The 57,671-nt window shown below is 38.6% G+C and carries 43 protein-coding genes and 1 pseudogene (2 of these 44 cut by a window edge); 24 read left to right on the forward strand and 20 right to left on the reverse strand.

Annotated elements, in window-relative coordinates; all coding sequences use genetic code 11:
- Positions 1-1,105 carry the 3' portion of a molecular chaperone DnaJ gene (gene dnaJ / locus BM141_RS08700; protein WP_091544031.1) on the forward strand. Its footprint begins 35 nt before the window's first position, so only the last 1,105 of its 1,140 coding nucleotides appear in the window; its start codon lies beyond the left edge, outside the window; its stop codon occupies positions 1,103-1,105.
- A gap of 60 nt (positions 1,106-1,165) precedes the next feature.
- On the opposite strand, the gene BM141_RS08705 is transcribed toward dnaJ, so the two are convergent.
- On the reverse strand, positions 1,166-2,488 hold the full coding sequence (locus BM141_RS08705) for a DEAD/DEAH box helicase (protein WP_091544170.1): 1,323 nt from the start codon (positions 2,486-2,488) through the stop codon (positions 1,166-1,168).
- A 97-nt stretch (positions 2,489-2,585) separates the two neighbouring features.
- Entirely contained in the window at positions 2,586-3,992 is a 1,407-nt protein-coding gene (locus BM141_RS08710; RefSeq protein WP_091544034.1) for a DUF1800 domain-containing protein, read from the reverse strand.
- Positions 3,993-4,295: 303 nt separating this feature from the next.
- Between BM141_RS08710 and BM141_RS08715 the strand changes: the two genes are divergently transcribed.
- Genes BM141_RS08715 through BM141_RS08725 form a run of 3 tightly spaced genes read left to right on the forward strand, consistent with a single transcriptional unit; the run spans position 4,296 to position 6,730 of the window.
- Positions 4,296-5,537 (forward strand): hybrid sensor histidine kinase/response regulator, encoded by a 1,242-nt coding sequence (locus BM141_RS08715; RefSeq protein ID WP_091544037.1) that lies wholly within the window; start codon positions 4,296-4,298, stop codon positions 5,535-5,537.
- Between the two features lie 7 nt (positions 5,538-5,544).
- Complete coding sequence (locus tag BM141_RS08720; RefSeq protein ID WP_091544173.1) at positions 5,545-5,937, forward strand: VOC family protein; 393 nt, start codon at positions 5,545-5,547, stop codon at positions 5,935-5,937.
- 34 nt (positions 5,938-5,971) lie between these two features.
- Entirely contained in the window at positions 5,972-6,730 is a 759-nt protein-coding gene (locus tag BM141_RS08725) for an enoyl-CoA hydratase/isomerase family protein (protein WP_091544041.1), read from the forward strand.
- Here the strand turns inward: BM141_RS08725 and BM141_RS08730 are convergent.
- From BM141_RS08730 to BM141_RS08750, 5 genes are all read right to left on the reverse strand, one after another.
- A complete protein-coding gene (locus tag BM141_RS08730) occupies positions 6,720-7,130 on the reverse strand; it encodes a hypothetical protein (protein ID WP_091544045.1) in 411 nt (136 codons plus the stop codon). The two genes, BM141_RS08725 and BM141_RS08730, sit on opposite strands and share 11 nt — an antisense overlap.
- A gap of 8 nt (positions 7,131-7,138) precedes the next feature.
- The gene (locus BM141_RS08735; RefSeq protein ID WP_091544048.1) at positions 7,139-7,645 is read right to left on the reverse strand and encodes an SRPBCC family protein; all 507 of its coding nucleotides are present in this window, start codon (positions 7,643-7,645) and stop codon (positions 7,139-7,141) included.
- Positions 7,646-7,765: 120 nt separating this feature from the next.
- Entirely contained in the window at positions 7,766-8,242 is a 477-nt protein-coding gene (locus tag BM141_RS08740; protein WP_091544049.1) for a Uma2 family endonuclease, read from the reverse strand.
- 39 nt (positions 8,243-8,281) lie between these two features.
- Positions 8,282-9,895 carry a sensor histidine kinase gene (locus BM141_RS08745; RefSeq protein WP_177217309.1) on the reverse strand — a complete coding sequence of 538 codons (1,614 nt, stop codon included), beginning with the start codon at positions 9,893-9,895 and terminating at the stop codon, positions 8,282-8,284.
- Between the two features lie 116 nt (positions 9,896-10,011).
- Positions 10,012-10,701 (reverse strand): response regulator transcription factor, encoded by a 690-nt coding sequence (locus tag BM141_RS08750; protein WP_091544176.1) that lies wholly within the window; start codon positions 10,699-10,701, stop codon positions 10,012-10,014.
- Positions 10,702-11,100: 399 nt separating this feature from the next.
- Here BM141_RS08750 and BM141_RS08755 point away from each other — a divergent pair, with 399 nt between their 5' ends.
- Both BM141_RS08755 and BM141_RS08760 read left to right on the forward strand, forming a co-directional pair.
- The gene (locus tag BM141_RS08755) at positions 11,101-11,400 is read left to right on the forward strand and encodes an FtsB family cell division protein (protein WP_091544055.1); all 300 of its coding nucleotides are present in this window, start codon (positions 11,101-11,103) and stop codon (positions 11,398-11,400) included.
- A 143-nt stretch (positions 11,401-11,543) separates the two neighbouring features.
- Positions 11,544-12,251: a lipoprotein signal peptidase gene (locus tag BM141_RS08760; protein WP_091544058.1), complete on the forward strand. Its 708-nt coding sequence runs from the start codon at positions 11,544-11,546 to the stop codon at positions 12,249-12,251.
- Here BM141_RS08760 and BM141_RS08765 read toward each other — a convergent pair.
- The 3 genes from BM141_RS08765 to BM141_RS23650 all read right to left on the reverse strand — a co-directional run bounded on the left by BM141_RS08765 (position 12,241) and on the right by BM141_RS23650 (position 16,834).
- Positions 12,241-13,014 carry an enoyl-CoA hydratase/isomerase family protein gene (locus BM141_RS08765; protein ID WP_091544060.1) on the reverse strand — a complete coding sequence of 258 codons (774 nt, stop codon included), beginning with the start codon at positions 13,012-13,014 and terminating at the stop codon, positions 12,241-12,243. The two genes, BM141_RS08760 and BM141_RS08765, sit on opposite strands and share 11 nt — an antisense overlap.
- A 98-nt stretch (positions 13,015-13,112) precedes the next feature.
- Positions 13,113-14,318, reverse strand: coding sequence for a type IX secretion system outer membrane channel protein PorV (gene porV, locus BM141_RS08770; protein ID WP_091544062.1), 1,206 nt, complete (start codon positions 14,316-14,318; stop codon positions 13,113-13,115).
- 347 nt (positions 14,319-14,665) lie between these two features.
- On the reverse strand, positions 14,666-16,834 hold the full coding sequence (locus BM141_RS23650; protein ID WP_091544065.1) for a tetratricopeptide repeat-containing sensor histidine kinase: 2,169 nt from the start codon (positions 16,832-16,834) through the stop codon (positions 14,666-14,668).
- 291 nt (positions 16,835-17,125) lie between these two features.
- Here BM141_RS23650 and BM141_RS08780 point away from each other — a divergent pair, with 291 nt between their 5' ends.
- The 6 genes from BM141_RS08780 (at position 17,126) to BM141_RS08805 (ending at position 24,958) form a co-directional block, all read left to right on the forward strand.
- Positions 17,126-19,531 (forward strand): sensor histidine kinase, encoded by a 2,406-nt coding sequence (locus BM141_RS08780; protein WP_143090857.1) that lies wholly within the window; start codon positions 17,126-17,128, stop codon positions 19,529-19,531.
- A 92-nt stretch (positions 19,532-19,623) separates the two neighbouring features.
- Positions 19,624-21,042, forward strand: a complete 1,419-nt coding sequence (ccoG, locus tag BM141_RS08785; RefSeq protein ID WP_091544179.1) for a cytochrome c oxidase accessory protein CcoG — start codon at positions 19,624-19,626, stop codon at positions 21,040-21,042.
- Between the two features lie 13 nt (positions 21,043-21,055).
- Entirely contained in the window at positions 21,056-21,496 is a 441-nt protein-coding gene (locus BM141_RS08790) for a FixH family protein (protein ID WP_091544072.1), read from the forward strand.
- A gap of 14 nt (positions 21,497-21,510) precedes the next feature.
- Entirely contained in the window at positions 21,511-22,215 is a 705-nt protein-coding gene (locus BM141_RS08795; protein ID WP_091544075.1) for a sulfite exporter TauE/SafE family protein, read from the forward strand.
- Between the two features lie 406 nt (positions 22,216-22,621).
- Positions 22,622-23,641, forward strand: a complete 1,020-nt coding sequence (locus BM141_RS08800) for an MORN repeat-containing protein (protein ID WP_143090858.1) — start codon at positions 22,622-22,624, stop codon at positions 23,639-23,641.
- 90 nt (positions 23,642-23,731) lie between these two features.
- Complete coding sequence (locus BM141_RS08805) at positions 23,732-24,958, forward strand: ABC transporter permease (RefSeq protein WP_091544079.1); 1,227 nt, start codon at positions 23,732-23,734, stop codon at positions 24,956-24,958.
- A 22-nt stretch (positions 24,959-24,980) separates the two neighbouring features.
- Here the strand turns inward: BM141_RS08805 and BM141_RS08810 are convergent, their stop codons facing one another.
- The 4 genes from BM141_RS08810 to rpoC all read right to left on the reverse strand — a co-directional run bounded on the left by BM141_RS08810 (position 24,981) and on the right by rpoC (position 33,622).
- Positions 24,981-25,985, reverse strand: a complete 1,005-nt coding sequence (locus BM141_RS08810; protein WP_091544082.1) for a M48 family metalloprotease — start codon at positions 25,983-25,985, stop codon at positions 24,981-24,983.
- A gap of 90 nt (positions 25,986-26,075) precedes the next feature.
- The gene (locus BM141_RS08815; protein WP_091544085.1) at positions 26,076-28,040 is read right to left on the reverse strand and encodes a tetratricopeptide repeat-containing sensor histidine kinase; all 1,965 of its coding nucleotides are present in this window, start codon (positions 28,038-28,040) and stop codon (positions 26,076-26,078) included.
- A gap of 111 nt (positions 28,041-28,151) precedes the next feature.
- Complete coding sequence (locus tag BM141_RS08820) at positions 28,152-29,213, reverse strand: complex I subunit 1/NuoH family protein (protein WP_091544182.1); 1,062 nt, start codon at positions 29,211-29,213, stop codon at positions 28,152-28,154.
- A gap of 95 nt (positions 29,214-29,308) precedes the next feature.
- Entirely contained in the window at positions 29,309-33,622 is a 4,314-nt protein-coding gene (gene rpoC, locus BM141_RS08825) for a DNA-directed RNA polymerase subunit beta' (protein WP_091544087.1), read from the reverse strand.
- 519 nt (positions 33,623-34,141) lie between these two features.
- Here rpoC and BM141_RS08830 point away from each other — a divergent pair.
- The 6 genes from BM141_RS08830 to BM141_RS08855 all read left to right on the forward strand — a co-directional run bounded on the left by BM141_RS08830 (position 34,142) and on the right by BM141_RS08855 (position 45,788).
- A complete protein-coding gene (locus BM141_RS08830) occupies positions 34,142-37,297 on the forward strand; it encodes a SusC/RagA family TonB-linked outer membrane protein (protein ID WP_091544089.1) in 3,156 nt (1,051 codons plus the stop codon).
- Between the two features lie 4 nt (positions 37,298-37,301).
- Positions 37,302-38,906 (forward strand): RagB/SusD family nutrient uptake outer membrane protein, encoded by a 1,605-nt coding sequence (locus BM141_RS08835; protein ID WP_245764024.1) that lies wholly within the window; start codon positions 37,302-37,304, stop codon positions 38,904-38,906.
- Between the two features lie 303 nt (positions 38,907-39,209).
- Positions 39,210-42,296, forward strand: coding sequence for a SusC/RagA family TonB-linked outer membrane protein (locus tag BM141_RS08840; RefSeq protein ID WP_091544092.1), 3,087 nt, complete (start codon positions 39,210-39,212; stop codon positions 42,294-42,296).
- Between the two features lie 95 nt (positions 42,297-42,391).
- On the forward strand, positions 42,392-43,750 hold the full coding sequence (locus tag BM141_RS08845) for a RagB/SusD family nutrient uptake outer membrane protein (protein WP_091544094.1): 1,359 nt from the start codon (positions 42,392-42,394) through the stop codon (positions 43,748-43,750).
- Between the two features lie 171 nt (positions 43,751-43,921).
- On the forward strand, positions 43,922-44,740 hold the full coding sequence (locus BM141_RS08850) for a CHAT domain-containing protein (protein ID WP_091544097.1): 819 nt from the start codon (positions 43,922-43,924) through the stop codon (positions 44,738-44,740).
- A 7-nt stretch (positions 44,741-44,747) separates the two neighbouring features.
- The gene (locus tag BM141_RS08855) at positions 44,748-45,788 is read left to right on the forward strand and encodes a hypothetical protein (RefSeq protein WP_091544100.1); all 1,041 of its coding nucleotides are present in this window, start codon (positions 44,748-44,750) and stop codon (positions 45,786-45,788) included.
- Here the strand turns inward: BM141_RS08855 and BM141_RS22870 are convergent.
- Complete coding sequence (locus tag BM141_RS22870) at positions 45,757-45,915, reverse strand: hypothetical protein (protein ID WP_177217310.1); 159 nt, start codon at positions 45,913-45,915, stop codon at positions 45,757-45,759. The two genes, BM141_RS08855 and BM141_RS22870, sit on opposite strands and share 32 nt — an antisense overlap.
- Here BM141_RS22870 and BM141_RS08860 point away from each other — a divergent pair.
- The 6 genes and pseudogenes from BM141_RS08860 to BM141_RS08885 all read left to right on the forward strand — a co-directional run bounded on the left by BM141_RS08860 (position 45,914) and on the right by BM141_RS08885 (position 51,215).
- Entirely contained in the window at positions 45,914-47,182 is a 1,269-nt protein-coding gene (locus BM141_RS08860; RefSeq protein ID WP_091544103.1) for an NACHT domain-containing protein, read from the forward strand. The genes BM141_RS22870 and BM141_RS08860 overlap by 2 nt on opposite strands.
- Before the next feature lie 323 nt (positions 47,183-47,505).
- A pseudogene (locus tag BM141_RS23550) lies at positions 47,506-48,645 on the forward strand (formylglycine-generating enzyme family protein).
- Positions 48,646-48,817: 172 nt separating this feature from the next.
- A complete protein-coding gene (locus tag BM141_RS08875; RefSeq protein WP_177217312.1) occupies positions 48,818-49,282 on the forward strand; it encodes an HRDC domain-containing protein in 465 nt (154 codons plus the stop codon).
- Positions 49,254-50,243: an RNA-directed DNA polymerase gene (locus BM141_RS08880; RefSeq protein ID WP_091544116.1), complete on the forward strand. Its 990-nt coding sequence runs from the start codon at positions 49,254-49,256 to the stop codon at positions 50,241-50,243. The genes BM141_RS08875 and BM141_RS08880 overlap by 29 nt, the downstream gene beginning before the upstream one ends.
- 7 nt (positions 50,244-50,250) lie before the next feature.
- The gene (locus BM141_RS22570; RefSeq protein WP_221407654.1) at positions 50,251-50,391 is read left to right on the forward strand and encodes an SUMF1/EgtB/PvdO family nonheme iron enzyme; all 141 of its coding nucleotides are present in this window, start codon (positions 50,251-50,253) and stop codon (positions 50,389-50,391) included.
- Between the two features lie 392 nt (positions 50,392-50,783).
- A complete protein-coding gene (locus BM141_RS08885; protein WP_245764025.1) occupies positions 50,784-51,215 on the forward strand; it encodes a hypothetical protein in 432 nt (143 codons plus the stop codon).
- 66 nt (positions 51,216-51,281) lie between these two features.
- Here the strand turns inward: BM141_RS08885 and BM141_RS08890 are convergent, their stop codons facing one another.
- The 5 genes from BM141_RS08890 to BM141_RS08910 all read right to left on the reverse strand — a co-directional run.
- Positions 51,282-54,422 carry an efflux RND transporter permease subunit gene (locus BM141_RS08890; protein WP_091544122.1) on the reverse strand — a complete coding sequence of 1,047 codons (3,141 nt, stop codon included), beginning with the start codon at positions 54,420-54,422 and terminating at the stop codon, positions 51,282-51,284.
- Positions 54,423-54,525: 103 nt separating this feature from the next.
- Complete coding sequence (locus tag BM141_RS08895; protein ID WP_091544125.1) at positions 54,526-55,572, reverse strand: efflux RND transporter periplasmic adaptor subunit; 1,047 nt, start codon at positions 55,570-55,572, stop codon at positions 54,526-54,528.
- A gap of 205 nt (positions 55,573-55,777) precedes the next feature.
- Positions 55,778-57,094: a TolC family protein gene (locus BM141_RS08900; RefSeq protein ID WP_091544127.1), complete on the reverse strand. Its 1,317-nt coding sequence runs from the start codon at positions 57,092-57,094 to the stop codon at positions 55,778-55,780.
- A 73-nt stretch (positions 57,095-57,167) separates the two neighbouring features.
- On the reverse strand, positions 57,168-57,407 hold the full coding sequence (locus BM141_RS08905; RefSeq protein ID WP_091544130.1) for an acyl carrier protein: 240 nt from the start codon (positions 57,405-57,407) through the stop codon (positions 57,168-57,170).
- Between the two features lie 182 nt (positions 57,408-57,589).
- Positions 57,590-57,671: the final stretch of a TetR/AcrR family transcriptional regulator gene (locus BM141_RS08910; protein WP_091544133.1), read on the reverse strand. The gene runs 551 nt beyond the window's last position; the window shows 82 of its 633 coding nt (coding positions 552-633); the start codon falls outside the window, past its right edge; it ends in the stop codon at positions 57,590-57,592.

Raw genomic sequence — 57,671 nt, forward strand, 5'->3', positions numbered from 1 at the left:
AAGTAAAAACTCGTCAGAGGAGGAGATAAAAAAAGCCTATAGAAAATTAGCCATTAAGTATCACCCTGATAAAAATCCGGGGAATAAAGAGGCTGAGGAAAAGTTCAAAGAAGCGGCAGAGGCTTACGAAGTCCTAAGCAATGCTGACAAAAGAGCAAGATACGACCGCTTTGGACATCAAGGTATGGACGGGTTTAGTGGCGGAGGTATGAATATGGAAGATATTTTCTCTCAGTTTAGTGATATTTTCGGTGGCGGAAGTCCTTTTGGAGATTTCTTTGGTGGGGGAAGTGGTAGGCAGCAGGTCAAAAGAGGCACTAACCTTCGCATCAAGTTGAAACTAAATTTAGAAGAAGTAGCTGAGGGTGTAGAGAAGAAAATCAAAGTAAAAAGATATGTAGCTTGCGATAGTTGCAAAGGAACAGGAGCAAAAAATGGTACTTCATTTAAAAACTGCGCTACTTGCAACGGTACAGGTCAAATCAGGCGAGTAGTTAATACCATGCTTGGGCAAATGATGTCGGCGACTACCTGTCCGACTTGCAATGGTGCAGGACGCACAGTATCAGAGCGATGTGATGGAGCTTGTGGAGGCAAAGATGGCTTAGTATTGCAAGAGGAAGTTATCAGCGTAAAAGTACCCGCAGGCGTAGAGGAAGGTATGCAACTTTCTATGGCAGGTAAAGGGAACTTTCCGCCAGGCGGTGGTGTAGCAGGTGATTTGCTCATTATGATTGAAGAAGAGGAACACCCAACCCTAAAAAGAGAAGGGAAAAATATCCATTACGAACAGTACATTAGTTTTATAGATGCAGCTTTGGGGACTACTTTGGAAGTACCTACCATAGGTGGGAGAGCAAGGATTAACATAGAACCCGGCACACAAAGCGGAAAAATCCTACGACTGAAAAACAAAGGCATCAAGGAACTCAATGGTTACGGAATAGGCGACCAACTTATACATATCAATATTTGGACACCTAAGCAACTAACCAAAGAAGAAAGGGCTTTGTTAGAAAAACTCAAAAACTCTGAAAACTTCAGCCCCAAGCCCGAAAAATCAGAAAAGAGTTTCATGGAAAGAATGAAGGAGTATTTTAGCTAAGTAGAGAGCAAGTAGCAATTCTAATAATTGGCTACTTGCGCTCTCGAGTATCCCATTTTTCTACTTTTTTTTCTTCACCTTGTTTTTATCAAAAACTACTTTTTTACTTGATTTCCCAGCCTTACCTTTTGTTGGTAAGTTCTTTGTTTTTCTCTCGTGAAAAGCCCCTTTGAACTCAGGATTTTCCTTACGTTTTTGACGGTCTATTTCCATGAGCATGGCTTGGTTTTCCTCAAAAGGAGTTTCCTCAATTTCTACCTCTTGGGGGATTTCCTCTACAGGGATAGGCATTTTGATTAGTTTCTGAATTTTCTCGAGGTGATACACTTCTGCCTTCGTACAAAAAGTAATGGCTGTTCCTTCCCTATTTGCCCTGCCTGTTCGCCCAATCCTATGCACGTAGTCCTCGTGGACAATAGGCACATCAAAGTTTATCACATGGCTTACCATACTTACATCTATTCCCCGCGCCGCCACATCAGTAGCAACCAGTACCCTAATCTCTCCTTTTTTGAACTCTTCCATAGCATTGATGCGCGTATTTTGCCCTTTGTTGGCATGAATTACTCGCACATGCTTATCTATTTTCCTTTGGATAAATTTGAATATATTTTCTGCGGTTTCTTTAGTTTTGGCAAAAATAATCACCTTACTTATTGCTTCATTTTGAAGTAGATAGCCTAATAAATTAATCTTGGTTTTAAAATTAGGAACGTGATAAACAAAATGCGTAACCGTTTCAGCAGGGGTGGCTTGTGGAGTAACCTCGACCTTGAGTGGAAACTCCAAAAAGTTTTCTATGAGTTTGAGTACTTTTTCTGACATAGTAGCTGAGAAAAGCAAGTTTTGCCTTTTGCGCGGTACTACCTCCAAAATGCGATTGATTTGGGGCATAAAACCCATGTCCATCATCTTGTCAGCCTCATCTAAGACCATGATTTTCAATTCTTTAACTACTAAGTTCCCTGAAAGATAGATATCCATGAAGCGTCCGGGAGTAGCTACTAAGATATCCACTCCCGCTTGGATAGCTTCTATCTGGGTTTTTGCTCCCACTCCCCCGTAAATACAGACCTGACGCAAATCCGTATAGGTAGCTAACTTTTTGATTTCTTCACTGATTTGGATAGCTAACTCTCGCGTAGGGGCTAAAATCAATGCTCTTGGGTTGGGGCTTTGAGCATATTTGATTTTCATGAGAATAGGGATAACAAAAGCTGCTGTTTTCCCTGTGCCTGTTTGGGCAATACCTAAAATATCATGCCCATCTAAAATCAGCGGAATGGCTTTGGCTTGGATAGGGGTAGGTTTTTGGTAGCCAACTTCTTGGACAGCAGAAAGGATTTGCTTATTGAGCTTGAACTGCTCAAAGCTATCTATCATCTCACTTGCGTCGTTTGGCTCTGTATCGTTTTGTATTTCAGGATTCAAGGTTTATACTTTTTTGCAAAGGTAATACTTTTGCAAAAAAATTTTACTTTTAACAGACTTGATATTCTGGCAGCGTTACCATTGCCACTATCAAGTTTTTAATCGTTTCTTCCTTGCTTTCATGCTTTATATTTTGCAACAACATTTTTTTAGTTTCCTCAGCGATAGGAACTTGGAATAAGTAATTGGCAATTTTGGCAAATATATCTTCTTGATTTTCCTTCCCCAGAATGGTAATAAAATCCTGCCAGTCGTAGGTGGCTTTGATAGTGCGAAGTTTATTTTTAGCAAAAAATTCGGTATTTACATCGCCGTCTTCTTTGGGTTGCAAGGTAATTTCTCCCATTCTGTAAAGCATCTCGGGCAGTTGAGTCCTGATAACAATAGTCGTACTATCTATCCAAGCCTTACCTTCTTTCCAGCCTGCGACATTAGGAGGATAAAATAACATCTGACCTAATACCTTTTGCAAAAACAGCAAAGGTTCTTTATCGTTAAAACCCAAATTAAACTGCTTGCGAAGGATAGTAAGGTACTCAATAGGAGATTTGATACGCACTCCTATATTTCGGGCTTCGTAGAACCAGTCTGAAGTAAATATTTCCCTCATCAGTTTTCCTATGTCGTAATCCGATTGATAGAAACTTGTCGCTAACTGATTTACAATTTCTTCATTCATATTCTCATTGACAAAGTACTTGTAAATTTTGCCTGTAAGAAACTTAGCGGTTTGCTTATTTTCCAAAATCATATTCAAAATATCCTCCCCCTCTAATTTCCCTGTTTTGCCAAAAAAGGTTTTTTCCCCATAGTCATGCCTAAACCTGCGTAAAATAAAATCACCACTTATCTCAAAGTCCCACCCTGTAAAGGCTCTGGCTGCGTTTTTGATGTCCTGCTCGGTATAGTTTCCTCGTCCCAAAGTAAAAAGTTCCATGACTTCTCTGGCAAAGTTTTCATTAGGACGGTCTTTGCGGTTTTGTTTATTATTGAGAAATTGTAACATGGCGGGGTCCTTAGAAATGGCGTGTAGCAAATCACCAAATTTCCCCAAAGCGTGTTTTCTAAGTATATTATTTTGTTTTTGAATGAAAAAAACATTGGCAGATTGGCAGGCAAAATGCCCATGCCAGAACAAAGTCATTTTTTCTCTCAACATTCCCTGTCGCTCCGTCATTCTATCTAACCACATCAGATTCAAGTCTTTAATCTTAGCAATAGAATCTCTTATCATTTCTCTTTTCTCATCTTTGTCTGCCAACAAAAATTTTCCCATTTTTAATTGGTTGCTATCTACTACCTGTAAATCCCTGACTTCTTCACTTTCTTTGAAAAGTTGGGAAACAAGTTTTTCTACACTTTCTTTTTTGTTGTTTTCTATGAAGGCAAAACTTTCTCCAAAACCTGCACGCAGGTAGAGATGCTGTATTTTTGTTTGTGGATTGATTTGAAGCATGATATTTTCTAAATTTTTATTAAAAAATTTCTAAATTTGCTAAGATTTACTTAATCGTTTAGTATTTGTCTTTTTAGATACTTAAAAAAGCGAAAGGTTTAATTAGGTCATTGACCATTTTAATTGTGGTATTTACGAGCATGGATTTTGTTTTTTATAAAGAAAAACTGTTTATTTGCTGATTCATATAGAAGTATGCAAATGAAAGTAGTATGAAATTTGTACTCTAAAAAATGAATATCTCAGAAAGAGATTGCTGTTGCTCTTTCAAAGCCAAAGTTAATTCTAATAAGAGCTTACCCAATGGAAAATCAAAAACATAGTATTCTCTATGTTGATGACGAGTTAGTAAACCTGAATGTGTTTAAAGCCACGTTTAGACGAGATTATGACATATTCACCGCAAACTCAGCCCAAGAGGCGATGGAGATTTTGCGCCAGCAGGCTATTGACTTGATTATTTCTGACCAAAGAATGCCTAAGATGACGGGGGTGGAGTTCTTGAAATGGACTTTAGCCGAGTATCCTCATGCCATTCGTATTATTCTTACTGGCTTTAGCGATACAGAAGCGATTATTAGAGCTATTAACGAATGTGATATTCATAGATACATCACTAAGCCTTGGGACATTGAGGAGATGCGTCTTGCTCTGAAGAAAGCAAGTGAAACTTTCCAACTTCGCAGAGACAACGTTCAACTTTTAGCAGACTTAAAAGAAGCCAAAGAGCTTTTAGAACAAAAAGTAGCAGAGAGAACAAAAGAAGTTATCAGACAAAAAGAAGAAATAGAACTCAAAAATCAAATCTTAGAAGCTCAGAACAGTAAACTACAAGAGCTTGATAATGAAAGAAATAGTATTATCAGTATGATAGTACACGATTTGCAGTCGCCTATCAATCGCATTAGTGGCTTGTTGGAACTTTTGGAAGTGGAGGGCAAAAATAATTTCAACCATAATCAACTTACTTACATGGAATTGCTAAGAAAAAGCATTGCCGATGCAAGTAGGCACATACGCAATTTGTTGGATACAAAGGCTTTAGAAGGAGATAACAGCATTTCTCAGGTTGTTCTTTCCAAGATAGATTTAATTCAGTTGATAGGCAGGCTTTTAGAAAGCTATAAAGAACAAGCCTCAAGAAAACAAGTGGTTCTCAACTACGAAACCAGCCACCAAGAGGTGTATATCAAAGGCTACGAAGATTATTTAAGCCGTATTTTTGACAATTTGATTTCTAATGCTATCAAATTTTCTCCTAAAAATGTCAATAGCAATGTCTTTATCAAAGTCAAAGAAAATGGTGAATATGTCAGGGTTAGTGTCCAAGACGAAGGACAAGGGCTGAGCGAGGAAGATAAGAAGAACTTATTTAAAAAGTTTCAAAAGTTAAGTGCGCGCCCTACTAACGGGGAGTCCTCGTCAGGATTAGGGCTTTCTATCGTCAAGTCCCTGACAGAACAGTTACAAGGAAGGGTATGGGCAGAGGGCGAACCTAAAAAAGGAGCTACTTTCATCGTTGAATTTCCAAAATATTCCTATTAATACATCTATGTCTATTACCCAAGTAAAGGAGATAGCACTGTACGTCAAAGACTTAGAAGCGTCCAAAAAATTCTATCATACCTTGTTGGGTTTCCCAGTCATAGGGGAGGTAAAGGACAGACATGTCTTTTTTCGTGTGGGTAGTTCAGTATTGCTTTGTTTCAATCCAGAAGTTACTCGACAGGATACCTTTTTACCGCCTCATTTTGCCTACGGACATCAACATATTGCTTTTGAAGTTTCCCAAGACGAATACGAGCGTTGGAAGACGAAAATAACAGCCTTAGAAATTCAGATTATTCACGAGCATGATTGGGGAAATGGGTTTAAGTCTTTTTATTTCAAAGATGTTGATAATCATGTGTTAGAAATTGTGCCTGTGGGAATGTGGGGAGATTAAAAAAATCAAAATCTAAACTTAGCCAAATAAACTTATGCAAACCATTACACTTACGCGCAAAGAAAACTATGCCATAGCCCAACTCAACAGAGGCAAAGCCAATCCTATGAATCGCCAAATGATTCAAGAACTGACGGAGTTAGTACATCAACTTGCTCATAATTTTGAGGTCAAGGGATTGATTATCACTGGAAAAGAACATTATTTTTCTGCTGGTTTAGATTTGTTGGAGTTGTACCAATTTAACCCCAAAGAAATGGAAGATTTTTGGAAAGATTTTTCCAAGATGATGCTCTCTTTGGCTTCCTTCCCTAAGCCTATGATTGCCGCTATTACAGGACATAGCCCTGCGGGAGGTTGTATTTTAGCTCTTTGCGGAGATTACAGAGTCATGGCAGAGGGAAACTATCGCATTGGATTGAATGAAGTGCCTGTAGGAATCATTGTCCCAAATCATATTTTTGCTTTGTATGCCTTTTGGATTGGGAACAGGAACGCCTATCAATACCTCATGGAAGGCAAGCTACTGCTTCCACAAGAGGCTTTGCAAGCTCAATTGGTAGATGAAGTCGTGCCTTTGGAGGAAGTGCTGAACCAAGCAGAAACAAAAATGAAGCACTATTTGAGTTTTGACCCCGTTACATGGCAAAAAACTAAAACAAACCTTCGCAAAGACCTTATCAAAGCCCTCGATATTACTTCGACGGATTCTTTCAAAGAAACCTTAGAACATTGGTGGTCGCCAGAGGTAAGGCATATCTTGCATACTATTCTGGCTTCTCTTAAAAAGTAAACATTCCTTTTATCAGGTACATAGCGATTAATCCTGCTATCAGCGACTTAGACATTAGGGAGTCAAATCGCTGTGTACTGAAAAGTACCAATAGAAAACCTACTAAGGCACTTCCACCGCCATATAAAAGCATTTCTTGGCTATTGGGGTAATTCATCAGTTTGAATAAAATGCCAACAGAAGCTACTGCCGTTCCTACTAACATAATCATATAGAGCAGTTTGGCTTTGCCCTGATAAAGAAAAGCCTCTATCAATGCTACTACCGCAAAACTTAACCACCCTACAATAAGCAAAGTGCCAAAGCCTTTGATTTGATTGGCACTTAGCAAGTAACCCACCAAACAAGTTACAAAAGCAACATTGGAAACCAAGTTGAATGTGTTTCTAAATTTTTCCATATATCATTTTAGCTTACTAATCTACTCCAAAATCCTTTTTTCTCTTTTTTGGCTTCTTCTCCTTCGGGAGAGTTTGCCTTTTCTATTTCTTTTTCTAAAGCTTTGAAAAACATTCCTACTAAGCTATTGGCTACTCCGCTGAGTACTCTCTGCCCTGTACGAGCCAACAAGCCTGAGAGTTTTGCCTCTCCGTCAAAAAGCATTGCTGTATGCCCTTCATCTATGGCTTTAAGCACGATATTCCCTTCTGCCACTACATTGCCTATTTTACTATTTTGCTTCATTATCAAAGTAAAACTTTCTGTAGGATTCAAGTTTATCGTTTCCATAGTTCCTTCAAACGTTCCGCTTACCGGTCCCATTTTTACCTCACATATAGCCTTATACACTCCTGATTCTGTAGCTTCTAAGGATTTGAGGCTTGGTATCACTTTTGTAAGTGTATCGGGGTCTAAGAGCATTGCCCAAAGCATTTCTTTGGAGGTATTGAGCGTATGACTTCCATTCAATTGCATATTTACTATGTTTAGTTAGTGATAGATTTTTCTTGTAAAAGGTAGCTAAGCATACAAAAATATATAACTCAAAATACTTACCTCAAAATAATTGTAAGAGTTTTATTTAAACAAACTAAATTATTTGAAAACATCTGCCAGAGGAAAGGAAATATTCAGCTTTTTATCTACTAAGGTTTCGCTTTCGCGGTAGATTTCGTAGTTTTCTTGGTCAGAGAATACATAAATGTTTTTAAGGCTTGGAAGCACCAGCCAGCAAGACTGTACCCCCAAAGAAAAATATTTGTGGGCTTTATCTACCAGCGTTTGAAGGCTTTGAGTGGGGGAGAGTATCTCAATAACAGCAAGCGGAGGCTCTGTCATCGCAATTACATCTTGTTGCACATTGATTTCCATTTTAGGATAAATGCAAACATCAGGAACGGAGTCCCAATCAGAAAGGGCAAGATTAAGTTCAGAGGGAACTGTATATATAGTTCTATATCTCAGTTTTATTTCAAAAATGAGATTTGCTTGGACAATGCTGTGAATAAGGCTTGGCATAGGTTTTTTACGTTCTATTTCGTACTCTGACAAAGTTTCTTCTACGGTTTCCATAGTGCATCAAGTTTATAAGTCAAAGATAATAAAAAGTTTTCAAAGATTTTTCTCAGGGAAATAAACTTCAAATTTTGTTCCTTGCTCAGGCACACTCTCTACTTCTATGCGTCCCCCCAGCCTTTCTATTTGTGTTTTTACCAAAAACAAGCCCATGCCCTTTCCTGCCACTTGCAAATGAAATCTTTTATACAGTTGAAAAATTTTACCTTTATACTGTTCCAAATCAATACCAACGCCATTGTCTTGAATACTTATTTTAGTGAATTGGTTTACTTTTTCAGAGCCAATCTGCACTAATGGTTTCCTGAGAGGATGCCTGAACTTAATAGCATTGTCAATAAGATTGTAAAAAATACTTTCTGCATAAGGAACAAAAGTATGTAGATATTCTATCTGTTGAAAATCAGTAATAATTTCGGTTTGTGATTCCTCCATCTCTTTTTCTAACAAAAGTCTGATTTTGTTTATTATCTCCTCTAAGCCAACTACTTGAAGCATCAGTTGGGATTTGCGTTTTATTTCAAAAACATGGTTGATGTCTTTAACGATTTCGTCTAAGAGTTGCGTATTCGCAGCAATTTGTTTGATAATGTTAAGTTTTTCTTCGAAAGTTACGTTTTCCATTTCTAACAAGTTACATAGTCCCAATACTCTTGCTACGGGTGAGCGTAGGTTATGAGCAGTGATAAAGGAATACTGCTCTAACTGTCGGTTGTATTCTGTTAATTCCTCATAGGCTTTGCTCAGTTCTTGAGTCCGTTCTACTACCTCCTCCTCCAATATTTGATTTTGTGAGGCTATTTCTTCATTTTTAGCTTGAATTTCTTTTTGGGCTTCTTTGAGCTGTTGGTTCTGCTTATACAGCAAATCTCTTTGAATTTCTATCTGCTCTCCTTGCTGTATCAGTTCTTCATTCTGAGCGGCGATTTCTTTGGTACGTTGTTGGACGGTAAGCTCTAATATTTCTTTTTGCTGCTCTATCATCTTTCTTCGTTCCCTCTCTGCTTGTCTTAGTTTTTCAGAAAAAGAAAATGCTTTTTTAGTGTAAAAAACCGTAAAAGCCAAAGTAGGCATACTGACAACAAAAAGAGCAATCAGGGCAAAATAAGTTCTTTGGAGTGCATTTTCATATTCTTTCTGTGCCTTAGATTTAAGATTTTCGCAAAGTTCAAAAGTCTTGTTACGGAATTGGGTAATCTCCTTCATTACCTTAATGCCTCTTTTCTCTAAAAATCGCTTTTTAAACTCCTCTTTATTACCTTGCTCAATGAGTATTTTTTGCGAAGTACTAAAATCAATGTACTCCTCTACGCTTGCTTTTAAGTGGTAAAGTGGATTTAAGTCGGCGTTTTGTTCTTTTAATTTGACCTCTAAGGTATCAAAAATCTCGCTTTTCAAACTTATTCCCGAGTAGTAAAGATGAAGTACAGAAGTATCTTCTGTGATGTAATACGCCCAAATACCTAAATCCAAATCATTTACTACCCATGCGGGAATCAAGTCTGTATTAAGTTTAATGAGTTCTGCCTCTTCTTGCAACAGCCTGTTTTTTTTCATCACCTCATTATTGTAGTACACAAAGCCAATGCACAAAAGCATCAAAGCACTAATTAGTACTACAACTATGGTCAGTAAATGTTTTTTGAGCATCTTTAGCATAATTATAGAATAACAAAAGCATTAAATTACAGCGGATAGCATGATGCACAGTCAATTTATTTATTCATTAAGTATTAGGCATGCAAGATTTCTCCCTGTGATAAAAGTCATTCGGCTACCATAATATACCCTAAACCCACGCGTGTTTGAATTAGCTTTTTCTCAAAATCCTTGTCAATCTTGTTCCTGAGATAATTCACATACACATCTACTATATTGGTCCCCGTATCAAAGCTAATGTCCCATACCTGCTCTGCAATTTTTGCCCTATCCAATACTTTATTTTTATTTTTGATAAAAAAAACCAATAAGTCAAACTCTCTTGCTGTCAATTTAATCTCTTTGTTGCCCCTACGCACTTCTTTTCGTGAAAGATTGCAGTACAAATCCTCGATACAAATAATCACTTCTGCCGCAGGCTTTTCAGGATTAAGCACATGACTTCGGCGTGTCAAAGCACGCAGCCTTGCTAAGAGTTCCTCAAAGTCAAAGGGTTTCGGTAGGTAATCATCTGCCCCGGCATCTAAGCCCTTGATTTTGTCTTCGGTACCGTCTAAGGCAGTAAGCATTAAAATTGGGACTTGTGGATTTTTGACCCGTATGCGCCTACAGACCTGAAAACCATCTACATTAGGCAACATTACATCTAAAATAATCACATCATAACCATTATTTAAGCTATTTTTAATTGCTTCTTTACCGTCTTTAACCCAATCTACCGAGTAGGCACTTTCTTCTAAGCCTTTTTTGATAAATGAGGCAATTTTAGGTTCATCTTCTGCTAATAAAATATTCATATCTTTCATGTTTCAAGTGGATTGTTGGCGAAAAAGCACTATGCTCATACATAGTGAGAAAGTCTAAGTAAATCAGTTTTCACCGATGGCAGTGCTTTCTTACAAAGTTAAAAAAACTTGTGATTATTTAGATATTTAACACAAAATAAGTAATTCAACAAAATTGTCAGACGGGGTCTCCCAGACAAATAAGCGACTGTCAATAAAATATTTTCACGCCTATGGCGGTGCTGTATGTTGGCTTGCTCTTTTCTACATAGATTACAGCCCTACAGGCTTAATTTACACGTAGCATTATTCATGTGCTAACTCGACAAAAAGTATCAAAGAGCCTAAAAAAATGGCTTAGATATTTTAAATTTTCAAAAATATATATATCTTTGTAAAAATCATGGACTTATGATAAGTAAATTAAAGCAATTGTTTAATCGGTTCAATAATTTTTATTTGCTATTTCTGACAGTATTTGCTGTCTGGATGCTGTTTTTTGATGGGAATAATATCTATGAGCAAATCCAAACACAAAAGAAAATCAGCCAATTAGAGCAAGACAAGATGTACTATAAAGAGAGTATTCTTTCTTTGCAAAAAGAAATCAAAGAACTACAAGCCAACCCTAAGCAGTTAGAGAAATTTGCTCGCGAAAAATACAAAATGAAAAAGCCAAAAGAAGATGTATATGTAATTGTGGAAAAATAATATAGTGAAAGCAGTAAACGAGAATGATAAAAATTACTGTTTTTTTAAAAAAAATGTTAAGCAGTTTCCTACTTATGCTTATTATCTTACATTTAATACCTAAATTGCAGGCAATTTTGTATAGAATATAGCTGTCAGAACGAATGAAATACTTAAAATACTACTTGCTTGCCATCTCCGTCATTTTGATAGACCAAATAGTAAAGCTCACTATTCATCACTATATGATTGAAGGTGAGGAGATTGTAGTTTTAGGAGATTGGCTCAAATTGCATTATACCACCAATCCCGGAATGGCTTTTGGGCTGGAGTTTGGGTCGGAATATGGGAAATTAGGACTTACATTTTTTCGCTTGTTAGCTATGACAGCTATTGGGTATTTCTTGTATAGAGCTGCTAAAAAAGAAATTTACCATCCAGGATTCCTTTGGTGCGTTGCTTTGATTTTAGGAGGCGCCATAGGCAACGTCATAGACAGTACTTTTTATGGTTATTTCTTAGACAATGCTCCATTTACAGAAAATCCTCCCCCTTTCTACCCTTGGTTCCATGGAAAAGTAATAGACATGTTCTATGTGGACTTGTGGGAAGGAGAAGTACCAGAAAACATACCTCTGATAGGAGGAAATCGCTATTCTCTCTGGCCTATTTTTAATGTCGCAGATGCTTCTATTTTTATAGGTGTAGCACTAATTTTGGTCTTGCAACGCAAGTTTTTCCCTGCACATCACCACGAAAGCAAGCCCATAATACATGCAGCAACAGAAGAATCAACAGATATAGCTCATGCTAATAATTCGGAGGAGCAGAACCCTTCTTTAGAAATTAGCGATAAGCCTGTTACCAGCTAAGCTTTTCTTTGCTCAGGAAGGCGGCAATGCCTTTTTTACAGTCCTCAAAAGCTCTTGCTTTAGCATTTACCTCTGCGGCATAGACTAAGGCTTCGCTGAGTGAGCGTTCCTGAATGTCTGCTATCATCTGCTTAGTTGCTTTCATTGCTTGAGCAGAATTAGTTTGGCAGAGATGCAAAGCAAACTCATCTACTTTCTCGTATAATTCATTGTCAAACAATACTTCTGTAACTATGCCGTATTCTTGTGCTTGGCTTGCCTCTATCAAGTCCCCAGAAAGCAACATTTCCTTTGCCCTTGCTTCTCCTATTTTTCTAATCAAGAAAGTCATTACGATAGCAGGGACGAACCCTATTTTTACCTCTGTGTAGCCAAACTTTGCTTCAGAAACGCTAAACACAAAGTCGCAGACAGTTATCAGCCCGCAACCTCCTGCGATAGCATGACCTTGCACAGCCGCAATGACAATTTTAGGGTGGCGATAAATCTGTAAATACAAGTCTTTGAGGTAGTGAGAATCTACTAAATTTTCTTCAAAAGTATGAGTTTGTAAAGACTGAAGATAGCCCAAGTCAGCTCCCGCACAAAATACTTTCCCTTCTGCTTTTAGTACAATTACCTTTACTTCTTCCTCATGCTCGGCTCTTGAAAAAGCCTCTTTGAGTTCGGAAACCAACTGCTTGTTAAAAGCATTCCGCTTCTCTGGACGATTAAGCGTAATGTAGGCTATACGATTATTGACCTCATAACGAATTTCTTGCATAGTAGTATGGGCTTAAAAAGTAAAGAATTACGCTGTGAATATAAAACGTAATTCTTTGATAATGATAATTTTTTACTACTTGTTTTTGATTCACGAAATTATTGTACTGCACCTTCTTCGTCAGTAACAGATTTTTCTTGCTTGCTTCTACCGAAATCAAATAGCAACGTAAAACGCATAGTATCTGCCAAAGGATGATTCTGAATGGTTGGCATCATGTAGGCAAAATCTATCCCAAATTTCTGATAACGGAAACCTAAGCCCAAAGTAAAATACTTTCTGGCTCCTTTGATAGTGTTTTCATTAAAATACCCTCCTCTTAGCGCAAATATATCTTTGTACCAATACTCTGCCCCCATAGCAAACATGAGTTCTTGTATTTCCTCTCGCAATCCGTTAGGAGCGTCATTAAAAGAACCAAACATCGCCGAAACTAAGGTTCTATCTGGGTCTTTACCTTTGATGATTTGTCCTTGTCCATTTCGGATGGGAGGAGTAGGCACTAAGAGTTTGTTGATGTCTAAGGCAAAAGTAAGTTTATTGTATTCGTCTATTTCTGCGGTAATACCTGTACCTAAGCGTAAATTAGTAGGGATATAATCTGCGGTAGTGGGGTTGTTGTAAGTCATTCTTCCGCCTATATTGGAAATATTTAATCCGAAAGCTACGGTGGTAGGAATCATTCCTATAATTTTTTTCTTCTCGTAATAGGCAGATATATCGGCTGCTACTACGTTACCGGGAGTAGCATTCACATTACCCGGTCCGTTGCTGAAGTTCCCTGCTAAGTTAGAGTGTACGAATCGCCCTGTAATAGCCATGCTAAATTCTTTACTCAATTTTCTGGAATACGTCCCGTCTAAGGCAATTTCTCTTGGGTTAAAGTCCTGTTGCAATCTCCCTTGCAAGTCAGTAAACTGTATGCTACCCATATTGAAGTAGCGCAAGGACATAGCTACAGCTTCTTGCTTACTAATCTTGTAATAACCAGATAGATAAGCAATAGACATATCATTTACTAACTTTTGTAGCCAAGGACTATAGGAGATAGACATGCCCATAGTCTTTTCTAAAAAAGCCAATTTGGCGGGATTCCAATGGGTCGCATTAGCATCTGGCGAAAGTGCTACCCCTACATCACCCATACCCGCGCTGCGCGCATCAGGGGTAATAGTCAGAAATGATACTGCGGTGGAGATTACCCTACGTGTAGAATCCTGCCCCAAGACTCCTATTTGAGCGAAAGTAATGCTATGCGAAATAGCCAGGAGCAGTAATGATGATAAAATTTGAATTAAGCGCATAGTTTAAAATTTGAGAAAAACGTGAATAATAGATTAATCAAGGTGCTTTGTGTTTTACACATTAGTACATAAGGCATGAACGCATATACCTACCTTACTATGTTCTTACTTTCTCATTTTTAAACACCTTTTAATTGCGTAAAGTTAATTCATTCAGTTTATTTTTAGTTTTCTCAAAATAGATAGAAGTGTGCCAAATATCTATGAGGGAGCGATAATTTTTATCGTTATTGCTTACAAAAATAATGTATTTTTATGTGTTAAGTCAAATTATTAAATATGAATTTTTAAAGATTCCTTTAAAAGTAATATTATTTCCTGAAAAAGTAAAGCAAAAGGTATTTGCGCTACTCAATTCCAACGGGCAAACAAATGACAAACTCTGTACCCTTGCCTATTTCAGAAAAAACTTCTATTGTTCCTTTGTGATTGCGAATAATACCATAGCTAATGGAAAGTCCCAAGCCTGTGCCTTCGCCTATGTCTTTGGTGGTGAAAAAAGGCTCAAAAATTTTAGCCTTGACGCTCTCTGACATTCCTGCCCCTGTATCTTTGATAGATATGCTTACATAATCTCTTTCTTCTTTATGAACTAACTTAGTAGTAATAGTGATTTTACCACCGTTTTCCATTGCTTGTATCGCATTGGCAATGATATTGGTAAATACTTGATTGATTTGACCGTGTAGTGCAGCTATCTCAGGGATTTTGTCGCCATACTTTTTTGAAACAGTAATATTTTTGGCAAGTTTGTTTCTAAGTAACATCAAAGCGGCATCTATGTCATTATGAATATCTCCTATCTTAGGTTTGCCCTCGTCTAAGCGAGAAAAATTGCGCAAACCCTTGACGATTTCTGTGGTTCGTACCGCACCAATTTTAATGTCTTTGATAAGTAAGTTGATTTCTTCTTTAATATCTTCGTATTCTTTCAAGGTTTCTGCTTTTTTGAGTTGCAAGACTTTTTCTTGGATTTTGGTACTGTCCTCTTCTTTGAGGATGTACTGAAATAAGTCCGTAACTTGGTAAAAACTGTGGATATTGCTCTCCAATGCTCCAATGCCTGCATAAATAAAATTCAGTGGGTTATTAATCTCATGGGCTATTCCTGCGGTCAGTTGTCCCAAAGATGCCATTTTCTCGGAGTGAATCAACTGACTTTGTGTGCTTTTAAGTTGGATAAGTGCTTCATTTAAGGCTGTATTTTTTTCTTCTAGCGCTATGTTAGCTTTTTTCTTTACATTGTAATTGTTAAAAAACAAGACTAAGAAAACTAAACTTATTATCAAAATAGCAATTAGCCCGTAATTGATAATATTTTTTTGGTCTAACTCGGCTTTTTGCGCTCTCTGCTCGCTTCTTAGTGCATTGATTTCCTGCTCTTTGGTCTGTGCCTCATATTTAGTTCGCATCTCTGCCAACTGCCTGATATTAGTTTCGTTGAATAGACTGTCTTTGGTGGTATCGTATATTTGATAGTACTCAAAAGCCTTCTGATAATCGCGCTGAAAGGCATAAATCTCCGCTAATTGAAAACTGGATTCTTTGATAATTTCTCGCAATCCCAATTCCTGAGCCAACTGATAGCTTTGCAAGGCATAGTTCAGTGCATTCTCAAACAAGCCAGCTTTGCGGTAGGCAATAGCAATGTTTTGTAAACTATTTGCCATGCCGCTTTTATCTTCTAATTTCTGACGAATCTCCAAAGATTCTCTGCATACTTTCCATGCTTGGGAATATTTGCCTTGTTTGATATATACACTACCTATGTTATTTTTTACTTCTGATATACCCTTTAAGTCCTCAGATTCCTCAAAAAAAGCTAAAGATTGGTTATAATAATACAAAGCGTCAGTCAGCTTGCCCTCATCGCGAAGTATTCGGGCTATATTATTGGAAACATAAGCAACGGATTGAGGTTTTTTGATATACCTATAATAGAGAAGAGCTTGTTGGAAGTAGCTTTTTGCTTGGTTAGTGTCTGATTGTTTTTCATGAATTAGCCCAATATTATTTAGGCTCGAGGCTCTTAGCAAGGTATCATTGAGCTGGTCTGCCAGACGCAGGGCTTGCAAGTGTAAGTCTAAAGATTTTAAGTAAGTCCCTTGCTTGTAATAAACCAAACCCTTAGAGGACAAAATATTACCTATCAAGTGTTTATCTTTTAACTCCTTTGCAAGGGTGTCAGATGAGTCATAGTACTCTAAAGCCTTGACATAATTCCCGCTATGGTAGTAGAAAGTGCCTATGTAAAATGTAGTATAAGCCTCTCCTTTTTTATATTTGATTTTTTGGGAAAGTGTAAGTGCTTGTTCTAAGTATGTCTTTGCCGTAGTAGGTTTAACGTATAAATACTCTGCCCATAACCTATTGATTATATTTACTTTATTAGAATCTTCTTGAGCATGAATAAGTAGGTTCTTCAAGCTATCTATGACTCTTTGTCGTTGAGCTAAGAGTTTGGAGAAGCTTGCAAAAAGCAAAATACAACAAAATAGGCTAATTAATCTAAACATTGAAAGTTTGCTACTATTAAATAAAAGTAAGAAAATCTTAGCGGTAAAAGTAAATATTTTACTTAGATTCAACAAATAAGTTCAATATTATACTAAAGAGAAAAGTTGCTTTTCCTAAACTTACATGATTTTTGCTTTTAAATATACAACTGAGTAATTGATAAAATAGATAAAGTGACATTATTTACTTTTGAATCTTGTAAAACTCACTACTTGGAAAAAGTAGCAAAGTATGTATCCACAAAAAATCATTGCAAAAAACTTTTACTGAGTTTTTTATTTTGTACCTTTTTGCTTGGGTGTACAGCTTCTCTATTGGCTCAGAATGAGGAAGTAGTCGTATTAAAAAATGAAACAGACTTACTTTTAGTAGGGAAGCAGCTATACTTTTGGGAGGATATAGACGGTAAGTTAAGCATAGAGGATATTTTAAGCCCTACTTACCAAGCGAAATTTCAGAAAAATACAACTAATGTTTTTGCTCGTCCTGCCTCTACCAAAGTGTATTGGATAAAACTCACCGTGCAGAATTTGTCCTCTGTGCAAGCTTGGATAGAGGCAGGCAGTATTGCCCTTTGGTACATAGACTATTATACCGCAGAAGCAGGGAGTTATCAACTAAAATTGCAGACAGGTTTTTTCCGTCCTGAACAAAATAAAGCCTACCCCACTAACTTGTTTTGGCTACCCTTGCCTGGCTCCTCGCAACCCCAGACAGTTTACCTACGCATACAAAGCCTAAGAACTATGGAACTGCCCTTGCAGGTAGGCACTTTGCTTTCCTTGCACCAAAACAAAACTAAGACAGATTATATAGTAGGAGGCTTTGTAGGGCTAATACTAATGATGTTTTTATATAACTTATTTTTACTCATAGCTACGAAGGACAGGGTTTATATTTGGTACGTTTTGTATCTTTTCTCTACTATCTTTATTTTTACTTTTCTGAATCAGTACCCACTTTTAGTTTATCTTTTTCCAAAACTTCGCTACGCCTCCCAACAGTATATTATTTCTTTGCAAAATATCTCCTACCTCTTTGCCGCAGTATTTGCTATTGATTTTCTCAATTTTCGCCGTCATGTTCCGTACTTCCGAGTATATCTGCTATGCTTGCTATTAGTGATGATAGGAGTAATTCCTTGCTGCAATATTTTGCATATTATTCCTTTTCCTATCCTCAGTCTTACCAACCAAATGCTTGTTTTGGTCTTAGCTCTTTCGTTAGTAAGTGTCAGTTTATATTTATGGATTACCAAAAAAGAGCGGATTGCAAAATTCTATGCTTGGGGGTGGATATTCTTTTTTTCTTCTACTTTTAGTTTCATCTTTACTATCAATGGGGTGATTCCTTACCACTTTCTTTCTCGAAATGCTACATTTCTCGGTGTTAGTTTAGAAGCTCTGATGTTTTCCCTTGCTCTTGCCGATAGAATTAGACAAATGCGAAAAAGTCAGTTAGAGTCGCGGCTTGCCATCTTGCAAAAAACGCTTGAAAACAAAAAACTCATAGAGCAGCAGAATATCATCTTGGAGCAGAAAGTAAAAGAAAGAACCGCAGAGCTGCAAGAGCAAAAGCATCTTTTTGAGAATCAAAGTATTATGCTTGAGCAGATGAGTTCTCTTGCCAGAGTAGGCGGTTGGGAATTAGACCTTATTTCTCAAAAATCTACTTGGAGCAAAACTACCAAAGAAATACACGAAGTACCCCTTGACTTCGAACCCTCTATAGAAAAGGGCTTGGCATTTTTCAAAGAGGGTAAGGATAGAGAGAAAATTAGCCAAGCAGTCCAACAACTCATAGAATATGGCACACCTTACAACATAGAACTGAAACTTATCACTGCAAAAGGCAACGAACTTTGGGTAAGGCTTATAGGCAGGGCAGAGTTTGAGCAAGGAGTTTGCAAAAGGATTTATGGGGCTATCTATGACATAGATGCTATGAAAAGAGCAGAAGAAAAAATAAAAAGCCAATACGATATACTCCTTAAACACTCAGAAAAATTGGCACAAGCCAATGCCACCAAAGATAAACTCTTTTCTATTATTGGGCATGACCTACGCAGCCCTATCAATACCTTATTAAACCTTTTAGATGTGATTTCCAAAGGATTTATTTCCGTAGAGGAGTTCCAACAACTACTCCCCAAAGTCCACCAAAACGTAAAAACTGTGCATCATACCTTAGAAAATCTTTTGCAGTGGTCTTATTCGCAGATGCAAGGCATCAAAAGCGCACCTAAGCAGGTAGAACTGCACGAAATAGTGTTGGAAAATATAGCACTTTTTACCGAAGCGGCTCAAAACAAAGAAATCCAACTCATATACGATGTTCCGTCTGACTATGTAGTTTTTGCAGATGAAAACCAGACGCGCCTCATCATTAGAAATCTGCTGAACAATGCCATCAAATTTACCAAAAAAGGAGGTACTATTAGCGTTTTTGCCAAAAGAGAAGGTAATTTTATCGTATTGACTATCAAAGACACAGGAGTAGGAATGTCAGAAGAACAGGTCGCCAGCCTGTTTAAAAATAATACCAGTTTTTCTACCTACGGCACAAGCGGTGAAAAAGGTACAGGTTTGGGGCTGATGCTTTGCAAGGAAATGGTAGAGCAAAACAAAGGGAAAATATGTGTAGAAAGTGAACTTGGGAAGGGCAGTGCTTTTATTTTTAGTCTGCCTATGCCTTAAAAAAACATGACAAAAGTCATCTTTTTCCAAAGACATAAATCATTTTTTTTATGGCTTTTACCAGCGATTTTTGTCAAAAAATTATTCCCAACATGTCATCATCTACACTACCCAAAGCAAATTTCAGGGATACCTTAGCTACGGCAGACCAAACAGGCAAACGCAAGTGGGTCTATCCCAAAAAGCAAAGTGGACGCTTCACCATAAGCAGAGAAATCGTAGGTTACTCTTTATTAGCTTTTCTTTTTGCTGCTCCTTTTATTAAGGTGGGAGGTTATCCGCTTTTACTTATCAATATTTTAGAACGCAAATTTGTGATTTTTGGGACAGTATTTTTTCCCCAAGATATGTATATTTTAGTGCTGATTTTTCTGAGTTTTTTAGCCTTTATCATCTTGTTTACCGTAGTTTACGGGCGTGTCTTTTGCGGGTGGGCTTGCCCTCAAACCATTTTCTTAGAATTGGTTTTTCGTAAAATAGAATACCTCATAGAAGGGGACTACATGAAGCAAAAAGCCTTAGATAAGGCAGAGTGGACTTGGGAAAAAATTTGGAAAAAGACTCTCAAACACAGTGTTTTCTTTGCTATTGCGGTTTTGATTGCCAATGTTTTTCTATCTTATATCATTGGTATTGAGAAACTTTATCAAATCATCACCTCTCCTACTTCTCAAAATATAGGAGGTTTTGCCTCTATGATGGCTTTTAGTGGGGCTTTTTACTTTGTTTTTGCAAAATTCAGGGAACAGGTTTGTGCGATTGCCTGCCCTTATGGAAGACTACAAGGAGTAATGCTCGACAGAGAATCCATAGTGGTCGCTTATGACTACAAAAGAGGCGAACCCAGAGGCAAAATGAGAAAAGGGGAAGAAAGGAAAATAGGGGATTGCATAGATTGCGCCCAATGTGTCCATGTATGCCCCGCAGGGATTGATATTCGCAATGGTACACAGTTAGAGTGTATTAACTGCACGCTTTGTATAGATGCCTGCGATGAAATCATGGACAAAATCAGCAAACCCAGAGGACTTATCCGCTATGCGTCTATTGACGGCATAGAGAAAGGAACGAAATTTCACTTCAATACGCGCAGGATTGCCTATTCCGTAGTTTTGCTTGCCTTGCTTTCAGTGGCAGGAGGGCTACTTTTTACCAGAGGGAAAATAGATGCCACCTTGCTCAGGGCGCAAGGCACTACTTTCCAAAAATTAGAAAATGGGAATATTTCTAACTTATACAATATTAAGATTATCAATAAGTCGCATGATGAAAGGACAATTCACTTGCGTTTGATTTCGCCTGAAAATGGAACAATCAAGATGATAGGTGATTCTCAACAAGCACAAAAAAATGAATTGCGACTGAGCTCGGAAGGCATTGCAGAAAGTTCTTTGTTTATAGAATTTCCTAAATCTGCTTTGAAAGGAATCCATACCAAAGTAGAAATCGGCTTGTATCAAGGAGAGGAACTGATGAAAACTTTGGATACAAAATTTGTTGCACCTAATTAAAATAAAAAATACCATGAAAATCTCTATTCCAACCATAATCATTAGCACCTTTGTTGCTTTTGCAGGGATGATTGGCTATTTTGTTACCGTAGCCATGCGCTCGGAGGTCAATTTAGTCCGCCAAGACTACTACCAAGAAGAACTCAAGCATCAAGAATACATGGAAACTGTAGCCCGCACAGAGGCTTTGGGTGAGCAGGTGAAAGTAGTCTTAGACCGAGAGAAAAAGGTCTTGAACATTTTTATTGGATTAACTCCTGCTCCAATTCAAGGGAAAATAAAGTTTTACAGACCTTCGTCTTCTAAGTTGGATTTTGAGCAGGATTTCAATACCAATGCAGACGGGCTGTGCGAAATTCCACTTGACCGCCTCATCAAAGGCAACTGGAAAATGACCTTAGCCTTTGAAGTAGAAGGCAAAAAATACCTCAAACAAACCTCATTCAATTACTAAAATATTATAAAACAATGCTTTGGAGTGCGTTTATATTTGGCTTATTAGGGAGCTTTCACTGCGTAGGAATGTGCGGTGCGATTGCTTTATCTATTCCTATGAATATCAGCACTCGCATTGCTTTGGTCAAGGATACGCTTTTTTACAATTTGGGGCGAGTAATGATGTATAGCATTATTGGGCTGTTAGCAGGAATATTTGGACGTACCTTTGTAAGTTTGGGCTATCAGCAGTGGCTTTCTTTGGTAGTGGGGCTGCTGATTATTTCTGCCTTTATCATTCCTACTCGCTTGCAAGATGCTGTGTTTCACTATATTGGTTTAGATTTTTTACAAAAGAAAATAAGAAAACTTTTTGGAAAATTTATTACCAAACCTACCCCCCTCAATCTCCTATTTACAGGCATCTTAAATGGAATGTTGCCTTGCGGATTTGTCTATATTGCTTTAGCGGGAGCTGTGCTGACGGGAGATTGGATAGATAGCATGCTCTACATGGCAGTATTTGGTTTAGGCACAATCCCTATGATGGCAATTACTACTCTTTCAGGAAATTTGGTAACTATACAATTCAGGAACAGAATCAAAAAGCTAAAGCCTTACTTAGCTATCCTTGTTGCATTTTTATTCATTATCAGAGGCTTATCTTTGGGAATACCCTACCTCAGCCCTAAACTCCCTGCGCCACACCAAACAGAGGAGGTTTGTGGAACGCATTAAGAAAGTAAAGCCCATAGGTTTAGACATCATCTCTCGAATCAGTTTTAAAATTATTTAACTCAAATTGCTTTATAGAAAAAAACTTAGCAGACTTTATCTTGTTATGATTTCAAAATTATTACTATTATTGCATAGTAGTAAGTTTTTGGGGTGGAGTTTTCAAATGTATGATAATTTTATGTGTTAAAAAAATCCGTTTTCATCGGTACAATCTGTGTCATCAGTGTTCCCAAATAGAACACCGATAATACGGATTGGGCTGATAAACACAGATTTTTATTCAAAAAAACACTTTTCTCATCAAATTGAGAACAGCAGATAAAATACCATCATACAATTGGAATCATCACCGTTTTTGGCTTTTGCCAATGATTATAAACTTCAATATATTGAAACTGTAATTCTTATGATAAAAAATATTTTTATACTTGCTTTTTTATTCTTGAGCCATGTTACTCTTTCACAAGATATAGAGCCTTCTGCCTCTGGAGGCAAATATAAAGGGGCCTATAAAGACGGCAAACGCAATGGTAGAGGAACTTTTATTTGGAGTGATGGTACAAAGTATGTCGGACAGTGGGTTGATGACCTTATGGAAGGTTATGGAACGCTCACTCTTCCAGATGGTACAAAATATGTAGGCTATTGGAAAAATGGGCAAAGAGATGGTTTTGGTACGTTTACTTGGGCAAATGGAGACGTCTATCAAGGTCAATTTAAAAACAATAAAAAGCACGGAGACGGCATACTGAAGATGAAAGACGGCAGTGAATACTCTGGGCAGTGGGCAAATGACATGGCAAATGGCAAAGGCACATTTATTTGGTCAAACAAGACGAAATATATAGGTGATTGGAAAGACAACAAAAGACATGGACAAGGGGTAACTATCTCTGTATCAGGTAAAATAGAGCAAGGTAATTATGATAATGACCGCTATGTTCCCTGCTCCTGCCCTCCTAACGAGCAGTTTAGTGTAGAAGAAGCTTATGAAAAATTTGATGCTGTTTTTGTAGGAAAAATTACCGTTTTTGCAGGAGAAATGGCAAATGTCAAAATCTTACAATATTGGAAAGGGGAAATCTTAGATGAAATTTCTGTAGTTATCAAAATAGGCTACTCCTCTTGCGACTGGATATATTTCCAAGATGAAACCTACCTTTTTTATGCGAAGAAGGTAAGTAACGGCATATACTATACGAACCTTTGCACTCGCACCGCTAAACTCCAAGATGCCCTCGCAGACATAAAGATTCTGGAACAGAAAGTCCCTTGCATAGACAAAACCAAAACTTCTCCGATTACAAGTTCCACAGTTACAGGCTACGTATGTGGTTGCGACGGCAACTCTTACCGAAGCCCCAACGAAGCCCGCAAAAATGGAGTGCAAACTTGGAAATTAGGACTTTGTGGGAATAAAAAATAATGCGGAAAAATAAATATTCCGCAATTTTGTTGCAAATTTGCTCACGAAAGTAAATTATTGGATTTTCACTAAATCGCATCAGCAATCTCCATGAATATAGTTTCCTTGTCTTTTAGCTACCTCAAAGCCAATAAATTAAGCACTACTTTGAACCTTTTATTGCTTGCTTTTGGTATATCTGTGGTGGTGATTTTACTCTTGTTAGTCCATCAGATAGAAGACCGCTTTAGCCGCAATGCTAAAGACATTAGCTTAGTGGTGGGTGCCAAAGGTAGCCCCCTGCAGCTCATTCTCTCTGCTATTTATCACATAGACTATCCTACGGGCAATATCAAAATCAAAGATGCACGCAAAATCATGAAAAATCCCTTAGTCAAGCAGGCTATCCCTGTGGGTTTAGGCGATAGCTATATGGGGGTTCGCATCGTAGGTACTAATCATGACTATTTTAAGCATTTTAGTTGTGAAATCCAAGAAGGAAAAATATGGGAAAAGCCTCTGGAAGTAGTGATAGGTAGTCAGGTAGCGATGCTTACGGGACTAAAAATCGGAGATAAATTTGTGGGAGCGCATGGCTTGGACGAGGGGGGACACGCTCACGATTCGCATGATTACGTGGTGGTGGGCATTATGAAACCTAACGGCATGGTAACAGACCAACTCATTTTGACAGCGATGGAAAGTATTTGGCTGGTACATGAGGAAAAACAAGAGGAAAGCAAAGATACAAAAGAAGAACAGCACACTGAAAATGAAATGGATAGTACAGCCGCAGAGGACAAAGAATACACTGCCTTGCTTGTAAAATATCGTTCTCCTATGGGGGCTGTTACTCTACCTCGCTTAGTAAATAGCATTAGTAATTTGCAAGCCGCCTCTCCTGCTGCCGAAGTAAATCGTTTATTTAACCTGATTGGTATTGGAGCAGATATTTTGCGATTTTTTGCCTTGGCTATCATTGGGATTTCCTTTTTAAGTATGTTTGGTGTATTGTATAACGCACTGAAAGAAAGACAGTTTGACATTGCACTGATGCGAACTTTGGGAGCCTCACGCATGAAGGTATTTTTGCTCATCATTTTTGAGGGTATCTTGCTTGCCTTGTTAGGCACATTTTTAGGCATCATTTTAGGACATGGAGGCATAGCCCTTTTCACCTCGCTTTACAAGCAAGCTGAAAATCAGATTACAGCTTTGATATGGCTACCAGAGGAGTTTTACCTATTTGTCTTGGCAGGATTAGCAGGTTTTCTTTCTGCTTTTATTCCTGCACTCCAAGCTTACAAAATGGATATTGCTAAGATTTTGGCAAGGTAGCAAAGTATTGCTACCCTTAGTTTTATACGCCTTTTTTCTTGAAATTATCAAATCCTTGCTTCACTTTCTTGGCAATGTCGTCTATATTTTCTTTGACTTCGTTCACTACGTTCTCGATAGGCTTTTTAAAATCTTCTTTGTAAGAATTTGCCGCTTCCTTGAAGTCTTGGAAAGTATGTTGTTCTTTTTTCCGATTAGAGTAGTTGCCTCGCAAAATATTGTCATATTCTCCAGAGCGTACCCAGTTGATAAGTTCTAAAACCCTTACTACGGGAAATGGGTGAGTTAAGTAAATGGTATTCATCAACTTATGGATATTATCAGAAATAGTAGAGGCGTTTTGATATTCTTCTGCTTGTTTGATGAACTCCCCTAAATCCATTTCCTCTAACTGATTTCCCCCTGCCATTTTCATCAGAGAGCGAATGACAGTATCAGGATTTTGAGTAGTGAGTGCCTCAGCCCTATCTGAACTTAGTTCACTTTTTCTGTCCCACTCTCGCAAAGCTACAATGACTGCCTGCAAAGCTATGCCCGTAAGAGGTATTTGAAAGGCAAGTTGCGAAAGTTGTATCAAGATAGAAAGCAAGGTTTTGTAGAGCATGTGCCCACTCTTGATATGCCCTAATTCATGCCCTATAACTCCTAAAATTTCCTCATTGTCAAGAGTTTGCACAAGAGAAGTGTTCAGAACAATAAATGGTTTATTCCAACCTACTGCATAGGCATTGAGTACTGGGTTTTGAGAAATAAATAAGTCAGGTGGCTCTATATCCAATACTCTACAAGCCTCCTGATGCAGAGAATGGATTTTTTTAAACTGCTTTTCAGAAACTTTGACCGCAGAAGCAAGCGTGGCAAGACGAATAGATTTTTCCACCGTAGGACTTAGCACAGTCTTTATTACAGTATCTAAAGCTGGTACATTTTGTAAGGCTTTCAGAGCCGCTCTATCCGCAGGATGTTCCCAGATAGTAGAATCTATCCCTTTGAGATATATTCGTTTTTTTTCTTGTATAGAGTTCATTATTAAGTGATTATAATTTTGTCATATAAAAGTAAAGCTATTAAAATTACAACGTAGTTATTTTGAGATAGGTTACATTTGGTAGATAATTCACTTGGGTAAAGTAAAAGTAAAGGTGCTTCCTTTGCCTTCTTGGCTTTCTACCCAAATCTTTCCACCGTTTTTTTCTATCATCTCTTTGCAAATCCACAAACCAAAACCTGTACCTTTTTCCCCACCTGTTCCCAAAGATGAAAAATAATTCCCTTGCACAAATAATTTAGCAATACGCTCAGGGCTTATCCCTACCCCTGTATCTCTGACCGAAATTTTCCAAAAACTATCTTGCGCACTTACCAAAATATGAATCTTCCCATGTTGCGGCGTAAATTTCAAAGCGTTGCTCATCAGATTGCGTAAGACTAAGTCTATCTGGTCTTTGTCTGCTTTGGCGTATGCGTTTGTAGGAATTTCGTGGCTGATATGTATGTTTTTGGCATTAGCTATGGTAGAGAGTAGATTTATATTTGCATTTATTAGCTCTTGTAAATCAATATTTTGAATATTTGTTTTTAAGCCTTGCATTTGACTATTTGCCCAGATGAGTAAGTTATTTAAGGTAAAATGTACATGTTCTATGCCTTCTTTGAGTTTAGAGGAAAAAAACAAAAATTCTTTAGGACTAATCATTTCAGTATTAAGCATCTCCATAACATTTACCAAAGAGGCTATAGGAGCGCGGAGGTCATGCCCCAAGATAGCAAAAAGTTTGTCTTTGGTAGCATTTAACTCTTGGAGGTGCATGAGTAGTTTTCTGCGTTCCTGACTTTGCTTCCAAAGAGCAAAACTGATAGCTAAAATGACAAGAAGTAATAAAGCAAGCAAAATCCCAAAAGAAAATAACTGCTCATTTTGCTGTGTGAGTAAACTATTTTGATATTTCTGCTCCTCTGCTTCTACTCTTGCCAAAGCGCCCAATAAGGCTCGTTCTCTTTCCTGCCTTTTCAAAGAGTCTTGGTAGTGATGTGCTTTTTGCATAAAGATATAAGCTGAGTCGGTATTTTTTAAAGCGTAGTGTGCTTTTCCTAAAATTTCGCTTATTTCTCTGATAAAATTGTAGTGTCCAAATTTGATGGCTAAAGGATAGCTTTGGTGAGCAAAAAACAAAGCTGAGTCAGGCTTATCAAGAGCCAAATAAGTGGCAGAAATATTGTTCAGTCCTGCAATAAGTTCATGTTCGCTGTTGAGTTTCCGCCTGTGCATCAATGCCGCAGCCTGCCAAGGCAAGGCTTCTCGGTATCTTTTCTGCTCATAAAAAGATAATCCTACATTATCTTTCAAATACCCTAAACTTCTATCATCTCGATACTTTTCCCCTATCGCAATCCCTCTTAAATAGTATTCTCTTGCTTCCTCATAGTCTTTTATGTAAAAATAAGCATTCCCAGCCTCGCTAAGTGTACCTGTGGTGAATTTTTCTTCTCCTCTTGCGAGTTGGATTTGGAGTTGTTGATGATATGCCTCTATGGCTTGCTCAGTTTTCCTTTGCTTTGCATAGATTCCCCCTAACAAACCATAATTGGGTACTTGTTCTAAGTTTTTGTCTTTCACTAACTTAATTTGTTTTTGAATATATTGGTTCGCAGGCTCATACTGCTCCCATTTCAAGTAAAAGTTAGCCAAGTGATAGTAAGCCTCATAAAGTAAGGCAAAATGACGATTACTTTCTGCTTTTTCTTTTGCCTCAATAAAAAGGCGATTGGCATAGCTTGGATTACTAAACTGCTCTATGTAACCAAATGCCAGCAAACCCCTGATTTCGCCTTCTTGGTACTTAGTTTCCTTAGCAAGTTGGATAGCTTGCTTAGCATATTGCTTACTTAGCTGGGCATTGTTGAGAAAAAATCTGTCAGAGAGGCGAATGTAGAAGTCTATTTTGTCAGTAGGCTTTTGAAAAAAAGCCAAAGAATCATCTATCTGCTTACTTGCGTCTTCCTTTTGGGCAATACTCCATTGAGTAAAGCAAACACAAAGTAGAAGGCATAAAACAAAATATATTACTCGAGCAGGCGACATAGATTATCTCATTGGCGTATTCCCTAACAAAGATAAAACTATTAGCAAAAAATTAATAAAGAAAAATAGATTTTATGACCTTCTACGCTCAAAATAATTATTCTTCTGCTTTCAAACTAATAAAAGCCTCCATACTGCACATATCAGCAATAAAATCAAGGCGAAAGGCGTAAGGTATTTCCAAGAAAGCGTCATTAATTGGTCGACTCTAAGGCGTGGGTAAGTCCAGCGAACCCACATTTGGACAAAAACAAGGGCAAAGCTTTTGAGAAAAAGCCAAAAAATACCCCAAAAAGTGCCTGTTGTATATGCTGCTAACTTAAAATCTCCTAAGTTGGGCAGAGGCGTATTCCAACTCCCTAAAAACAAAATACTTGCTAAAATACTGACTAAGAGCATCATACCGTACTCTGCTAACATTAAAAATGCCCAGCGCAAGCCAGAATATTCTGTTTGAAAACCCGCAACCAATTCGGACTCTGCCTCTGGTAAATCAAAAGGGGCGCGGTTGCACTCTGCTAAACTTGCGATGAAAAAAATTATAAATACAAAAAATAAAGTAGGAAGCCTAACAATATTCCATGTAAAAACACCTCCTAAATGAGTAACTTCTATCCAAGGTAAACCAAACAGATAGCTTTTCTCCTCACTTTGGTTTAAAATGCCTTGCTGAAGGCTAATTTCCTGTAAATTAAGTGTTTGCGTAATCACTGTTACGCACAATACAGATAGTCCGAGAGGAATTTCATAGGAAATAATCTGCGCTACTGAGCGAATAGCACCATACAAAGAAAATTTATTGTTAGACCCCCAACCTGCCATGAGCAAGCCAATGATGTCCAAAGAAACAAAAGTGAGCAAATAAAAAACGCCTACTTGGGCAGTAGAACCGACCAAATCAGCCGAGAGGGGAATAACTGCAAAGCCAGAAAAAACCGCCGTATAAACCACCAAAGGGGCATAGAGAAAAAGTTTTCTATCTACGCTTAGTGGCACAATATCCTCTTTTTGAAGGAGTTTGAGAATATCTGCAAAGGTTTGTAATAAGCCATACTTTCCTACTTCCATAGGTCCCAAGCGGTCTTGGATAAAGGCGGACACTTTTCTTTCCGTATAAACCCCCACTAAGGCAAAAAGGGGAATAAAAAACAAAAAAAATAGAAATGTTATCACTAAAATATATTTTATGCCAAAGATAGCTTCCTTTTCTAATAAAAAAAAGCCCTTTGATATTTTCAAAGGACTTTTCTCTTATATCAAGCAAAAAATTAATCTTGGTATTCTTTCTTTAATTTGAAAGTTTCTTTGGATTCTTTGATTGCTTCGTATTCTTCTTTTGAATATACTTTGATAGTATCGTACTGACGCATTCCTGTACCTGCTGGGATTAAGTGTCCAACAATTACGTTTTCTTTTAAGCCAAGTAAGTAGTCGGTCTTGCCACGTATCGCTGCCTCGCTGAGAACTTTGGTAGTTTCTTGGAAAGATGCCGCAGAGAACACGCTCTTTGTTCCCAAGGAAGCCTGAGTAATACCTTGCAAGGTGGGTTTAGAAACCGCAGGCTGTGCATCTTTTACCTTCACCAATTTCATGTCTTTGCGTTTGAGCATGGAGTTTTCATCTCTCAATCGCCTTGCACTCACAATCATACCTTTTTTCATGGTAGTAGAATCTCCCGCATCTATTACTATTTTCTTATCCAAAATTACATCATTGGCATCGCGGAAAGAAAACTTATCAACCACCTGCCCTGGTAAGAACATGGTATCTCCTGGGTCTATGATTTCTACTTTCTGCATCATTTGGCGTACAATTACCTCGATGTGCTTGTCATTGATTTTCACCCCTTGCAAGCGATATACTTCTTGGATTTCGTTTACCAAATATTCTTGCACGGCAGTAGGACCTTTGATAGCTAAAATATCCGAAGGAGTAGTTGCCCCGTCAGAAAGCGGGTGTCCTGCTTTCACAAAGTCATTTTCTTGTACCAAGATATGCTTAGAAAGAGGCACCATGTACTTCATTTTTACGCCGTCTTTTGATTCTACAAAGATTTCTCTGTTCCCTCGTTTGATGGCACCATAAGTAACTACACCGTCTATCTCGCTCACTACCGCAGGGTTAGATGGATTACGTGCCTCAAACAACTCTGTAATACGAGGCAGACCACCTGTAATATCGCGCATCTTGCTCAACGTTCTTGGTATTTTTACCAAGATTTGCCCCGCTTTTACTCTTTGTTTATTCTCTACGGCTAAGTGAGAGCCTACAGGAATATTACTGCTAATTACCTGTCCTTGGTCATTGCGAACCATGATAACAGGGTTTTTCGTTCTATCCCTTGTTTCTATAATTACTTTCTCTTTGTAACCTGTCTGCTCGTCATATTCCTCTTGGTAAGTAATACCTTCTTCAATTGCCTCGAACTCTACTACGCCGTCATATTGTGAAAGAATTACCGCATTGTAAGGATCCCAATAGCAAATGTTATCTCCCTTTTCTACCATTTGCCCTTCTTTTACCTTCAAGAAAGAGCCATAGGGAACGTGCTGACTAATAAGCACTTGTCCATTATTTGGATTTACAATTTTTACCTCTGCGGTACGTGCCATTACTACGTTGATTTTCTCTCCATCATTGGTAGTAGTAGGCACTAACTTCATTTCCTCAAATTCTATTTTTCCTGCAAATTTGGCATTCACCGAAGATTCTACCGAAATATTAGATGCTGCACCCCCCACGTGGAAAGTTCTCAAAGTAAGCTGAGTACCAGGTTCGCCGATAGACTGAGCGGCAATAACTCCCACAGCCTCACCCATTTGTACCATTTTGCCTGAAGCTAAGTTTCTACCATAGCATTTTGAGCAAACTCCTTGTTTAGATTCGCAAGTCAGTACAGAGCGAATTTCTACCTGCTCGATGCTTGTTTCATCTATTCTTTTAGCAATGTCTTCTGTAATCTCTTCACCTGAAGCAACAATGAGTTCATTGGTCAATGGGTCAAAAACATCATGTACGGACACTCGACCTAAGATTCTTTCTGCTAATTTTTCAATGATGTCATCTTGGTCTTTGAGAGCTTCCATAGTAATACCTCTCAATGTACCGCAATCCTCTTCGTTAATAACTACATCTTGGGCTACGTCCACTAAGCGGCGAGTCAGGTAGCCTGCGTCTGCTGTTTTTAGTGCGGTATCTGCCAAACCTTTACGCGCACCGTGAGTAGAAATAAAGTATTCTACTACGTCCAAACCTTCTTTGAAGTTAGAAAGAATAGGGTTCTCGATGATCTCGCCTACAGAGCCTTGCAAGTTCTTCTGAGGTTTTGCCATTAAGCCCCTCATACCACCCAACTGACGTACTTGCTCTCTTGAACCTCTCGCCCCAGAGTGCATCATCATATAAATTGGATTGAAACCTTGTCTATCTTCTTCTAACTGTTTTAGCAGAGTTGTCGTAATATCGTTATTTACTTTTGTCCAAACATCAATTACTTGGTTATATCTTTCATTGTCAGTGATAAGTCCCATGTAATAGTTATTCCAAATAGCATCTACCTCTTTCTTTGCTTCCTCAATCAAGCCCATTTTATTGGCAGGAACTTTTACGTCAGACAAGCCAATAGAAAGTCCACCTTTGAAAGCTGTTTGGAAGCCGAGATATTTAATATCATCTAAGAAGTGAGCGGTACGTTGCATACCTACTGTCTTGAATACTTGGGCAATAATTTGCTGAAGTTTCTTTTTGGTTAGCTCTTCGTTCAAGAAGCCTACTTCTTTCGGCACATATTGATTGATAATTACCCTACCCGCTACTGTTTCAATCAATTTATTCTTCATCTGTCCTGTTTTTTCGTCTTTTACAGGCACTCGTACTTTGATAAAAGCATTTTTATCCAATTTCCCTTCATTGATAGCGATGATTACTTCCTCCGCAGAGTAAAAACTCATTCCCTCGCCTTTTACGATGTGTTCAGGGGTAGAGCGACGACCTTTAGAAAGGTAATACAAGCCCAGTACCATGTCCTGAGAAGGTACGGTAATAGGTGTACCGTTAGCAGGGTTCAAGATATTATGCGAAGCAAGCATGAGTAAAGAGGCTTCTAATACTGCACCTTGCCCAAGAGGGACGTGAACCGCCATTTGGTCGCCGTCAAAGTCAGCATTGAAAGCAGTACAAACTAAGGGGTGCAGTTGGATAGCTTTCCCTTCTATCAATTTAGGTTGGAAAGCCTGAATGCCCAAGCGGTGCAAGGTAGGAGCGCGGTTGAGCAGAACGGGATGCCCTTTCAATACATTCTCCAAAATATCCCAAACCACAGGCAACTTCTTATCTACTATTTTCTTTGCCGATTTTACCGTTTTTACAATTCCTCTTTCTATCAATTTTCTAATAATAAATGGCTTAAACAGCTCTGCCGCCATGTCCTTAGGCAAGCCGCACTCATGCAGTTTGAGTTCGGGACCTACTACAATTACTGAACGACCAGAATAGTCCACACGCTTTCCTAATAGGTTCTGACGGAAACGACCTTGCTTGCCTTTGAGCATATCACTCAAAGACTTTAATGCTCTATTGCCATCAGCACGTACAGCGTTCACTTTGCGAGAGTTATCAAACAAAGAATCTACCGCTTCTTGCAACATTCTTTTTTCATTACGCAAAATAACCTCTGGTGCTTTAATATCTATCAAACGCTTTAAGCGATTGTTCCTAATAATAACCCTTCTATATAAGTCATTCAAGTCAGAAGTAGCAAAGCGACCACCGTCCAAAGGCACTAAGGGACGCAACTCTGGCGGAATCACGGGCACCATGCGAATAATCATCCATTCTGGCTTGTTTTCTACATTTCTTGTTTTGGCATTGCGGAAAGCCTCTACTACTTTCAGGCGTTTCAAAGCCTCTGCTTTGCGCTGCTGGGAAGTATCATTAGAAGCCAAATCTCTCAATTCATAAGAAAGTTGGTCTAAGTCCAAACGCTGCAATAGCATTTCTAAGGCTTCTGCCCCCATTTTAGCGATAAACTTTTGAGGGTCTTCGTCAGGAAGCATTTGATTTTCTCTTGGCAACTTATCTATAATGTCCAAATACTCATCTTCAGTTAAAAAATCTAACTGGCTGATACCGTCTTTGGCTTTTATTCCCGGCTGTACGACTACGTAGCGTTCATAATAGATTACTTGGTCTAACTTCTTGGTAGGAAGTCCTAACAAGTAGCCAATTTTATTGGGTAAAGAGCGAAAATACCAAATATGAGCTACAGGAATCACCAGCTGGATATGTCCCATGCGCTCGCGTCTTACTTTCTTTTCAGTTACTTCCACACCGCATCTGTCGCAAATAATGCCCTTGTAGCGAATACGCTTGTACTTGCCACAATGACACTCCCAATCTTTAACAGGTCCAAAAATGCGCTCGCAGAACAACCCACCCATTTCGGGCTTGTAAGTACGGTAATTAATCGTTTCAGGTTGTGTAACTTCTCCATGAGAACTTTCTAAAATAGACTCTGGAGAGGCAAGGCTAATGGTGATTTTGGTAAAATCGTTGCTAAATTTTTTGTTTTTCTTGAAAGCCATCTGAGGAATAGTGTATTTAGAATGTGCTTAAACCTTAGTCTAATTTTGAACTTGCAAAGTTATAATAAAAAAATAAATCTGCCTAAAAATTTTCAAAAAAATATTTTTAATGCAAAGTATTTTGCCTGATTTTTGCTTAAATAGGCAAAATTTTGAAAATCAATCGTTTATTTAATAATTTTTACTGAATCTTGGAGAAAGCAGGACTAATTTAAATTTAATTAATTGAAAAGCAATTAGATAAAAAATTATATGCATAATTAACTTCACCTATTTATGGAATTAGCTTAAAAATTAACAATTTATTAAAATTTGATTATCAAATACTTATCATTTATATCTCAAATCTGTTATAACTTTTAACAAAATTTCTTAACTATTTATTAAAAATATTAACTTTATTTGTGAACTTCAATTAAAAACTACTTAAACCTATTCTACCACAGCAAGCTAACTTTTTAGCCTGTTTTATTTTTTTATTTCTTATTTTCAATTTTTTTAAATCTTAAATCTTAAAAAATGAAACGACTATTACACTATGGCTTTGTGCTTTTAGTGGTGTTTGCATTCACCTCGCTTGCACAAGCACAAGACCGAACCATCTCGGGGAAAGTAACCTCAGCAGAAGACGGCAATCCGCTTCCGGGAGTAAATGTCATCGTGAAGGGTACTTCCACAGGTACAGCAACAGGTTCTGATGGAACTTATAAACTTCAAGTTCCTTCTAATGCACAAGCATTGATTTTCAGTTTTGTAGGTTTTCTTAACCAAGAAGTGCAAATCGGCAACAGAAGCACGATAGATGTAGTATTGCAAACTGACCAAAAACTACTTTCTGAGGTAGTTGTAGTAGGTTATGGAGAGCAGAGTCGTAAGACTTTGACCTCTGCCATTACCAGAATTGAAGGTTCTACTATTGCTAATCTTGCTACACCAAGCTTTGACCAACAGTTAGCAGGACGTGCCGCAGGCGTACAGGTTACTACACCAAGCGGTATTTTGGGGCAAGCCCCTCGTATTTTGATTCGTGGGACAAACTCTGTTTCTTCAGGAACTTTTCCTTTGGTGGTAATAGACAACGTTCCTATGATTACAGGCAACCAAAGTGGTGCCACGCCTACTAACCCTATTGGGGATATTAACCCTGCAGATATAGAGTCTTTTGAAATATTGAAGGACGGTGCAGCAACAGCTATTTTTGGTTCAAGAGCGGCAAATGGAGTTATCTTGATAACTACTAAGCGAGGCAAAAGAAACTCTGGCGCAAGGGTAAATTTAGATGCTTACTATGGTGTAGCACAGCCTATCAATCGCTTTGATTTGTTAAATGCACAAGAGTTTATCACCATAGCCAATGAAAAATTGGCGGGTTTAGGACTTGCTCCACAAGCGTTCCCAGACCCTAATGGTGCAGAAACAGACTGGCAAAGTCAAATCCTTCGCACAGGTACTGTACAGAACTACGGCATTAATTTTAGTGGTGGTAGCGACAAAACTACTTACTTTTTCTCTTTGGGTTACACCGACCAATTAGGTTCTACAGTGTCTAATGCTCAAAAAAGATTGACTTTTAGGGGAAATATAGACCACCAAATCAATAAGTGGATAGAGGCAGGTACTTCTCTTTCTCTTACACGCAACAATAATGACGGTCTGAATACGGGAACGAATGCACTCTCTGGCAATATCACAGGTGGCTTGAGGCTTTTCCCCAATGTGCCTGTTTTTAATCCTAATCATCCAACAGGCTACAATATCTCTCCAGACAATCAAGTATTAGGCAACGGGGCAAATACACGTAACATTGATAATAATTATACTAACATTAGGTTTGTATTAGATAACAATAAGTTCCAAGCACAAACCAATCGTATTTTGTCTAACTCCTACTTCCAAGTAAATATTTTGGATGGGCTACGCTTGAAAACACAATATGCGATTGACTACTCTGCTACAAGGAGTTTTTCATCTTTAGACCCTCGTCACGGAGATGGTCGTGGCTCAAATGGGGTAGTAAATATGACTCAAAGAGACGTAATCCGTTGGAATTGGCAAAATTTATTGACTTATAACAAGTCTTTGGGTGACCATAATTTGGGCTTGACCGCAGGTTTAGAATACCAAAAAACTGATGTTAGTTCCTTCACTGCGGGCGGACAAAACTTCTCAGACCGTTTCTTTATCCAGAACGGCTTGATTACAGGGACTTACTCTACACAGACCTCAAGCGGAACAAACGTGCCGACAGGATTTGACTCTTACTTTTTCAGAGCAAACTATGGCTACAAAGCCAAGTATTTGGCGGGATTTAGCGTAAGAAATGACGGTATTTCTTCCTTGCCTCCAGCAAATCGTAGAGGTAATTTCTTAGGTGGTTCACTTGGCTATAGAGTTTCTGAGGAAGATTTTTATAAAAATTCCTCTTTGGCAAAAATTATGAACGAAGTAAAGCTAAGAGGTAGCTATGCAGAAGTAGGTAATGTGGATATTGGTTCTTTCCCTTATGTAGGCGTATTTGGTGCAGCGCAGTACGCTTCCCAAAATGGTATAGCTTTCTCACAAGCAGGGAATCCTGACCTGAAGTGGGAAACAAGTAAAAAAATAGACTTTGGGGTAGAATTAGGTTTTTTGAATAATAGATTGACTTTGAGCGTAGATTACTTCCAAAACAATGTAGATGGTTTGATTCTCGATGCCCCTACGCCAAGTTCCATAGGTATTCCGGGTAACTCTATTAGCAAAAACATCGGATCTTTGCTCAATAAAGGATGGGAGTTCCACGCTACTGCGGAGGTCATGAACAAAAATGGTTTCAAATGGAATATAGATGCTAACTTCTCTGCCATAAATAACCAAATTCAAGGTTTAAATAAAGGTTTGGACGGTAAAGACCAAGACTTACTATTCACTTACCATGTTACGAGAGTAGGTTTCCCAATAGGTTCTTTCTATGGCTTTGAAACTGCAGGAGTAAATCCTGCCAATGGAAATCCATTGTTTGTCAAAGGTGAAGGTAGAATAGTTCAGCGAAACGTAACTACAGGGACTTACTCTTTCTATGACCCTGCTAATCCTAAGAATGAAAGTAACACACAAGGTGCGGCGTTGAACTTTGCAGATGTAGCAGACGGAGGTGATAGAAAAATATTAGGGAATTCTAACCCTACTTGGTTTGGTGGCTTGACCAATACTTTTAATTACAAAGGTTTTGAGTTAGAAGTATTTTTGCGTTACTCTGGCGGTAACAAAATCTTAAACTTGACCAGACAAGGCACCTTGCTCAACTATGACTTTAATAATAGTGGTAGAGAAATACTCAATCGCTGGCAAAAAGAAGGTGATGTTACCGATGTGCCAAGGTTAGTGATTAATAGAACTGCCCAAGCCAACTTGACAGGGGCAACTACTACCAGATTTTTAGAAAAAGGCGACTTCCTTAGAATCCAAAATATTGTTTTGAGTTACAACTTGCCTTCTTCTTTACTTGATAAAGGTGCATTCCCCGTGAGAAGTTTGCGCGTTTTTGTTCAGGTACAGAATGCCTTTACATTTACTAAATACACAGGACTTGACCCAGAGCTATCAAGTAGCACAGGGAACAGTACCTTTGGTACAGATGAAAATACTAATCCTCAAATCAGATTTACAACCTTTGGAATCAATATAGGCTTATAATACTATGAAAAATATAAAATACTATTTGGCGGCGATATTGGTAATATTGCTTGCCTCTTGCGAAGTAAATGACTTACAACCGCAAACTGCACTTTCAGAAACTACCGCTTTTGAAACTCCTGAGCGTATAGAACTTGCTGTAGCAGGCGTGTATGATGGAGGACAGTCTGGATTTTATTTAGGTGGAGCAGTAAGAGGTTATCCTTTTGGTGCAGCAGTCCATCAGCAGGGCGACATGAGAGGCGAGGATATGATAAGTACTCAGTTATTTTATGCGATTACTTACGAAAATACTTATGACCCTACTTCTCCTAATAATGGCTTTTTATGGCAAACTTTGTATGCTATGATTAACAGAGCCAATATTGTGATTGAGGGGATTAAAAAAACAAGACCTTCGGCAGTGCTTACACAAGAAAAATTGAATGAATATGAAGCAGAATGTCGTTTCTTGCGTGCTATTGGTCATCATTTTCTTTTGATTCACTGGTCAAGACCCTTTTCAGATAATCCTACCGCTCCAAATGGTGGAGTCCCCTACCGCACTTCTTCTGTGGGTGTTGTTGGAGGAGCATCGGTAGATGAAGCGATTGCACAAGGCAGAAATACAGTAGCTGAGTGCTATGATAAAATCATAGAAGACCTTAATTTTGCGGAGACAAACCTTCCTGCAACTCGTGCAACTAATAGAATTACAAGAGCTACGAGAGCGGCAGCCATTGCAGCTAAAACTCGTGTTAGATTGCACCAAGGAAGATGGCAAGATGTCATTACCGAAGGAAATAAACTTGCCCCTCAAGCCACTGCACCTTTTTCAAGTCCAATAGGTAGTCATTCGCTTACTGCTTCTCCTATGGGACCTTTTGGAGCAGGAAATAAAAACAACTCTGAATCTATCTTTTCTATTGAAAACAATGACGTGGACAATGGGGGCGTAAATGGTGCTTTGCCAACCATGTACGGCTCTTCTGCTTCTGGGGCGAGGGGTATTATCTGTATTAGTCCTATTTTGTGGAATCAATCATGGTGGTTAGCAAGTGATTTGAGAAAATCTGCCACTATGGTACAAGACGACCCCGTAACTGCACCCGGTAGAGGGGGGAAGTTTACAAGAAAATATGCTGATGCAGTTACTCGTACTGATAATTCTCCTATTTTCAGGTATGCTGAGGTATTACTCAACTTAGCAGAAGCACTTGCCCGCAATAGTTCTGGAGTCGACCCTAAAGCGGTAGCTTTACTCAATGCAGTGAGAAATAGAGCGGTAACTAATACAGCCGACCAATTTACCGTGAGCAGTTTTGCTACATCAACGGACTTAGTTCGTGCTATCCTCCAAGAAAGAAGGATTGAGTTTATAGGCGAAGGGTTAAGATGGGGTGATATTCACAGGCTTTCCAAAGACCCTAACTTTGATGTAGGCGGTATCCCAGCTAAAGCCAATCGTGGTATTTCTAACTTCGCACCGCTATATACCAATAATCCTGCAACTACTTTCCCTATGCAACCTGCCATTCCTTATGCGGATTTCCGCTTCCTTTGGCCTATACCTTCGGAAGAAATAGTGAATAATCCGACTTTGGCAAAACAGCAGAATCCGGGCTGGTAAGATTATAGAGGATTTTACCATAGTTTTATAAATAAAGAGGAATTAACTTTGTGTTAATTCCTCTTTTGTTTATCATTTAAGGTAAAATTAAATATTTTAGTATCTCATTATCAGGTGTTTGCTTTTTTAGTATGAATTTTTAACAAAATTTCTTAATCATTTATTAAAAATATTAGTTTTATTTGCAAACCTCAATTAACATTCATATCAACAACCTACCTAATCATTAATAAGTTAATTTGTTTTTTATTTTAACTAAGTATTAATTTTTATTATTTAATTGTTTAACCTAAATCTTAAAACATGAAACGACTCTTACTTTATGGTTTAGTGCTTCTTACAGCAATTGCATTCACCAATATTGCACAAGCACAAGACCGCGTTATCTCTGGGAAGGTAACTTCATCGGAAGACGGTAATCCACTCCCGGGAGTGAACGTAGTAGTCAAAGGTACTACGGTTGGTACAGCCACAAGTACTGATGGTACATACAAGTTACAAGTACCTTCTAATGCTCAGGCATTAATTTTCAGTTTTGTGGGTTTCTTGAACCAAGAAGTGCAAATTGGGAATAGAAGCACCATTGATATTTCTATGCAGACAGACCAAAAGCTTCTTACAGAAGTTGTTGTAGTCGGCTACGGAACACAAAACAAGAAGGAGCTCACTGGCTCTGTAGCCTCTGTAAGGAGTGAAGAAATCGCTAACCTACCTCTACTTGGGGTTGACCAAGCATTGCAAGGTAGAGCTGCGGGGGTGATGGTTACGCAAAACTCTGGAACTCCTGGGGGCGGTATTGCAGTGCGCGTACGTGGATCTGGCTCTATCACAGGCAGCAACGAGCCTTTGTATGTAGTAGATGGTGTACCCATCAACACGGGTAGCTACGCTCGCTTTGGTGTGGGAAATCAGCAAACAAATGCCTTAGCAGACTTGAACCCTTCAGACATTGAGTCTTTTGAAATCTTGAAAGACGGAGCATCTGCAGCTATCTATGGCTCTCGTGCTTCTAATGGCGTAGTCTTGATTACTACTAAGAGAGGTAAGCAAGGTAAAACAAATATAGATTTTGGCTTTTATACAGGTGTACAACAAGTATGGAAAAAAGTAGGATTGGCTACTGGACCTCAGTATGTAGAAGCCTTACAAGAAGGGGTAAGAAACAGATTCGGGGCTAATGTAGTACCCAGTCAGTTGGGCTTAGTGGGTTTGGATAATGCTCCAAGTAGCTATCCAACTGCCGACTGGTTTAGTGAAATTTTCCGTACCGCCCCCATCTCTCAATATGATTTGAGCGTGTCTGGGGGGACAGAAAATACTAAGTTTCGTATCTCAGGTACTTATTTTGACCAACAAGGCATAGTGTTAGGTTCTGGTTTTAATCGTTTTAATACACGTATCAACTTAGACCATAGCATTAGCAAGAAAGTAAAAGTGGGAATGAGTTTGGGTATTACTCGTTCTGCTCAGAACAGAATCCAAAACGATAACAACATTTATGGCGTTGTCTCAGCAGCTATACTTTTAGGCACGCATATTCCTGTTAGAAATCCTGACGGTACCTATGGCAGAGACCCTAATGCCTCAGTAGATAACCCCGTAGCCGTAGCAACTGAGCCTTTAATTAAAGTAATTACACATAGATTAATAGGTAACGCCTATTTAGAATATGAAATTATTAAAGGCTTAACCTTCAAGACTTCTTGGGGAACAGATGCTATGGATTTCCGCGAACGTTTCTTCTTACCTACTACCACTAACCAAGGTGCAGGTGTAAATGGTGAAGGCAGAGAGGTTTCTACGCAAGATATTAGCTGGCTCACAGAAAACACCTTAAACTTTACCAAAAAATTTGGAGAGAAACATAATTTTAATGCACTGATAGGGGCTACTTACCAAGAGTCTAACTACGAGTCTATTTTGACAGTAGCGCGAGTATTTCCTGGTAATGATATCAAGAGATTATCTGCGGGTGCAGTGAAAACAGATGCTTCATCTTCTGGTACTTCTTGGGGAATTGCCTCTTATTTGGCACGCGTGAACTATGATTTTGCTGGCAAGTATTTATTCAGTGCAAGTATTCGCTATGATGGTTCTTCAAGATTCTCGGAAGCTAACCGCTGGGGCACTTTCCCTTCTGTATCTGCGGGCTGGAGAATCTCTGAGGAAAACTTTATGAAAGGTATAGAGTTTTTGAGCGACTTGAAATTAAGAGCAACTTACGGAGTTACTGGTAATCAAGAGTTTGGTAACTTCTCGTATTTAGGCTTGTATGGCTCAGGAAACAACTACTTGCAAAGAGGAGGTATTGCTCCTTCCCAATTAGCTAACCCCAATCTTACTTGGGAAAAAGGAGAAAATATTAATGCAGGTTTAGATGTTGGTTTTCTAAGTGATAGATTCAGCTTCTCAGTAGATTATTTCATTAGAAATACCAATGCTCTGCTCCTGAATCGTCAGTTACCGCTTACTTCTGGCTTCGGAAGTATTACTGAAAACATAGGTAGTGTAGAGAATAAAGGACTTGAAATTGCCTTAAACACTACTAATGTCAATACATCTTCCTTTAAGTGGACTACTAACTTCAATATATCTTTTATCAGAAATAAAATTACTGCCCTATTCAATAATCAACCTTTTGCTGCTGGCTTTGCAAACTGGGTAGCCGTAGGCGAACCTTTGGGTGCTTTCAGGGGCTTCAGAGTAGAAAAAATCTTCCAAACCCAAGAGGAAATAGACCAGTTAAATGCAGAAGCAAGAAATAAATTTGGAGCAGGTGCGGTTTATCAAGCAGCGTTAACTCGTCCCGGCGACTTTAAATTTAAAGATATTAATGGAGACGGCAGAATTACAACGGATGACCAAGAAATTTTAGGAAATGCACAGCCTAAGTTCTTTGGTGGAATTACAAACAATCTTTCTTACAAAGGTTTTGACTTAATGTTCTTTTTCCAATTCATGTACGGAAACAGTATTTGGAATCATACGCGGGTATTTTCAGAAGGCATGAACAGTATCTTTGGGCAAACCTCGGGCATCCTAAATCGTTGGACACCTAACAATACTAATACCAATATGCCAAGAGCTGTTTGGGGAGACCCCAATAATAACCGAAGAAACTCCGACCATTGGATAGAAGATGGCTCTTACTTGCGTTTGAAAAATGTTGTATTAGGCTATACTCTACCTAAGTCTTTAATTGAAAAAACTAAAGTATTCCGTAATGCACGTCTGTATGTAGCAGCTCAGAACTTACTTACTTTTACCAAATACTCAGGTTTAGACCCAGAAGTAAATACTTTTAGTGGTTCTAATATCTCCTTAGGGACGGACTTCTTAACTTTTCCACAAGCACGTACTATGACGATAGGTGTGAACTTGGGTTTATAATCAGTTAGTGATTTATAGCTTAATTTCATGATTTTTACTAATTGTAAATCAATTACTTATTTAAAATTTCTAAATGATTTTTAAAATATTTTAATATGAAAAATAAATTGTTATACTTTTTAGGACTTTTGCTAATTTTTTTGGCAAGTTGTCAAAAAGAAGTTTTAGATCAAGCCCCTCAGGCATCGCTGGACGATAAAGTTGCTCTAAATAATAGATTTGGCGTAGAGGCTGCTATTCTTGGTATTTATGACGCCTTACAAAGTGGTAACTATTATGGCATTCGCCTACCTATATTTGGTGATATGGCAGCAGATAATTTAGCTCACGTGGGTACTTTCCCAAGTTTTGCTCAGATTAAAAACCGTGCCATTTTGACTGATAATGTTGAAATTACAAATATGTGGTCAATTATTTATGAGGGTATTAATCGTGCCAATAACGTTATAGATGCTGCCCCTAAAATTCAAGACCCTGCTTTTAATGCCAATAGGGCTGTAGCAGAAGCACGCTTTTTAAGGGCTTTATTCTATTTCGATTTAGTAAGGATTTGGGGAGGTGTGCCTATCATTTTACAGCCAACAAGAAGCCCTGACCCTGCTGTATTAAATGTAAGGCGTAACTCAGAAGCAGAAGTGTATGCTCAAGTTATAGAAGACTTGAATTTTGCCGAGCAGAACCTACCTGATGTGCAAGCTAATCGTGCTACTAAATGGGCAGCAACTGCACTAAAATCAAGAGTTTACTTATACCAGAAGAATTATCAAGGTGCAATTGCTTCCGCAGACCAAGTAGTAAAAAGTAATCGATTTAATTTGGTTTCTAACTATCGTTCGCTCTTTGAAACTAAAAATGCCTCGCCCGAATCAATCTTTGAAATTGATTTCAATAGTGTAGATGGGAACTCTATGGCATTTTTTAATTGGCCTACTTCCCTTGGAGGAAGAAATGAAGTACGTCCTACTGGTGCTGGCTCTACTTTGCCAACTGCTTACGAGGCAAATGATGCAAGAAGAGCAGCTACCATAGCCCAAGCAGGTACAGTAATTGATGGTAGAACTATCCTTACAGGCTTGGGTATCAAATATTTCCGCATTGCTAATGGTGACGATAATGTGATTGTTTTGCGTTATGCAGAAGTATTACTAAACTATGCAGAAGCTTTGGTAGAACTGAATAGAACTGCTGAAGCATTACCACTTATCAACCAAATTAGAAGAAGAGCGGGGTTAGCTGAGCTATCTGCTTCTATTTCTCAAGATGAAATGCGCTTAGCCGTAGAGCGTGAAAGGCGTTTAGAACTCGCTTTAGAAGGTCATCGTTGGTTTGATTTAAAGCGCACAGGAAGATTGCAAGCAGTTTTAGGTTTAACTAACCCTAATGCTGCCTTGTGGCCTATTCCTTTTCGTGAAACAACAAATAACCCTAATATGACGCAAAATCCGGGTTATTGATATTGCTATAATTTCACTCTCTTGATTAAGACAAAGCCAAAGTAAAAGTACTTTGGCTTTACTTTTTTTATTAAAAAAATAATATATAATTGATTATCATGTTTTATATAATTAAAATTGCAAATACTTCTCTTGAAATCAATCTAAGAAAACCTTAAAATATGGAAAACTATGCCTCTACCCGTCATTTTCCTTGCCTTTGCCAATGACAAAGTGAACAACGCGAGGTATTTAAGAAATATTCCTGCGGAACACAATGGAATCCGAAAAGCACTCCAAGAAGCTGAAAAACAAGGACTTTGCGAAATAGTAGAGCGGTCTAATGCAAGCATAGAGCAAATCATAGACGTATTCCAAGATAGCCGCTATAGGGATAGGATTGCGATTTTCCATTTTGGCGGACACGCAGACGGCTATCAGTTGCTTTTGGAATCCTCACTACACCTGTCAGGTTTCCTACACCTGTCAGGTCTTAAAGACCTGACAGGTGTAAATCAAACTGCTCACGGCGAAGGCTTAGTCGCCTTCCTTTCCAAACAAAAAGGTTTGCAATTGGTCTTTTTTAATGGTTGCACTACCGAACAGCAAGCCAAAGAACTTTCCCAAGCGGGGATTCCTGTAGTGATAGGCACAGTAAGCGAGGTCAATGATGAGGTAGCGACTGACTTGGCGGTTCGCTTCTACAAAGGTATAGGGCAGGAAATGGACTTAGAAAGGGCTTGGCAGGAGGCAAAAGACGAAATAAGCATGAAAAATGGGACAACTCACCTGCGTGGCTTGTACCGCAAGGGCTTGAGAGAGGCACTGCCCAACAAAATGCCTTGGGAGATGTATGCCAAAGAGGAAGCTAAAAATTGGAAGCTGGAAAAAATAACAGACACTTTCCAAGTGTCTGAGAAAGAAGAAATGCAAAAAAATAAACCCGATATCACCCAAATTGCTGAGAAAATTTATAATATTGACAATGCCAATAACTCTACTTTTAACTAATCAACTTATGGAACTATTTAGCAGTGCTTGGGCATTAAATACTATCAAAAACTATGGAGGGAAAATAGCAAGCCCTTTGCTAAAACCCACACTTAACTTTGCAAAAGACAAACTCACTGAAAGGAGAGGCATAGAACACATTTTTGCAATGGTGTTCAAAAAAGCAGTAGAGGAATTTGCGAAGGAAAAAGCAAAAAGTGATAGCACAAAAGAATTTACGTATACTGGCTTTATTGGATTTTTAGAACTCATTTTCAAACAAAGTGATTATGAAAAAGAGTTTTTTTACCAATTATTTCTTTCTGACAATGAGTTTTCTGATGAAAAATTACAACAACTCATCAAAAACTTTAAGCCTACCCAAACGCACTATGCAGAAGAAGATTTATTGCACTTTCATCAATTTTTGAGAGAAAAACTCAAAAAAGAGCCTGTTTTTGCCGCTTTGATTTGGCAAAAAGACACCTATCTATACGCAGTGCAGACTGCTGAAAATGTAGAGCATTTGCTAATGCTCTCCCAAGAGCAAATGAGTATGATGGAAGATTTGCAAAAACAAAACCCCTCTGGGCAGGTCATAGGAGAGCAATTAAAAACACTCAGTGAAAAACTTGATAGTTTGCTCAAAGAAGCAAGCCAAACTACTGAAACCAACGTGCAGCGTGCTGAAAAGATTTACAATATTGGTAATGCGAATAACTCGGAGTTTAATATTCATGGGCATACCACCATTACTATTGAAAAGCAAGAAGTACATTACCACCATTATATTGGCAATGAAGATAAGCCAAATACAGATAAAAATAAGCTACAAACATTAGATAATCAACCCAAAATCGATGATATGAATTTAGAAGAATTTAAAGAGCATTTAAAAATCATAGTTGATACAGGAGATTATGATAAATTTTTTAAGGAAATAGAATCATCATCTTATGTTTATGATAAAGGAATTTTTAACAGACTACGCCAAGAATTTAATTTTGGAAAATATGATTTTGATTTTCCTAAACGCCTCAAATCTTTTGCAGATACTCAAAAAAAGTAACTTCCTCTTCCGAAAAACAGGACGATACGAAAGAGGAAACAGGCGAGCCTATTCCTACGCCTGAAACTGTCCGTGTAGTAGTAACACCTAAGAAATCGGCATTTGTGGGTTTCTGGCTAAGAATCATGCCTTTTTTGGATAGCAAGAAAACGTATTACGAAAGCCTATTTTCCTTTTTTCATGGAGTCGGTTCCAGAGAAGATGTAAAAGAAAAAATAAGCAAGTATATTCCTTTGCTCCCAAGTAAGTTCGGTGACTTGCTTAATAAATATACCCCACTAAGAAATCACTTTAAGCAAGAAAATCGCCCAGATTTGCTTAGACTGTGGAAAAAGCTGGCAGAGGTAAGCCCCAAAGTGTGCCTGCTTGTGGCAGAATCGGGCATGGGTAAAACATTGGTTTTCCAAAAGGTCTTTGTAGAATTGGCTAAAAAATATCCTGCTTACCACTTGGCTTTTGTCTATTGCGGTTCAGACACCGACCAGAGAATAGCGCAAGTAAAGGAGCAAAGCAGAGGGAAAGAACAAGAAACCATTATTTTTATAGATGCCTTTGATGAAGACTATAAGGCTCGCACCCAAGACTATACTGCCCGCTTCCGAGAACTTATTTTAGGTTTGCAAAACTTCAAAAAAGTATTTATTTCTGCGCGTATCCAGCTTTTTGAGAGAGATGCCCAAGTCCCTACGCAAATAGCAAAGATGACTTTCCTGCGAGTAGAGATAGGAAAAATGAATAAAAAAAGCATTGAAAGTTTCATTGCTGCCCAATTTCCAGACAAAGCAAAACAGGCAAAAGCCCTTGCCATCGTAAAGGGGAAAGAGGAAAGTTTGTTTTATAGACCTTTGATTTTGACCTATTTAGACTTTCTTTTCACTACGGAAAAACCCTTTTATTTTCTTGCCCAAATCTATGCCCAAATCGTAAAAGAGTGGGCAGAAAGAGAAAGCAAGGTGCTAAACCAAAATGAGATTACCCAAGAGGGACTTAGCAAAACTGAAAACCGGCTCAAACAAGATGCCCAATGGTTAGCTAAAAACCTCTACGAAAAAGGGCAGGATGGTTGGCAGGCGGATGAACTCAAAACCCTGAGCCAAATAAAAAAAGATGCACTAAGTCGTTCCTTTTTTACACGCAACGAAAAAGATGACAAGTACAGCTTTGCCCACAAAGCCTTTTATGACTACTTCCTTGTGCTGAACCTACTCGACAGCAGTATCAGGGAAGAAGGCTTTGTAGAAAAGCCCAGCAATGCTGATACCGTACAACTCTACCAAGAAATCCTGACAGAAAAGACAGACAGCACAAGAAAAAAAGTCATTCATTTTTTGAACAACACGAGTGGGATTTTGATAAGGAGTTATATGAGCTTTTGTTGCTTATTCCTAACTTAGCTATCCGCGCCCTCCTCATCAAATACAAAGACCGATTCCAAGACTTCAAAGCAAAAAAATACTGGTACGAGATAGTAGGCTATCTTTACTCGCTTTGCAATGAAGATGAGCAAAAGCACTATGTTTTTGCAGATTATCAAGTATTTAAAGAGTGGGTAAGCGGGTCAGACGATAGTCAGACCGTAGTAATTACGAAAAGCCTCTACACCAAGCAGTTTGCCTTAGAGTATGCCTTTGAAAAGCTGTTTTTCCAAAAGGATAAAAAAACTATCCGAACTTTAACGACCGACAGGGTCGCTGACCGCTGGCAGGGTTTGGGCGAAATGCTTGCCTTTGCCCAAACCAACAATGCTTACTGCAAAGAAGTCTTTACCCAGCTTACTGAAATAGATTTGAATGGGCTAAACGTCAGCGAGATAGCTTTCTTAAAAACAATCATAGAAATTCGTACTCTCAAAGCACTCTACCTGCATGATACGCCTGTATCGCAAAGCCCCGAACTAAGCAAAATCTTTGAAGGCAAAGACTACACTTTTAATTGCTTAGGCATACTGCGCCCACTTTTGCTTGCGGTAAAAGTAGAAGGTGGCACTTTTGAAATGGGGCAAGACGAAATCAACGAATTTATTGGCAGAGATGGAGTTGAGTGGTACTGCACTGATGAACAACCTGTGCATGAAGTCAGTGTAGACTCCTTTTCCATTGGCAAGTACCCTGTTACCGTAGGTGATTTTAGGGCTTTTATCCAAGCGACAGGCTACCAAACTGACGCAGAAAAAGGTACACCTATTAGGATATTTAGAGATGGCATGTGGACAGACGAATATATAGAAACCAAAGGAAGTTATATTAGTGTTTTAGTAGAAAATCAATGGATAAGCAGAATTGGCGAAAATACAAATTGGGAGTGTGATGTTTTTGGAAAAAAACAGACTGATGACTGGCACCCCGTTATCCATATTTCTTGGCATGATGCCCAAGCCTACTGCCAATGGTTAAGCTAAAAGACAGGAAAAACAGTGCGACTGCCTACCGAAGCAGAGTGGGAATACACCGCCAAAGGAGGCATATATTGGAAAGATAATTACAAATATGCAGGTTGTAACACGGAGAAAGAATTAGACGATTTTGCTTGGTTCTTTGACAATGTATGTACTCCAGAAGCACTCAATAGTAGAAGTTTTGGCACAAAACCTGTGGGAACGAAAAAGCACAATCAATTGGGTATCTACGACCTTAGTGGTAATGTATGGGAGTGGTGCGAAGACGCTTATGACAAGGATTTTTATGAAAAAACGCGCGGCGCAAAAAATCCTGTAAATAAAAATATAGGCTCTTACCGCGTCCTTCGTGGCGGTAGCTGGTTCTACTATCCTGTGAATTGTCGTGTAGCGTTTCGTTTCTTCAACACGCCTTCGAATCGCAACCGCAGCTTGGGCTTCCGCTTAGTTATTTCCTTTTAGTTTCTATTGATGTTTTCTGACTATTCTATATGAGCAAAAAATAAAAATAAAAAAGCGAAGCATGATTTTGTTGGAATAGGCGAAGTGGAACGAAGCCAATGACAACAATAATCAATGCGAAGCGAAAATAAGAAAGTAAATAATGGGGCGTAAGCCCCCCGATTTTTTTTTTATGCAAATTAAAATTTTTAGTATTCCTATCATTGGCGGAGAGTCTGCCAACGAAGAACTCAATATTTTCTTGCGAAGCAAAAAGATATTACAAGTAGAAAATCAATTGATTCACCACTCAGGAAGCTCTTTTTGGAGTTTTTGTATCAAGTATTTGGATACTGCCCCTACACCAATGAGTGGAGAAAAAGTAAAAACAGATTACAAGCAGGTGCTTGAAGAAGCGGTTTTTAAGCGTTTTTCGCGTATGCGTGAGATACGCAAACAAATAGCCCAAAATGAGGCGATACCCGCTTTTGCAGTTTTCACAGACGAGGAATTGGCAGAATTGGCAAAGTTACCAGAGTTTACCCTTGCCAAAATGAAAACCATCAAAGGCATAGGAGAGAAAAAAGTAGAGAAATACGGACAGCTATTTATCAAAGCCTTAGAAGCCGATGAAAAGAGTGGGCAACTTACTTCATAGTATAGCAGACACGGATAATTTGCGCCTTGCGGTTTGGAAGGCTGGCAAAGGCAAGAGATACAGTCGCCAAGTGCTTGATTACTCCAATGATTTAGAAATCAATTTATTAAATCTTCAAAGCGAAATTCTTAGCGGAAAAGTAAGCGTAGGCAATTATCGCTATTTCAAAGTCTATGAACCCAAAGAACGCCAAATATGTGCTTCTGCTTTTAGTGAGCAAGTCTTGCATCATGCGCTGATGAACGTTTGCCACCCCTATTTTGAGCGTTACCAAGTCTATGAAAGCTATGCGAGCAGAAAAGGCAAAGGCGTTTATGCTGCATTGGAAAAAGCACAGCATTTCACTCAAAAGCATACTTTTTTCCTCAAATTAGACGTAAAAAAATTCTTTGATAGTATCCACCACAGCGTACTCAAAAGCCAATTGGCAAAGCGATTCAAAGATAAGCGATTATTGCAAATTTTTTATCAAATCATAGACAGCTACGCGGCTTCTCCAGACAGAGGTGTCCCAATAGGCAACCTGACCAGCCAATATTTTGCCAATCATTATCTGGCAGGTTTAGACCATTTTATCAAGGAAAATTTGCAATGTAAGAACTATGTGCGCTATATGGATGACATGGTGCTTTGGCACGACTCCAAAGAATTTCTCAAAGAGATCAAAGAAAAAATCAATGATTATATAGAAACCAACTTAAAATGCACTTTAAAACCTACTTTACTAAATTTTACCTCACAGGGCTTGCCCTTTTTGGGTTATCGCCTTTTCCCTACTCATGTAAAGCTACTTCATAAGAGTAAAATCAGATTTATACATAAAATTAATAGAGCCAAAACAGACTTTGAGAGAGGTTTGATAACCGAAAGTAAATATCAGCAAAAAATTCTGCCTTTGCTCTCTTTTATTTTCAAGGCAAATACGCTGAATTTCAGAAAAAGCCTATCTTTGGGGCTTTAAAGGGCATTTGCTATTAGGCACTAACCGCGTCAATCGTGGCGGTAGCTGGAACAACAATCCTGAGAATTGTCGTGTAGCGAATCGTAACAACAACACGCCTACGAATCGCAACAACAACTTGGGCTTCCGCTTAGTTATTTCCTTTTAGCTCGTATAGAATAGTCGGAGGACATCAAATAGGAACAAGCAATTGTCCTGTCCCTTTCAAAGAGGGCAAAGAAAACCTAACCTTGTGCTGTGAGTAGCTCAGATGAGTCGAAAGTGGTGCAAGGTTTTATCACACCTGTCAGGTTTTTAAAACCTGTCAGGTGTAAATACAAAGACCTGACAGGTGTAAGTAAACATAAAATATAAATCCAAAATGAAACCCTACCATTAGAAGAAGAGAAAATCTACCATATTTACAATCGTGGTAACAACGGGACTAATCTATTCATAGAGGAACGAAACTATGCCTATTTTTTAGAAAAGTATGCTCTTTACCTTTCTCCTGCTTTAGATACTTTTGCTTATTGCCTGCTTAAAAACCATTTTCATCTCTTGGTGCGAGTAAAGGAAAATTTGATAGAAAACAAAAAATCTCCGCACCAAGAAGGTTTGCATAGCGCAGAAAGAGTAGTCAGCAAGCACTTTTCCGATATGTTTAATGCTTACTCTAAAGCCATCAATAAAGCATACAATCGCACAGGAAGCCTTTTTGAGAGTCCTTTTAAGCGATTGATTGTAGAAGATAGTGCCTATTTCAGTCGTTTGGTTTGGTATATTCACTACAATCCTCAAAAGCATGGTTTTGTCAAAGACTTCAAAGATTATCCTTATTCCTCTTATTATAGTCATATTTCTAACAAGCCTACTCGCTTGCAAAGAGAAGAACTGCTAACTTGGTTTGGAGATGCAAATGAATATAAGTATTTTCATCAGTTACAACATAGTGAAAATGAATTTGATAAGTATATTATTGAGTTTGATTAAGCTCTATACACCTGTCAGGTTTTTAAAACCTGACAGGTGTAGGAAACCTGACAGGTGTAAGCAAACCTACACCACCTCCAAAACCTCCTCCACTACCTTTTCCTTTTTCCCCCCAAACCACTTCTCAAACTTCTCTTTCACCATGTCCACCGTAGCATACATGATAGGAACAAGGACAATCGTCAGGAACATAGAACTGAGCAAGCCCCCTATCAGCACCCACGCCAAGCCATTTTTCCACTCTGCCCCAGCACCTTTGGCTATCGCTATCGGAATCATACCGAACACCATCGCTACCGTAGTCATCAAAATGGGACGCATACGTTCTCTTACGGCTTCTAAAAGTGCCTCAAAGGTTTTCATACCTTTCTCTTTCAAGTGATTGGCAAAGTCCACTATTAAAATTGCATTCTTCATCACCAAACCCAAAAGCATGATTATGCCCAAACCCGCAAAAATACTGAAATTGGACATGGACAAGTTCAACGCTAAGAGCGCACCAATCATTGCCACAGGAATAGAGAAAAGAACTACAAAAGGATAAACATAATTGTCGTACAGTGCCACCATAATCAGGTAAACCAATATCAAAGAAGCCAACAACGCCAAGCCCAATGCACCAAAAGAGTCGTTTTGTCTTTTGATGTCGCCCCCCCATTTGAGGTCTATACCCGCAGGAAGTGGGTTTTTAGCAAGTTCTTTTTGGATGTCTTCGGCTACTGAGCCAGAGCCTCTCCCCACGTTATAGGCTGTTACCGTAACCGAACCTCTGCGGTCTTTGCGCTCCAACATAGAAGGGGCGGTACTTTGGCTAATAGTTGCAAATTGAGAAAGTTTAATTAACTGTCCTTGTGCGTTCAAAAAGGCAATTTCTTTGACATCTTCAGGGTTTTTGCGGTCAAAAGCGTCAAGCATTACCCTGATTTTGTAGTCGTTACCTCCTTCGCTATACTTTGAGTCGTCATTTCCTGCCAAGGAATTTTGAAGGGTTGCCCCCACGGTAGTGATGTTCAAGCCCAGTCGCGCCATTTTTTCCCTGTCCAAATCTACGCGAAGTTCAGGATTGCCTGTTTGTACAGAAACCTGCACGTCATTTGCCCCTGCGGTATTCAACACAATATGTTTAACTTTGTTGGCTGTTTGAATGACCTGCTCGTAGTTTTCGCCGCTAAGAATTATCTCAATTGGGGCTTGCCCAGAGTTTACTAAACCAATCACGGAAGAGGAAATATCAATCCCTGCAAATTTTTCAGCTAACTCCTTACGAACTTGCGTCATGTATTTTTCCGTATTTTCTCTTTTTACTTTATTGGCAGGAAATAGCTGCACCGTCAACTCTGCCTTATTTTCTGCCCCCAAGCCTGTGGAAGTTACCCCAGAGGAAGCCCCAGCTACGTTAGAGAAAATATACTCAACTTCTTTCTTTTGTAAAATATAATCTTCTATTTGCTTTGTAATCAAGTTGTTGCGTTGCAAAGAGGTGTTTTTGTCGTATTCCATGCGAAGCACAAACTTGCCTTGGTCGCCCCTTGCCACGAACTCCTGCCCTAAAATGCCCAACTTCATCACTTGCCCTGTGCCAAAGAAAAGCAATAAAATAATTCCAACAGCTAACAGTTTGTGATTCAATGCCCAGCGAACTACTTTTACATATCCATTTGTGAAACTGTCTAAGCCTTTTTCAAACTGAATCAAGACCCATTGAAGCGGATTTTTAGGATTCAAATGAATGAGTTTTGAAAAACGAGAAGCCAACCAAGGCGTAAGCGTAAAGCACACAAACAAACTCATCAAGGTAGAAACGACCACTACCACAGCAAATTGTCTCAAAAGGTCAGCAATCAAAGTATTGACAAAAGTAATAGGCAAAAACACTACTACGTCCACCAAAGTAATGGAAAGCGCGGAAAAACCAATTTCATTCCTACCGTCCAAAGCCGCTTGTCTTGGCTTTTTTCCCATTTCCAAGTGCCTATAAATATTTTCCAACACCACAATAGAGTCGTCCACCAAAATCCCAATCACCAAACTCATAGCCAACAGCGTCATCAAGTTTAGCGTATAGCCCAAAATCCACATTGCTAACAGTGCAGATACCAAAGAGGCAGGAATTGCTATCATGACAATCAGCGAGTTACGCAGGCTATGCAAGAAAAGTAACATCACCAAACCCACCAATACAATCGCAATTTCCAAATCGTGAGTTACCGCATCAACTGCATCTAAGGTAAAAAGAGAAACATCATCAGCAATGACAAATTTTAAGTTTTCTTTGGCATATTGCTTCTCCAAATCAGCCATTTTTAGGCGTATCACTTTGGAAGTTTCTACTGCATTAGCATCTCCTTGTTTCCTGATACGCAAGCCAATCCCGTTTTGTCCATTGAAACGAATGATACTTGAAATATCTGCAATTCCATCGGTTACATCTGCCACCTCACTCAGACGAATAGGGCTGCCCATTGGCGGAGTGAAAATCACTAAATTTTTCAAGTCATCTATGGAAGCAAATTTCCCAGCTAATTTCACCGTCATTTGGTCGTCAGGGTTTTTTATCTTGCCTGTAGGGAACTCCATATTTGCCTGTTTAATCGCTTGGGTAACTTGCAAAAGCGAAACCTTGTAAAAAGCCAATTTGTCTTTGTTCACATTTACTCTGATTTCACGCTCCTCCCCCCCCATCATATCTACTTGGGCTACCCCTTTCAACTGCTGAATTTGAGGCAAAATTTCATTTTTCATCTTGTCGTACAGCACTCTATCTGCCAAATTTGCATTGACCGCTACCTGCATAATAGGTTGGTCGTTAATTGCAATTTTGGAAATAAGCGGGGCTTGTACTTCTGTAGGTAGGTTTTTTCTTATATTATCTATCTTCCGTTGAGCATCTTGCAAAGTCAAGTTGATGTCTGTCCCATGCTTAAAATTGACCACAATCACGGAGGCATTTTCCAACGATTTAGATGTCATGTCCTCTATATTTTCCAAACCTGAGATAGCGTCTTCAATTTTTTTAGTAACTGAACTCTCTACCTCCGAAGGCGAAGCACCAGGATAAACCGTAGTAATCGTAATCACGGGGGCAGCAAAATCAGGCATCAGTTCGTAGCCCAAATTTTTATAGGCAAAAATCCCTCCCAGAGTCAATACACTGAAAATTACAATAATCAGCGAAGGACGTTTGATAGCTATTTCTGTTAATGTCATCTTAAATTAATTTTTGAATGTAAAATTTTTTAATCTGGAATCTGGAATTAAGATTTTTTGTATTTCATTCTATATTCCTCATTTACTGATTCCAGATTTAGAATTACTCCTTCACCAGCGTTCCGTTCTCCAAGTTCACTTGACCGCTAATAATCACGATTTCGCCTTCCTTTAATCCTTCCGTTACTTCGTAAAAATCATTACTTGATGTGCCAATTTGAATGTTTTTAAGCACTGCTTTTCCATTTTCTACTACAAAAACTTGTGGTTGTTTTACAGTACCTACCAAAGCATTTCTTGGAATCACTAAGGCATTTGTTTTCAAGCTATTGTCTATCACTACCGAACCGTACATACCTGCACGCAATAGGTTCGTACTACTATTATTCACTAAAATCTGCACAGGGTAGTTATGAGCATTGTCGCTTTTAGCACTTATCATAGTTACCTTTCCCGCAAACTGCTGATTTGGAAATACATCTGTGGTAACATTGACGCTTTGCCCTTCTTTGAACTTTAAAATGTCTTTCTCAGGGACATTAATTACGAGCTTAACTGCCGAAATATCAGTGAGTTGTGCCAAAGGTGTTCCCATGGCTAAGACCGTTCCTAAGTCAAAAGTTTTAGAGGTAATCGTGCCACTAAAAGGTGCAACGATAGTCGTATTTTTTAACTGCTTTTGCAAGACTTTGAGTTGGGATTCCGCAGCTTTGGCTGACAAATTTGCTTTCTCCAATTGGATTTTTGCGACTGCTTCCTCTTTGGTGAGGTTTTGGTAACGTCTTACATCTGCTTGTGCTTCTTGGTAGTTTGCCTCTGCTGCAAGGATTTGATATTGCAAAATATCGCTATCTACTTGGGCAATGAGTTGTCCTGCGCTTACCCTTTCTCCCTCGCTAATGCCTACTTTTACGACCTTGCCGTTGGTTTCAGAAAGGATTTTGATTTCCCTGTTTGGCTCAAAAGTGCCTAACCAAGTTTGCACCTGATTTAACTCTTGGAGTGTTACTTTGGCAGTTTTTACCAAGACTTGGGTGTTGGGGTCTCGGCGGTACACTTTTTCTTCTACTGCTTTTTTATTTTCGGATAGCTTCCAAGCTGTCAGCCCAATAGCTCCGATAATGACTAATGCAATGATGACTTTTTTCATGGTTTTAAAAGGATTGGCAAAATTTCTTATTCGCTTTATTTTTGATTTTTTAAAATATTTTATTGAGTTCCGTACCTAACAAGACTTGGGCAAATGTGTTTTACTTTTTTTCTACAAAAAGATAACAGCAAACCCATAAAAGTCCCGTTAGGGACGAGACTAATTTTTCCATTCCAGATTACAGATTTTCAAATTCCAGATTCTGTCATTTATTTATGAGTGTTCCATTTGCTTTTTTCAAATCCAATTCCGCTACTCTGACCTTCACCAAAGCCGTTAAGTAGTTGGTTTGAGCCTCTTTCAGGGCATTTTCTGCATTAAGTACGTCAGTAATCCCTACGATTCCCTCTTTGAACTGCATTTGTGTTTGCTCATAAACTTTTCGTGCCAAAGTCATATTTGTTTGTTGAAAGGTCAGGCTTTTCAAATTGACTCTCAAAGTGTTGCGGGCATTGGTCATTTCCCTGCTCGTATTTTCTTTGAAAGTAAGTACTTGATTTTCCAACTTTTGCAATTCTATTTTTTTCTGACGCATTTTATACATTTTGTTAAAACCGTCAAATAGATTCATTTGCAACTGTACGCCAACAAAACTCACAGGAAAAGACCTGTAATCCAACTCTCCCGGCTTGGCAAAGCCTTGTTGGGCATACTGCCCTACCAAAGAAATTATCGGAAAATAGGCACTACTGATTTGCTTCTGCTCAAAGCCGTTCAACACTTTTTGAACTTCAAGTAGCTTAAATTCAGTGCGTTGCTCTATGCTTCCTGCTTCTTGCAAAAGCGCATTGAGGTCGGTTTGTATGTCTTTTTGGATTTCCAAAGGAGTATCTTGTGGGGTATTCGTCAAAAATTTTAACAAGCTAATCAACTGACTATATGTATTTTCCAAGTTTTCAATTTGCGTTTCTAAGTTGGCACGGTTTACTTCTAAGCGTTCTACATCTATTTTCTTTCCTAATTGATTCTGATAGAGCAAATTAGATGTATCAATGAGTTTTAGCACAGAAGCCAAATTTTGTTTTAACAAGTCAACCTGTTGCGCCAAACTTTGAGCATTGTAGTAAGTGGCACTCACGTTGTAAACCACATCTTCTTGACTTCTAAGCAGTTGGAGTTGAGAAAGTTCGCCTGCAGTTTTTGCCGCTTTCAAGCCAATAAAGATTTGGGCATTGAACAAGGCTTGATTGGCAGAAACCCCGATAGTAGTCGTAATAGGTACGCCAAACTGCAGGGTAAGGAACTCGCCTGGCTTGCCACCAAAAGCAGCGGCAGGGGCTAATTGTTTGGCGATCTGCGTATTGTATTGATAGTTGGCGTTTAAGTTTACTTGTGGAAACAAGCCCGCTTTTACCTCTTGGATTTTGTCATTGGTGAGGTCTATGTCATAGCGAGCCGATTTGATGCTTAGATTTTCCTGCAAAGCCTTGTCGATGCACTGTTGCAAACTCAAAGGAGTTTGTGCCTGAGCAAAGCCAAAAGGCAAGCAAACAATAGCGATAATGAGCAAAAACTTTTTCATTTTAAGGTTTAACTAAGTTGATTTTATTGTATGATTTAACTTTTTGGTTAAATTATGTTTAAAAAAATTTTCACTAAGTGGCTAAGGCTACTTTGGTGTTTGCTTCTAAGTAGGCAAACAAATCTCCTACTGTGGCAATTTTCTCTTGTGCAGAGTCAGGAATCGCAATCTTGAATTTTTCTTCTACCAACATCACAAACTCAGTAACATCAAGGCTGTCTAAGCCCAAATCGTACATCAAATGTGCTTTTTCTGTAATGGCTGTTTCTACTATCCCCATAGAAATCAGTATCTCTTTTACTTCTTTTTTCATTTAACTTTTTGTTTTAATTATTTGGTTAAAATATATGTATAGTTATAAGTTATTATTTTTTACTTAGGTTTTTGTTTTTCATGTGATAACACGTAAAAAATTGAATTTTAGTATTTTATATTTTAAAAGCTACTAAATTTTGCATTCCATTCATAACTCATAATTTATAACTCATCACTCCCTTACGGTTTTATCGCCGCCATGATGAACTCCACCAAGTGCTTTTTCCTTTGCTCCATGAGTGCGTTGAACTGCTCGTCTGTT

The organism is Thermoflexibacter ruber, assembly GCF_900113045.1.
Lineage (GTDB): Bacteria > Bacteroidota > Bacteroidia > Cytophagales > Thermoflexibacteraceae > Thermoflexibacter > Thermoflexibacter ruber.

Excerpts from the sequence above, each read along its gene's own strand:
- BM141_RS08705 (WP_091544170.1), bottom strand. The coding sequence starts at position 2,488 with ATGATAGATAGCTTTGAGCAGTTCAAGCTCAATAAGCAAATCCTTTCT.
- BM141_RS08710 (WP_091544034.1), bottom strand. The coding sequence starts at position 3,992 with ATGCTTCAAATCAATCCACAAACAAAAATACAGCATCTCTACCTGCGT.
- BM141_RS08715 (WP_091544037.1), top strand. The coding sequence starts at position 4,296 with ATGGAAAATCAAAAACATAGTATTCTCTATGTTGATGACGAGTTAGTA.
- BM141_RS08720 (WP_091544173.1), top strand. The coding sequence starts at position 5,545 with ATGTCTATTACCCAAGTAAAGGAGATAGCACTGTACGTCAAAGACTTA.
- BM141_RS08725 (WP_091544041.1), top strand. The coding sequence starts at position 5,972 with ATGCAAACCATTACACTTACGCGCAAAGAAAACTATGCCATAGCCCAA.
- BM141_RS08730 (WP_091544045.1), bottom strand. The coding sequence starts at position 7,130 with ATGGAAAAATTTAGAAACACATTCAACTTGGTTTCCAATGTTGCTTTT.
- BM141_RS08735 (WP_091544048.1), bottom strand. The coding sequence starts at position 7,645 with ATGCAATTGAATGGAAGTCATACGCTCAATACCTCCAAAGAAATGCTT.
- BM141_RS08740 (WP_091544049.1), bottom strand. The coding sequence starts at position 8,242 with ATGGAAACCGTAGAAGAAACTTTGTCAGAGTACGAAATAGAACGTAAA.
- BM141_RS08745 (WP_177217309.1), bottom strand. The coding sequence starts at position 9,895 with ATGCTCAAAAAACATTTACTGACCATAGTTGTAGTACTAATTAGTGCT.
- BM141_RS08750 (WP_091544176.1), bottom strand. The coding sequence starts at position 10,701 with ATGAATATTTTATTAGCAGAAGATGAACCTAAAATTGCCTCATTTATC.
- BM141_RS08755 (WP_091544055.1), top strand. The coding sequence starts at position 11,101 with ATGATAAGTAAATTAAAGCAATTGTTTAATCGGTTCAATAATTTTTAT.
- BM141_RS08760 (WP_091544058.1), top strand. The coding sequence starts at position 11,544 with ATGAAATACTTAAAATACTACTTGCTTGCCATCTCCGTCATTTTGATA.
- BM141_RS08765 (WP_091544060.1), bottom strand. The coding sequence starts at position 13,014 with ATGCAAGAAATTCGTTATGAGGTCAATAATCGTATAGCCTACATTACG.
- porV (WP_091544062.1), bottom strand. The coding sequence starts at position 14,318 with ATGCGCTTAATTCAAATTTTATCATCATTACTGCTCCTGGCTATTTCG.
- BM141_RS23650 (WP_091544065.1), bottom strand. The coding sequence starts at position 16,834 with ATGTTTAGATTAATTAGCCTATTTTGTTGTATTTTGCTTTTTGCAAGC.
- ccoG (WP_091544179.1), top strand. The coding sequence starts at position 19,624 with ATGTCATCATCTACACTACCCAAAGCAAATTTCAGGGATACCTTAGCT.
- BM141_RS08790 (WP_091544072.1), top strand. The coding sequence starts at position 21,056 with ATGAAAATCTCTATTCCAACCATAATCATTAGCACCTTTGTTGCTTTT.
- BM141_RS08795 (WP_091544075.1), top strand. The coding sequence starts at position 21,511 with ATGCTTTGGAGTGCGTTTATATTTGGCTTATTAGGGAGCTTTCACTGC.
- BM141_RS08800 (WP_143090858.1), top strand. The coding sequence starts at position 22,622 with ATGATAAAAAATATTTTTATACTTGCTTTTTTATTCTTGAGCCATGTT.
- BM141_RS08805 (WP_091544079.1), top strand. The coding sequence starts at position 23,732 with ATGAATATAGTTTCCTTGTCTTTTAGCTACCTCAAAGCCAATAAATTA.
- BM141_RS08810 (WP_091544082.1), bottom strand. The coding sequence starts at position 25,985 with ATGAACTCTATACAAGAAAAAAAACGAATATATCTCAAAGGGATAGAT.
- BM141_RS08815 (WP_091544085.1), bottom strand. The coding sequence starts at position 28,040 with ATGTCGCCTGCTCGAGTAATATATTTTGTTTTATGCCTTCTACTTTGT.
- rpoC (WP_091544087.1), bottom strand. The coding sequence starts at position 33,622 with ATGGCTTTCAAGAAAAACAAAAAATTTAGCAACGATTTTACCAAAATC.
- BM141_RS08830 (WP_091544089.1), top strand. The coding sequence starts at position 34,142 with ATGAAACGACTATTACACTATGGCTTTGTGCTTTTAGTGGTGTTTGCA.
- BM141_RS08835 (WP_245764024.1), top strand. The coding sequence starts at position 37,302 with ATGAAAAATATAAAATACTATTTGGCGGCGATATTGGTAATATTGCTT.
- BM141_RS08840 (WP_091544092.1), top strand. The coding sequence starts at position 39,210 with ATGAAACGACTCTTACTTTATGGTTTAGTGCTTCTTACAGCAATTGCA.
- BM141_RS08845 (WP_091544094.1), top strand. The coding sequence starts at position 42,392 with ATGAAAAATAAATTGTTATACTTTTTAGGACTTTTGCTAATTTTTTTG.
- BM141_RS08850 (WP_091544097.1), top strand. The coding sequence starts at position 43,922 with ATGCCTCTACCCGTCATTTTCCTTGCCTTTGCCAATGACAAAGTGAAC.
- BM141_RS08855 (WP_091544100.1), top strand. The coding sequence starts at position 44,748 with ATGGAACTATTTAGCAGTGCTTGGGCATTAAATACTATCAAAAACTAT.
- BM141_RS08860 (WP_091544103.1), top strand. The coding sequence starts at position 45,914 with ATGCCTTTTTTGGATAGCAAGAAAACGTATTACGAAAGCCTATTTTCC.
- BM141_RS22870 (WP_177217310.1), bottom strand. The coding sequence starts at position 45,915 with ATGATTCTTAGCCAGAAACCCACAAATGCCGATTTCTTAGGTGTTACT.
- BM141_RS08875 (WP_177217312.1), top strand. The coding sequence starts at position 48,818 with ATGCAAATTAAAATTTTTAGTATTCCTATCATTGGCGGAGAGTCTGCC.
- BM141_RS08880 (WP_091544116.1), top strand. The coding sequence starts at position 49,254 with ATGAAAAGAGTGGGCAACTTACTTCATAGTATAGCAGACACGGATAAT.
- BM141_RS08890 (WP_091544122.1), bottom strand. The coding sequence starts at position 54,422 with ATGACATTAACAGAAATAGCTATCAAACGTCCTTCGCTGATTATTGTA.
- BM141_RS08895 (WP_091544125.1), bottom strand. The coding sequence starts at position 55,572 with ATGAAAAAAGTCATCATTGCATTAGTCATTATCGGAGCTATTGGGCTG.
- BM141_RS08900 (WP_091544127.1), bottom strand. The coding sequence starts at position 57,094 with ATGAAAAAGTTTTTGCTCATTATCGCTATTGTTTGCTTGCCTTTTGGC.
- BM141_RS08905 (WP_091544130.1), bottom strand. The coding sequence starts at position 57,407 with ATGAAAAAAGAAGTAAAAGAGATACTGATTTCTATGGGGATAGTAGAA.